Source organism: Enterobacter sp. RHBSTW-00593, from assembly GCF_013784105.1.
Classification (GTDB): domain Bacteria; phylum Pseudomonadota; class Gammaproteobacteria; order Enterobacterales; family Enterobacteriaceae; genus Enterobacter; species Enterobacter ludwigii.
The window spans coordinates 4,583,127-4,640,797 of sequence record NZ_CP056393.1 but is presented as its reverse complement, the minus strand read 5'-3'; the positions used below and the strand labels follow the sequence as shown (position 1 = coordinate 4,640,797).

At 50.5% G+C, this 57,671-nt stretch carries 55 protein-coding genes (2 of these 55 cut by a window edge); 38 read left to right on the top strand and 17 right to left on the bottom strand.

Going from position 1 to position 57,671, the window contains the following annotated elements; all coding sequences use genetic code 11:
- Both prlC and rsmJ read left to right on the top strand, forming a co-directional pair.
- Nucleotides 1–157: the 3' portion of an oligopeptidase A gene (prlC, locus tag HV242_RS22350; protein ID WP_063858529.1), read on the top strand. Its footprint begins 1,886 nt before the window's first position; 157 of the gene's 2,043 nt are visible here — the last part of the coding sequence; its start codon lies beyond the left edge, outside the window; its stop codon occupies nucleotides 155–157.
- A 7-nt stretch (nucleotides 158–164) separates the two neighbouring features.
- Nucleotides 165–926 (top strand): 16S rRNA (guanine(1516)-N(2))-methyltransferase RsmJ, encoded by a 762-nt coding sequence (rsmJ, locus tag HV242_RS22345; protein WP_041162897.1) that lies wholly within the window; start codon nucleotides 165–167, stop codon nucleotides 924–926.
- 86 nt (nucleotides 927–1,012) lie between these two features.
- Here rsmJ and uspA read toward each other — a convergent pair whose 3' ends face one another.
- A complete protein-coding gene (gene uspA / locus HV242_RS22340) occupies nucleotides 1,013–1,450 on the bottom strand; it encodes a universal stress protein UspA (RefSeq protein ID WP_003861223.1) in 438 nt (145 codons plus the stop codon).
- A gap of 283 nt (nucleotides 1,451–1,733) precedes the next feature.
- On the opposite strand from uspA, the gene uspB reads away from it, so the two are divergent.
- A complete protein-coding gene (uspB, locus tag HV242_RS22335; protein WP_003861224.1) occupies nucleotides 1,734–2,069 on the top strand; it encodes a universal stress protein UspB in 336 nt (111 codons plus the stop codon).
- 54 nt (nucleotides 2,070–2,123) lie between these two features.
- Here uspB and pitA read toward each other — a convergent pair whose 3' ends face one another.
- The gene (gene pitA, locus HV242_RS22330) at nucleotides 2,124–3,623 is read right to left on the bottom strand and encodes an inorganic phosphate transporter PitA (protein WP_014172068.1); all 1,500 of its coding nucleotides are present in this window, start codon (nucleotides 3,621–3,623) and stop codon (nucleotides 2,124–2,126) included.
- Nucleotides 3,624–3,852: 229 nt separating this feature from the next.
- Between pitA and HV242_RS22325 the strand changes: the two genes are divergently transcribed.
- From HV242_RS22325 to HV242_RS22290, 8 genes are all read left to right on the top strand, one after another.
- The gene (locus HV242_RS22325; RefSeq protein WP_181616873.1) at nucleotides 3,853–5,055 is read left to right on the top strand and encodes a BaiN/RdsA family NAD(P)/FAD-dependent oxidoreductase; all 1,203 of its coding nucleotides are present in this window, start codon (nucleotides 3,853–3,855) and stop codon (nucleotides 5,053–5,055) included.
- A 142-nt stretch (nucleotides 5,056–5,197) separates the two neighbouring features.
- The gene (locus HV242_RS22320) at nucleotides 5,198–6,040 is read left to right on the top strand and encodes a TnsA endonuclease N-terminal domain-containing protein (RefSeq protein ID WP_020833813.1); all 843 of its coding nucleotides are present in this window, start codon (nucleotides 5,198–5,200) and stop codon (nucleotides 6,038–6,040) included.
- Complete coding sequence (locus tag HV242_RS22315) at nucleotides 6,027–8,150, top strand: transposase (protein WP_000351431.1); 2,124 nt, start codon at nucleotides 6,027–6,029, stop codon at nucleotides 8,148–8,150. The genes HV242_RS22320 and HV242_RS22315 overlap by 14 nt, the downstream gene beginning before the upstream one ends.
- Nucleotides 8,150–9,598, top strand: coding sequence for an ATP-binding protein (locus HV242_RS22310; RefSeq protein WP_001049182.1), 1,449 nt, complete (start codon nucleotides 8,150–8,152; stop codon nucleotides 9,596–9,598). Before HV242_RS22315 ends, HV242_RS22310 begins: the two co-directional genes overlap by 1 nt.
- Nucleotides 9,599–9,639: 41 nt before the next feature.
- The gene (locus tag HV242_RS22305) at nucleotides 9,640–11,196 is read left to right on the top strand and encodes a TnsD family Tn7-like transposition protein (protein WP_024143025.1); all 1,557 of its coding nucleotides are present in this window, start codon (nucleotides 9,640–9,642) and stop codon (nucleotides 11,194–11,196) included.
- Between the two features lie 11 nt (nucleotides 11,197–11,207).
- A complete protein-coding gene (locus tag HV242_RS22300) occupies nucleotides 11,208–12,134 on the top strand; it encodes a hypothetical protein (RefSeq protein WP_000262426.1) in 927 nt (308 codons plus the stop codon).
- Nucleotides 12,135–12,496: 362 nt separating this feature from the next.
- Complete coding sequence (locus HV242_RS22295; protein ID WP_001097217.1) at nucleotides 12,497–12,796, top strand: helix-turn-helix domain-containing protein; 300 nt, start codon at nucleotides 12,497–12,499, stop codon at nucleotides 12,794–12,796.
- A 562-nt stretch (nucleotides 12,797–13,358) separates the two neighbouring features.
- Nucleotides 13,359–15,185, top strand: coding sequence for an AAA family ATPase (locus HV242_RS22290; protein WP_044865887.1), 1,827 nt, complete (start codon nucleotides 13,359–13,361; stop codon nucleotides 15,183–15,185).
- A 166-nt stretch (nucleotides 15,186–15,351) separates the two neighbouring features.
- Here HV242_RS22290 and copM read toward each other — a convergent pair whose 3' ends face one another.
- From copM to silR, 4 genes are all read right to left on the bottom strand, one after another.
- On the bottom strand, nucleotides 15,352–15,702 hold the full coding sequence (gene copM, locus HV242_RS22285) for a CopM family metallochaperone (RefSeq protein WP_008786877.1): 351 nt from the start codon (nucleotides 15,700–15,702) through the stop codon (nucleotides 15,352–15,354).
- Nucleotides 15,703–15,849: 147 nt separating this feature from the next.
- Entirely contained in the window at nucleotides 15,850–16,281 is a 432-nt protein-coding gene (gene silE / locus HV242_RS22280) for a silver-binding protein SilE (RefSeq protein ID WP_023165800.1), read from the bottom strand.
- Nucleotides 16,282–16,531: 250 nt separating this feature from the next.
- A complete protein-coding gene (gene silS / locus HV242_RS22275; RefSeq protein ID WP_023331519.1) occupies nucleotides 16,532–18,007 on the bottom strand; it encodes a copper/silver sensor histidine kinase SilS in 1,476 nt (491 codons plus the stop codon).
- Nucleotides 18,000–18,680: a copper/silver response regulator transcription factor SilR gene (gene silR / locus HV242_RS22270; RefSeq protein ID WP_023331518.1), complete on the bottom strand. Its 681-nt coding sequence runs from the start codon at nucleotides 18,678–18,680 to the stop codon at nucleotides 18,000–18,002. The genes silS and silR overlap by 8 nt, the downstream gene beginning before the upstream one ends.
- A 189-nt stretch (nucleotides 18,681–18,869) precedes the next feature.
- Between silR and silC the strand changes: the two genes are divergently transcribed.
- From silC to HV242_RS22235, 7 genes are all read left to right on the top strand, one after another.
- The gene (gene silC / locus HV242_RS22265; protein WP_023331517.1) at nucleotides 18,870–20,255 is read left to right on the top strand and encodes a Cu(+)/Ag(+) efflux RND transporter outer membrane channel SilC; all 1,386 of its coding nucleotides are present in this window, start codon (nucleotides 18,870–18,872) and stop codon (nucleotides 20,253–20,255) included.
- Between the two features lie 28 nt (nucleotides 20,256–20,283).
- Nucleotides 20,284–20,637, top strand: a complete 354-nt coding sequence (gene cusF, locus HV242_RS22260; RefSeq protein ID WP_001246153.1) for a cation efflux system protein CusF — start codon at nucleotides 20,284–20,286, stop codon at nucleotides 20,635–20,637.
- Nucleotides 20,638–20,750: 113 nt separating this feature from the next.
- Nucleotides 20,751–22,043 carry a Cu(+)/Ag(+) efflux RND transporter periplasmic adaptor subunit SilB gene (gene silB, locus HV242_RS22255; protein WP_013087116.1) on the top strand — a complete coding sequence of 431 codons (1,293 nt, stop codon included), beginning with the start codon at nucleotides 20,751–20,753 and terminating at the stop codon, nucleotides 22,041–22,043.
- 10 nt (nucleotides 22,044–22,053) lie between these two features.
- The gene (gene silA, locus HV242_RS22250; RefSeq protein WP_044865875.1) at nucleotides 22,054–25,200 is read left to right on the top strand and encodes a Cu(+)/Ag(+) efflux RND transporter permease subunit SilA; all 3,147 of its coding nucleotides are present in this window, start codon (nucleotides 22,054–22,056) and stop codon (nucleotides 25,198–25,200) included.
- Between the two features lie 86 nt (nucleotides 25,201–25,286).
- Nucleotides 25,287–25,727 carry a DUF411 domain-containing protein gene (locus HV242_RS22245; RefSeq protein ID WP_000758228.1) on the top strand — a complete coding sequence of 147 codons (441 nt, stop codon included), beginning with the start codon at nucleotides 25,287–25,289 and terminating at the stop codon, nucleotides 25,725–25,727.
- A 126-nt stretch (nucleotides 25,728–25,853) separates the two neighbouring features.
- Complete coding sequence (silP, locus tag HV242_RS22240; protein WP_044865872.1) at nucleotides 25,854–28,301, top strand: Ag(+)-translocating P-type ATPase SilP; 2,448 nt, start codon at nucleotides 25,854–25,856, stop codon at nucleotides 28,299–28,301.
- A gap of 40 nt (nucleotides 28,302–28,341) precedes the next feature.
- Nucleotides 28,342–28,539: a DUF2933 domain-containing protein gene (locus HV242_RS22235; protein WP_000843494.1), complete on the top strand. Its 198-nt coding sequence runs from the start codon at nucleotides 28,342–28,344 to the stop codon at nucleotides 28,537–28,539.
- A 33-nt stretch (nucleotides 28,540–28,572) separates the two neighbouring features.
- Here the strand turns inward: HV242_RS22235 and HV242_RS22230 are convergent, their stop codons facing one another.
- Nucleotides 28,573–29,310, bottom strand: coding sequence for a peptidoglycan DD-metalloendopeptidase family protein (locus tag HV242_RS22230; RefSeq protein ID WP_044865871.1), 738 nt, complete (start codon nucleotides 29,308–29,310; stop codon nucleotides 28,573–28,575).
- 288 nt (nucleotides 29,311–29,598) lie between these two features.
- Nucleotides 29,599–30,048 (bottom strand): copper resistance protein, encoded by a 450-nt coding sequence (locus HV242_RS22225; RefSeq protein ID WP_001023257.1) that lies wholly within the window; start codon nucleotides 30,046–30,048, stop codon nucleotides 29,599–29,601.
- Nucleotides 30,049–30,282: 234 nt separating this feature from the next.
- Between HV242_RS22225 and pcoA the strand changes: the two genes are divergently transcribed.
- The 7 genes from pcoA (at nucleotide 30,283) to HV242_RS22190 (ending at nucleotide 37,134) form a co-directional block, all read left to right on the top strand.
- Nucleotides 30,283–32,100: a multicopper oxidase PcoA gene (pcoA, locus tag HV242_RS22220; protein WP_044865869.1), complete on the top strand. Its 1,818-nt coding sequence runs from the start codon at nucleotides 30,283–30,285 to the stop codon at nucleotides 32,098–32,100.
- Between the two features lie 5 nt (nucleotides 32,101–32,105).
- A complete protein-coding gene (gene pcoB / locus HV242_RS22215) occupies nucleotides 32,106–32,996 on the top strand; it encodes a copper resistance outer membrane transporter PcoB (protein WP_074133539.1) in 891 nt (296 codons plus the stop codon).
- Between the two features lie 39 nt (nucleotides 32,997–33,035).
- Entirely contained in the window at nucleotides 33,036–33,416 is a 381-nt protein-coding gene (gene pcoC, locus HV242_RS22210; protein ID WP_000025662.1) for a copper resistance system metallochaperone PcoC, read from the top strand.
- A gap of 55 nt (nucleotides 33,417–33,471) precedes the next feature.
- A complete protein-coding gene (pcoD, locus tag HV242_RS22205; RefSeq protein WP_229692861.1) occupies nucleotides 33,472–34,350 on the top strand; it encodes a copper resistance inner membrane protein PcoD in 879 nt (292 codons plus the stop codon).
- A 54-nt stretch (nucleotides 34,351–34,404) separates the two neighbouring features.
- The gene (gene pcoR / locus HV242_RS22200; RefSeq protein WP_001188930.1) at nucleotides 34,405–35,085 is read left to right on the top strand and encodes a copper response regulator transcription factor PcoR; all 681 of its coding nucleotides are present in this window, start codon (nucleotides 34,405–34,407) and stop codon (nucleotides 35,083–35,085) included.
- Complete coding sequence (gene pcoS / locus HV242_RS22195; RefSeq protein WP_064673678.1) at nucleotides 35,082–36,482, top strand: copper resistance membrane spanning protein PcoS; 1,401 nt, start codon at nucleotides 35,082–35,084, stop codon at nucleotides 36,480–36,482. The genes pcoR and pcoS overlap by 4 nt, the downstream gene beginning before the upstream one ends.
- Before the next feature lie 217 nt (nucleotides 36,483–36,699).
- Nucleotides 36,700–37,134 carry a hypothetical protein gene (locus HV242_RS22190; RefSeq protein WP_000723070.1) on the top strand — a complete coding sequence of 145 codons (435 nt, stop codon included), beginning with the start codon at nucleotides 36,700–36,702 and terminating at the stop codon, nucleotides 37,132–37,134.
- A gap of 257 nt (nucleotides 37,135–37,391) precedes the next feature.
- On the opposite strand, the gene HV242_RS22185 is transcribed toward HV242_RS22190, so the two are convergent.
- Entirely contained in the window at nucleotides 37,392–38,507 is a 1,116-nt protein-coding gene (locus HV242_RS22185) for a nickel/cobalt efflux protein RcnA (protein ID WP_001572377.1), read from the bottom strand.
- 122 nt (nucleotides 38,508–38,629) lie between these two features.
- Here HV242_RS22185 and rcnR point away from each other — a divergent pair, with 122 nt between their 5' ends.
- Nucleotides 38,630–38,902, top strand: a complete 273-nt coding sequence (gene rcnR / locus HV242_RS22180; protein ID WP_000019951.1) for a Ni(II)/Co(II)-binding transcriptional repressor RcnR — start codon at nucleotides 38,630–38,632, stop codon at nucleotides 38,900–38,902.
- Between the two features lie 461 nt (nucleotides 38,903–39,363).
- Here the strand turns inward: rcnR and HV242_RS22175 are convergent, their stop codons facing one another.
- Together HV242_RS22175 and HV242_RS22170 are read right to left on the bottom strand one after the other, a co-directional pair.
- The gene (locus tag HV242_RS22175) at nucleotides 39,364–40,302 is read right to left on the bottom strand and encodes an NAD(P)-dependent oxidoreductase (protein ID WP_020884505.1); all 939 of its coding nucleotides are present in this window, start codon (nucleotides 40,300–40,302) and stop codon (nucleotides 39,364–39,366) included.
- Entirely contained in the window at nucleotides 40,302–40,994 is a 693-nt protein-coding gene (locus HV242_RS22170; RefSeq protein WP_047954794.1) for an RraA family protein, read from the bottom strand. Before HV242_RS22170 ends, HV242_RS22175 begins: the two co-directional genes overlap by 1 nt.
- 169 nt (nucleotides 40,995–41,163) lie before the next feature.
- Here HV242_RS22170 and HV242_RS22165 point away from each other — a divergent pair, with 169 nt between their 5' ends.
- Nucleotides 41,164–41,901, top strand: a complete 738-nt coding sequence (locus tag HV242_RS22165) for an IclR family transcriptional regulator (protein ID WP_020884507.1) — start codon at nucleotides 41,164–41,166, stop codon at nucleotides 41,899–41,901.
- A gap of 37 nt (nucleotides 41,902–41,938) precedes the next feature.
- Here the strand turns inward: HV242_RS22165 and HV242_RS22160 are convergent, their stop codons facing one another.
- Nucleotides 41,939–43,273 (bottom strand): MFS transporter, encoded by a 1,335-nt coding sequence (locus HV242_RS22160; protein ID WP_014172063.1) that lies wholly within the window; start codon nucleotides 43,271–43,273, stop codon nucleotides 41,939–41,941.
- A 334-nt stretch (nucleotides 43,274–43,607) separates the two neighbouring features.
- Between HV242_RS22160 and HV242_RS22155 the strand changes: the two genes are divergently transcribed.
- Nucleotides 43,608–44,006, top strand: a complete 399-nt coding sequence (locus HV242_RS22155) for a potassium channel family protein (protein WP_020884509.1) — start codon at nucleotides 43,608–43,610, stop codon at nucleotides 44,004–44,006.
- 165 nt (nucleotides 44,007–44,171) lie between these two features.
- Nucleotides 44,172–45,200, top strand: coding sequence for a TerC/Alx family metal homeostasis membrane protein (locus tag HV242_RS22150; protein WP_181616872.1), 1,029 nt, complete (start codon nucleotides 44,172–44,174; stop codon nucleotides 45,198–45,200).
- Nucleotides 45,201–45,245: 45 nt separating this feature from the next.
- Here the strand turns inward: HV242_RS22150 and HV242_RS22145 are convergent, their stop codons facing one another.
- Nucleotides 45,246–45,908, bottom strand: a complete 663-nt coding sequence (locus HV242_RS22145) for an HAD family hydrolase (protein WP_014172059.1) — start codon at nucleotides 45,906–45,908, stop codon at nucleotides 45,246–45,248.
- Nucleotides 45,909–46,148: 240 nt separating this feature from the next.
- On the opposite strand from HV242_RS22145, the gene HV242_RS22140 reads away from it, so the two are divergent.
- Nucleotides 46,149–46,676: an NlpC/P60 family protein gene (locus HV242_RS22140; RefSeq protein ID WP_020884511.1), complete on the top strand. Its 528-nt coding sequence runs from the start codon at nucleotides 46,149–46,151 to the stop codon at nucleotides 46,674–46,676.
- A 4-nt stretch (nucleotides 46,677–46,680) separates the two neighbouring features.
- On the opposite strand, the gene HV242_RS22135 is transcribed toward HV242_RS22140, so the two are convergent.
- Entirely contained in the window at nucleotides 46,681–47,475 is a 795-nt protein-coding gene (locus HV242_RS22135) for an SDR family NAD(P)-dependent oxidoreductase (RefSeq protein ID WP_025202822.1), read from the bottom strand.
- Between the two features lie 33 nt (nucleotides 47,476–47,508).
- Nucleotides 47,509–48,390 carry a LysR family transcriptional regulator gene (locus HV242_RS22130; protein ID WP_020884513.1) on the bottom strand — a complete coding sequence of 294 codons (882 nt, stop codon included), beginning with the start codon at nucleotides 48,388–48,390 and terminating at the stop codon, nucleotides 47,509–47,511.
- A gap of 99 nt (nucleotides 48,391–48,489) precedes the next feature.
- Between HV242_RS22130 and HV242_RS22125 the strand changes: the two genes are divergently transcribed.
- From HV242_RS22125 to arnF, 8 genes are all read left to right on the top strand, one after another.
- Nucleotides 48,490–48,996, top strand: a complete 507-nt coding sequence (locus HV242_RS22125) for a phenolic acid decarboxylase (RefSeq protein WP_020884514.1) — start codon at nucleotides 48,490–48,492, stop codon at nucleotides 48,994–48,996.
- Between the two features lie 322 nt (nucleotides 48,997–49,318).
- On the top strand, nucleotides 49,319–50,458 hold the full coding sequence (gene arnB / locus HV242_RS22120; RefSeq protein WP_181616938.1) for a UDP-4-amino-4-deoxy-L-arabinose aminotransferase: 1,140 nt from the start codon (nucleotides 49,319–49,321) through the stop codon (nucleotides 50,456–50,458).
- A gap of 1 nt (nucleotide 50,459) precedes the next feature.
- Nucleotides 50,460–51,443, top strand: a complete 984-nt coding sequence (gene arnC / locus HV242_RS22115) for an undecaprenyl-phosphate 4-deoxy-4-formamido-L-arabinose transferase (RefSeq protein WP_020884516.1) — start codon at nucleotides 50,460–50,462, stop codon at nucleotides 51,441–51,443.
- Entirely contained in the window at nucleotides 51,440–53,422 is a 1,983-nt protein-coding gene (arnA, locus tag HV242_RS22110; RefSeq protein WP_063858533.1) for a bifunctional UDP-4-amino-4-deoxy-L-arabinose formyltransferase/UDP-glucuronic acid oxidase ArnA, read from the top strand. The genes arnC and arnA overlap by 4 nt, the downstream gene beginning before the upstream one ends.
- Entirely contained in the window at nucleotides 53,419–54,321 is a 903-nt protein-coding gene (arnD, locus tag HV242_RS22105; protein WP_063215119.1) for a 4-deoxy-4-formamido-L-arabinose-phosphoundecaprenol deformylase, read from the top strand. Before arnA ends, arnD begins: the two co-directional genes overlap by 4 nt.
- The gene (arnT, locus tag HV242_RS22100; protein WP_032679159.1) at nucleotides 54,318–55,973 is read left to right on the top strand and encodes a lipid IV(A) 4-amino-4-deoxy-L-arabinosyltransferase; all 1,656 of its coding nucleotides are present in this window, start codon (nucleotides 54,318–54,320) and stop codon (nucleotides 55,971–55,973) included. The genes arnD and arnT overlap by 4 nt, the downstream gene beginning before the upstream one ends.
- On the top strand, nucleotides 55,970–56,308 hold the full coding sequence (gene arnE, locus HV242_RS22095) for a 4-amino-4-deoxy-L-arabinose-phosphoundecaprenol flippase subunit ArnE (protein WP_014172049.1): 339 nt from the start codon (nucleotides 55,970–55,972) through the stop codon (nucleotides 56,306–56,308). Before arnT ends, arnE begins: the two co-directional genes overlap by 4 nt.
- Nucleotides 56,305–56,709, top strand: a complete 405-nt coding sequence (gene arnF / locus HV242_RS22090; protein WP_049021795.1) for a 4-amino-4-deoxy-L-arabinose-phosphoundecaprenol flippase subunit ArnF — start codon at nucleotides 56,305–56,307, stop codon at nucleotides 56,707–56,709. The genes arnE and arnF overlap by 4 nt, the downstream gene beginning before the upstream one ends.
- On the opposite strand, the gene acpT is transcribed toward arnF, so the two are convergent.
- Nucleotides 56,666–57,259: a 4'-phosphopantetheinyl transferase AcpT gene (gene acpT, locus HV242_RS22085; protein WP_014172047.1), complete on the bottom strand. Its 594-nt coding sequence runs from the start codon at nucleotides 57,257–57,259 to the stop codon at nucleotides 56,666–56,668. The two genes, arnF and acpT, sit on opposite strands and share 44 nt — an antisense overlap.
- A 2-nt stretch (nucleotides 57,260–57,261) precedes the next feature.
- On the bottom strand, nucleotides 57,262–57,671 hold the 3' end of the coding sequence (locus HV242_RS22080; RefSeq protein ID WP_020884520.1) for a beta-ketoacyl-ACP synthase. 820 nt of this gene lie beyond the right edge of the window; only the last 410 of its 1,230 coding nucleotides appear in the window; the start codon falls outside the window, past its right edge — the gene reads right to left on this strand; the stop codon is at nucleotides 57,262–57,264.

Genomic DNA, 57,671 nt, shown 5'->3' with positions numbered 1-57,671 from the left:
AGAAGAGGGCATTTTCAACCGTGAAACCGGCCAGTCGTTCCTTGATAACATCCTGACGCGCGGAGGTTCTGAAGAGCCAATGGTGCTGTTCAAACGCTTCCGTGGCCGCGAGCCGCAGCTGGATGCGATGCTTGAGCACTACGGAATTAAAGGCTAACCGTTACGTGAAGATCTGTTTAGTCGATGAAACAGGCGCCGGAGACGGCGCCTTATCTGTTCTGGCCGCCCGCTGGGGGCTGGAGCATGATGATGAAAACCTGATGGCGCTGGTGATGACGCCGGCGCATCTGGAATTACGTAAGCGTGACGAACCCAGGCTCGGCGGGATATTTGTCGATTTTGTGGGGGGCGCTATGGCGCACCGGCGCAAGTTCGGCGGCGGTCGCGGTGAAGCGGTTGCCAAAGCGGTTGGCGTCAAAGGAAGCTATCTTCCTGACGTGGTGGATGCCACGGCGGGTTTAGGGCGCGATGCGTTTGTGCTGGCCTCGGTAGGGTGTCACGTGCGGATGCTGGAGCGCAATCCGGTCGTGGCCGCGCTGCTCGACGACGGGCTGACGCGCGGCTATGCCGACCCGGAGATTGGGCCGTGGCTGCAGGCGCGCTTGCAGTTGATTCACGCCTCCAGCCTGACGGCCCTGACCGATATCACTCCGCGTCCGCAGGTGGTCTACCTCGACCCGATGTTCCCGCATAAGCAGAAAAGCGCGCTGGTGAAGAAAGAGATGCGGGTGTTCCAGTCGCTGGTCGGGCCGGATTTAGACGCGGATGGTTTGCTTGTGCCTGCTCGTCAGCTAGCCACGAAGCGCGTGGTGGTGAAACGTCCGGACTATGCGCCGCCGCTGGCGGACGTGGCAACGGCCAATGCGGTGGTCACCAAAGGGCACCGGTTTGATATTTATTCGGGGACGCCGGAACAGGAAGGTTAGGGTGTGCGGTTTGATGCCGTCACCCCAACCCGCGCTGGAAAGAGGCTCGAACGGTTCCCTCTCCCTGTGGGAGAGGGAAAGCAGACTTACTCGTCTTCTTCGTCACGCAGTGGAACAATCAGCATATCCACATGAACGGTGTTAATCAGCTGACGCGCTGAAGACATCAGCTTGCTCCAGAAGTCCTGGTGGTGACCACAAACGACCAGGTCCATATCGTATTTCTTAATCGCATCAACCAGCACCTGACCCAGATCGCCGCTGCCGCTTAAGGTTTCGGTGATAGGGTAGCCCGCGTTGGTGGACAGTTCGCTCAGGGCGTGGTGTGTCTCTTCAGAGATGCGTTTCTGCATATCACCGAGATTGACGTCAATCAGACCGGTATAGAGGTCGGAGTAATTCACATCAACGTGGATAAGAGAAACTTTCGCGTTGTAAGGGCGTGCCATGGATACCGCTTTATCAACCAGCACTTTACTCTCCGGAGAGAGGTCTACCGCGATGAGAATGTGTTTGTAAGCCATAGTGTTACTCCTTCCTTAAGTTATCGATGACTAAATGGAAAAGCCGTCGTCTGATGCTTTCATTACGGCCCAGTAAAACATATTTTTCAAGCTTTGGTGTTGATAACGATTAACCTTGTGGCAAAAAAATTAACGGATCTCCTACACTATTTAATGAGCCGTTCGGATATTAAAACGCGAACCGGATCGACTTTTGTTCATTCTTTCACTGAACTGTCTGTCAGGGCACTGGAGTGCGGTAGCTCAGAGGCCTTGCTTCGTGGGCGTACGCCGGGGAGGATGTATGATTAGCACCGTCGCATTGTTTTGGGCGTTATGCGTGGTTTGCATAGTGAATATGGCGCGCTACTTCTCATCGTTACGTGCGCTGTTAGTGGTACTTCGTGGTTGCGATCCGTTGCTTTATCAGTATGTGGACGGTGGAGGGTTCTTCACCTCGCACGGACAGCCCAGCAAGCAGATGCGTCTGGTAGGGTATATCTATTACCAGCGCTATCGCGATCACCACGATGAAGAGTTTATTCGCCGTTGCGAGCGTCTTCGCCGTCAGTTCATTTTAACCAGCGCCCTGTGTGGTCTGGTTGTGGTCAGCATGATTGCCTTGATGATTTGGCACTGAACATAAAAAAAGCGGGTCAGTTTCCTGACCCGCTTTTTTATCGCGTTCTGCCGATTAGATAAGCTTCAGCGAAATCCAGTACAACCCACCCGACAGCAGGATAGAGGCCGGAAGGGTAAATACCCAGGCCATCAGAATGTTGGTCACGGTTTTGCGTTGCAGACCGCCGCCGTCAACAATCATGGTCCCTGCCACGGAAGAGGAGAGTACGTGGGTGGTCGAAACTGGCATACCGGTATAGCTCGCCAGACCGATTGAAACCGCCGCCGTCATCTGCGCGGACATACCCTGCGCATACGTCATGCCTTTCTTACCGATCTTCTCGCCGATGGTGGTCGCCACACGACGCCAGCCAATCATCGTACCGATACCGAGAGCCAGTGCGACAGCCATGATGATCCAGATTGGCGCGTACTCAATAGTATTGAGCATATCGCCTTTCAGTTTCTTCAGCAGACGCTGGTCGTCAGCATTCACTTCTGGCAGCTTCGCCACTTTATCCGTGACATCAGAGATGCACAGCATAATGCGACGCAGTTGACCACGTTGCTCAACGGACAGTTTGTCGTAACTTTCGATATTACCCAGCATGCCTTTGGCACGTTCCAGCGCGTTAATCGCGTTTGCCGGATGGCAGTGGAATTCGCCCGGCGCAGTGGTAGCGCCTGCTTCAGGAGAAGGGATCAACTGGTCAACGCCGGTTGCCTTCTTCAGCAGCTCAGGGTGTTGCTGGAAATAGATTTCAACGTTGTTCACCGCATCACGGGTACGGGTGATTTCGTAACCGGAGGCGTTCATGTTGACCACGAATCCCGCCGGTGCGACGCCAATCAGTACCAGCATTACCAGACCAATGCCTTTCTGACCGTCGTTCGCGCCGTGAGAGAAGGCTACGCCGATAGCGGAAAGGATCAGGGCAATCCGCGTCCAGAATGGCGGCTTTTTCTTGCCGTCTTTCTTCTCACGCTCTGCCGGCGTCAGGTGAATACGGGAGCGTTTTTTCGTATTGCTCCAGTAACGACGCAGGATGAAAATCAATCCGCCTGCGACCACCAGACCCACGATAGGGGAGACAATCAGTGAGGCGAAAATTCCCAGCACTTTCGGGATGTTTAACGCATCAACAACCGAGGTACCGGTCATGAGGGCATTCGTTAACCCAATACCGATAATCGCGCCGATGAGGGTGTGAGAACTGGATGCAGGCAGGCCGAAATACCAGGTACCGAGGTTCCAGATAATTGCAGCAAGCAGCATTGAGAACACCATAGCGAGGCCATGGCCAGAACTAACGTTGAGAAGCAGATCCGTTGGCAACATATGCACGATCGCATATGCAACGCTCAGTCCACCCAGAAGAACACCAAAAAAGTTAAATACCGCCGCCATAACAACCGCGAGCTGCGATCGCATTGCGCGAGTGTAGATAACCGTTGCTACTGCGTTTGCAGTGTCGTGGAAGCCGTTGATCGCTTCGTAAAACAGTACAAAAACCAGAGCAAGCAATAATAAAAGCCCGGTATGTAAATCCAGGCCAGCAAACAAATGTAGCATAGGACGTTACGCCATTTTGAGGACATGAACGCGGCGCATTATCCAGGACAAATGCGCGGCGGGCAAAGTGAAATATAGCTTTTTTTTGATATAACTTCGGCTTTGTTGGCGTTAGGTAAAGAAATATATTTTATATTTCAAGTATATGACTGATATCTCGGTTAATTGCGCTGGTGTGACCACAGAGGAAACTTTACAATCCGCGGCAGTTAACGAAGAGGATTTTGACGTGGAAAGGTTTGATGCCGTGGTAATTGGCGCCGGTGCGGCGGGTATGTTTTGTGCGGCGATGGCCGGACAGGCGGGTCGTCGCGTGCTGTTGCTGGATAACGGTAAAAAGCCAGGACGTAAAATTCTGATGTCCGGTGGCGGGCGCTGCAACTTTACAAATCTCTATGTCGAACCTGCAGCTTATCTGAGCCAGAACCGTCATTTTTGCAAATCGGCCCTGGCGCGTTACACCCAGTGGGACTTTATCGACCTGGTGGGTAAGCACGGTATCGCATGGCATGAGAAGACGCTGGGCCAGCTGTTCTGTGATGACTCCGCCCAGCAGATTGTCGATATGCTGGTGGCCGAGTGCGAGAAGGGCCGCGTGGTGATGCGCCTCCGCACGGAAGTGCTGGAGGTGTCCCGCGATGAGCAGGGCTACACGCTGCAGTTAAACGGGGAAAGCGTCAGCGCCGATAACCTGGTGATTGCCAGCGGTGGCCTCTCCATGCCGGGGCTCGGTGCTTCACCATTCGGCTACAAGATTGCCGAACAGTTTGGCCTGAACGTGCTGCCCACCCGTGCGGGGCTGGTACCGTTCACCCTGCATAAGCCCCTGCTGGAACAGCTCCAGACGCTTTCTGGCGTCTCGGTTCCGTCGGTCATTACGGCTGAAGACGGTACGGTTTTCCGTGAAAACCTGCTGTTTACCCACCGTGGTCTTTCCGGCCCGGCGGTACTGCAAATTTCCAGCTACTGGCAGCCGGGGGAGTTTGTCACGGTTAACCTGCTACCCGAATGCGACCTGGAGGCTTTCCTCAACGAGCAACGCGCGGCGCACCCGAATCAAAGCCTGAAAAACACGCTGGCCATGCAGTTGCCAAAACGTCTGGTGGAATGTTTGCAGGTGCTGGGTCAGATCCCCGATGTGTCGCTCAAGCAGCTTAACAGCCGCGAACAGGCGGTGCTGGTTGAGACGCTGACAGCCTGGCGGGTGCAGCCCAACGGCACCGAAGGCTACCGCACGGCGGAAGTGACGCTTGGCGGGGTCGACACGAATGAACTCTCCTCACGCACCATGGAAGCGCGCAACGTGCCGGGGCTCTATTTTATTGGTGAGGTGATGGATGTGACCGGCTGGCTCGGCGGGTACAATTTCCAGTGGGCATGGGCAAGTGCCTGGGCGTGCGCTCAGGCGCTGGCAGATGTCCGAAGACAATAAAGTTGTACACAAAGCACTAAAGTTGTAACCATTCTCAAAAAACGACGCTAATGTTGTATACTTACTGAATGTGTGGTTATAGGGTTGGAGACTATAAAATGCACATATAGGTACGTATCAATGTCGTTTTTTGGGTACGATCATGGGTAGGGGTAGGCGTCTCAAATCCTATTTGGATTATGAAAATGCGCTAGGTGACGGCATAGGAGTGGGCTATGGCCAAAGTTATCAGCCCTGGCTTAGAGCTCAGGACGTTAAATCCCGTGGAAACCGTTCGATAGTCTTTGGCCTTAAGACGTTTCGAAACCATCATCTCCTTTCTTCTGTCGAAAGTAACTTTTTCTATCTGGCTGAGTTTAATGACTCGGTGATTGATATCCGGGAACAATTCCCACTCTTTCCTCTCCGGCTTACCCAACAAATAGCAAATCATCTACATTTTCAACATCCTATGGTGAGGGGAGTAAGAGGAGTACCTGTCGAAGTTCTGAATGTTATGACAACCGATTTTTTACTGACCTTGAGAACTCCTGAAGGCGGACTTCGATACAAAGCTGTAGCAGTAAAACAAAACGAGAGCATACCTGAACGCGAAGCCCAAAAACTTGAAATAGAGAGGATGTTTTGGCAGTTGATTGATGTTGAGTTTCAAATTTATGTTGGCTCGGAACTCAATAACGTCGTCGGTAAAAATATTTGTTGGGTTACTTCTGTATTAAGAGATGGTTCTGTATTTTATGATAAATATCCTCTTGATAAAATCCTATGGAAGCTTAAACCAGATGTTTATCCCATAGTGGGACTACGTGCAATGATTTCATCAATCATTGGGGTAGATGCACAAGAAGCGATGATGTTATTGCAGGCAATGATTGGATTAAAAATGATAAAAATTGATTTATCATATCCAATACTCGAAACCGGTCTGATAAAGATAATATCCAATGGCCACTATATAGGACTGAACGCAAATGGATATTATTAGAAATTCAGTCTGGCTCTCTCAAGGCACTGATTTGCTTGCAGAGGGGCTTTATCGTGTTTTGGATTTTGACAAAAAGGTTGATTTGTTAATTTTGTTTAAAATAAAATCAGAAAGAACGGGTAAGCCAATTCCTTTCTCATTTTCATTGTTTAAATATTATATTGAATCAAATAGCATAACTTGTAAAGATTATATATACCCTTCATATATGTTAGTAGATGAGAAAGAAATAACAGATGAAGACAGGGGAAGGCGAGATGAAAATTACAATATCATTAAAGATCTTGTAGATGACAGAATGTTTCTGTTCGACTATGCATTACATAAAAAGTCTCACCTTTTAATGGACTACTCCAGAAATAAAAAAATATCACAATATACTATCAGAACGCTTCTGGCGTTGTACTGGCGACATGGGCAGGATGTTTATGCATTACTACCCGCATTCTCGAACTGTGGTGCCGCTGGGAAAAGTAGAATCAAACATGAAATTAAACTTGGGAATTCCAAGAAAAACAGAGCATTACCTAATGAACGTTCACGTGTTTTCATTCTTAATGAAAGAGATATAAATAATATTAGAAAATCTCTCATTATGTATCATTATAAAGTTAACGGAGATACGATAAAGAAAACATTAGAGAGACATATTGATTTGTATTTTAGGGATGAAATTAAAACAGCGAACTTAGAAAATAGAGCTCCATATGTTCCTTCTTTAAAACAATTTTCATACTGGAATAAAAAACTCTTCACTAAAGATTTCTCGATAAAGAAGAAGAACACGAAAAAAGAAATAGACCTCAAAATGCGGGCGCTTTTAGGTAGTGCGGCTAATACAACTGTTTTACCGGGTGATGTTTTCGAAATAGACTCAACTGTCGCTGATGTACATCTTATTTCGAGTTTAAACAGACGAAAAGTCATTGGGCGCCCAACTATTTATACAGTGGTGGATCGCGCAACAAGAATGATTGTTGGCCTTCATGTTTCTTTATACCATGCTTCATGGCGAGCTGCCCGACAAGCGTTAGCAAATTGCTTTATGCCAAAAAAAGAATATTGTAGATTATTTGGAATCTCTATTACTAATGATGATTGGCCTTGTTCTCATATTCCATTAACATTGATGTGTGACAACGGGGAGATGATTGGTCTTAAACCTCAGGAAAAGATGACCCCCCTGACAAAACTTGAGTTTGCGCCAGTCGGTAGAGGCGACAGAAAAAGCATTGTTGAACGCTGTTTCGGTATTCTAAATGATGAAGTTATTCATAGGCTTATTGGAACAACACGAAGGGGTAAGATTGTTAAAGGAGAGCCAACACCGCAATCCAGGGCTTGTTTAACGATTCAGGAGGTCACGTCTTTACTGATTCGGGAGATACTTGCACATAATCAGAGAACATATGAAGAACTGGCTTATATCAATCCCTTACTGATTGAAAATGATCTCGTAATATCACCAAAAAATAGTTGGATGATAAGCTTAAAGCACGGGAGATTCAGCGCAAGAGCCGTTGGGGCCGACGAAGTGATCGCACGATTGTTGATCCCTGTGAACGCTAACATTACCGCCGGTGGGATTCAGTACAATAATCTTTTTTATGAATGTGATCCAGACATTGCATCAGGTGCCAGAGTATTTGGAAGAACCACTTGTGAAGCAAGAATAGATGACAATTGCGTAGATTATATATATGTAAGATTTGACAAAAATAGCATTTTCAAAAAGCATTACCTGCTTAAGAAAAGAGATATATTTAAAGGTAAAGCTCATCTTGATACAGATGTAATGGCTGATTGGGTAGATACTCAAAAAGAAATTAATTTATTTACTCTGGATTCACTCAGCAATATCAATAATAAAGATGATTTTAACAAGAAAGGTAACGAAAGATTAAATGAAATATACGAATCTCGACGGGTACATGGTAAAGATATTAAAAAGAACAGGAAAAATGAACTTGATTCATTAGGGCGAACTGATGTTGCTAATGGAAGACCTGAACCCCTACTTCCGTCATCCAGTAAGGTTCTGCTTTTGCCTGGCCGGGAGGAGAAACAAAGATGGTTAAAAGGTAAGAAGAAGACTGAGGACGCAGAATAATGAACCTTATACGGAGCGTTTCAGCGATATATAAAGAACAGGAGTTACCTGAGTATCGTGGCAACCCCTTAATTGAAGCACTTCCTGAAGCGCTTACGGAAGATGAAGTACTTCTGGAAATGAGTTATTTTCCCGAAATTGACGAAAAAATCCGCTGGACTGCCCCGGCGAATGTTAGAGAGCAGTATGTCGAACGTATAAAGAAATTCCGTTGCCCTCAAACCAATCTTATCCAGGCTTATAAAATGATTTTACGGGCACTTAGGGAAAGCTATGCAGCCCGTAATCCTTTAAAAAGCGGAACTATTCAATATCTTCATTACTATGGGACTGAGCGTCCTGATATTGAACCCGAAAGTGGATATTTTAAATCCCAGGCTGAAACCATTACGATAGTTGGAATGAGTGGTTCTGGAAAAACTACCATGATCGAGCAAGTCATGGATCATTTCCCTCAGATTATAGAACACAGCAGCTATAAAGGAGTTTTTCCCGGCTTCAGTAAGCAAATCGTATGGGTAAAGATTAATTGTCCATACAACTCAAGTGTGAGAGACCTTTGTGAAGAGATTTTACAAAAATTAGATGATGCAATTGGTATTGAACGAACTACACCAGAGATTAGAAATGGTGCTCTGGCTCGCCAGATTGCGCAAAGAATAAAATCATCATTTTTAGGTATCCTTGTTATTGATGAAATGCAGAGGCTAAAATTTTCAAGAACTGGAGGTGAGAGTAAGTTGATTGATTTTTTACATGAAATTGTAGATTCGATGGGGGTATCTATGGTTTTTTGTGGAAATCATCCTTTTGACGAGACTCTGACAAAGAAAATGAGAATTGCCAGGCGGGCAGAGTCTGGTGGTTATATGAAAATTTCAAATGTCAGATACGACTCACAAGACTGGCAATCGTTTATTCATTATTTATGGCCATTACAATGGACAAATGTTGAAACACCATTAAATGATGAGTTAAACGAAAAATTATTCATTTTATCTAAAGGCAACATTGGATTGGCTCAGATGATTTATCGGGGGGCACAATTAAAGGTTATCGGTAGCGGTAATGAAATCATAACTGGTGCAGTCTTGTCGGCCTCTGTACCGGTACTCGTAAGCCATACGGAGGAATATAAGGATACTTTACTCCCGGGGGCAGCGACTGAAGACGAGGAAGCCAAATGGCTCTCTGCATCTAATGAAAGTGATGCTTCGGCTAAGTTCATGTCAGAGAAGCCCTTAAAAGCTTTGATCCCTGGAGATATAGACAGGCCACAGCACAAGGAATTCGTAAGAAAAATAGACGAGGTTATGCGCAATTTCGACGAGAAAATACTGTCTCTTGACCATGATCTTGTTATCACCAGAACAGCTGAAAAGAAAAATACCTACGATGCTCTTCAGCGTTGCGGGCTTATAAATACAGATCCACTTAATAAATTGTAATGAGGTCATCAGTTCGTAACGGTCAAAGAGAGGTGGGGTAAATGAGAATGTTGTCTGTTTTACCTGATGAATCCTTGTTCAGTCGGTTTTGTCGGACAGCTACCGTGTACGGTATGTCCCCATCTTCTCTGTTAACGATCATTTTCCACAAACCTGATATGAGCGTCCATCCAATTCTCAATTCAGGATTAAAGGCTATTTCTCTTCATACATCCGAAAGTGCAGACCAGCTCTGGCATGAACAGACTTTACTCCCTCTGTTTGCCTGGGCACTACCAATCAGTCGTAATGAAATTATGGATTTCAACACGACCCCTGCCAGGCTTAATCGATTGTGCCGCCTTAGTAATTTTTCACTAGGACAGCGGACACTATTGAAGTTTTGCCCGGTTTGCGCTCGTGAAGATACTTTTCATTATGGTGTTACTTATTGGCATCTGGCGCATCAACTTCATGGGGTTACAACCTGCCATCGGCACCAGGTAGTGCTTGAAAGCATCAATGTCCCTTCTGCACCGCACATACGTATTGGACTGATGCCTCCTGTTTCGTATACAGAACAACTCAGCAATGAGACAGACTTCGATTTTGCTAAATTTTGTTATGAGTCCATAAATATAATCAGAAGAAAAGAAATTTGTCACCCAAATTACATGGATGTACTTAAAAAGTTAAATTTATTATCATTGGACGGGAATCTGAAGAAAAATGTATTTTACGCACATGTTTATGCTAAGTGCCAGTTATTTGGGGAGGGTTCATCGGAGCTTCTACCGACATCCCTTACTGATTATCACTACTGGGAGCCTATACTCAAAGATAAATGTTGTCAGCATCCCACAAAGCACCTTTTGCTTTGTTATTGTTTGTTAAATACTTGCTGGCCAACGTATGCAGGAAGTCGTCCTAATAAAAAGAAAGAAATCTTTAAAAGTCATAAGGAATACAGCTTTCATATGGCTGAAAATAATACTAGTGTTAGCAACCTTGGGAGAGAATTTAATCGCAGCAGATGTTACATTAAAACACTTATTTATAAAAAATACCTGAGGGCGTTTAAGCGAAACACAAAAATTAATATATTCACTGAATTGCTTATCAAGTCTATGGCTGTAAGGGGGTTTAGTCTGGCATCCATAGCTGAGAAAAACTCATTATCGGAAGGAACTGTATCCTCTGTAATTTCATCTTGTTACGGTTTATGCTCATGGCGTAAAAAATGTAAAAAAGATTCTTTAAGACGGCGTCATAAGCAGAAAATATTAAGATTTATACATAATCAATCCATTTCTGTAACGCGAAAGTTAGTCAAGGAAAGTTGTTATGCTAGTTTCTTTTGGCTAAATAAACATGAAAATGGCTGGCTTAATTCCTGTCTTCCTAAAGCAGTACGATGTTATAGAAATAAAAGAGTAGACTGGAGCGAGAGAGATATAATCTCATCATCATTAATAAATGTTGTTTTATCTCAGGGGCAATACCCGATGTCACTTACAAGCCTGGATGCTTTACTGGGGGGGCATAACTGGCTTTTGAAATACAGAGATAAACTACCAATGACAATGACACTTCTCAGGAAAAAGAATCTAATTAAATAAGAGGGAGTGATATGGTTTACGAAAATGAATTGTGGCACAGTTTTCTTCTGCGTTCACAGATAATGTATAACTTATCCAATTGCAGGAACATAATATCTAAGCATGGTGAACTAAGGTACGATGCCTTTCCTCGGCTCGAACTGATTGATATGTACAAATTGCATAGTTTGCAGGATATATATGACATTCTTGCCACAAGAAATGGTTATATACTAACTTCCAATATAGTGTCGTTATCTTCTGGTGTTTACGGGTATTTCAACGCTGTTGAAGATGCCTGTCGAAATAATTTACACATAACTAATTCATATCCATTGGTAAACATCTCAAAGATTCGTTACTGCCATAAATGTATTATTGAAGATATACACTCTAAAGGCATTGGTTATCTTCGTCATAGATGGTTGTTTGAATCTAAATGTGCAGCTCATAGTACCTGTTTATATGAGGTTTGTTTTGACAACTATTTGGATGCAGTGAAAGGACTTAGTGACTTAATTATAAGTGGAATAAATCCTCATGGTTATTGTTCCCTTGTGGTTGACATTTCAAATCCTTTCAAAACTCCAGTGTATTTATTGCCATGTGCCAGGGATAAAATTTTAAAATGGATTTCTGACAATAAAAATGAGCTGGTTTACTTTCTCTTTGACCTCTTTAAAAGTAAATCGCATTCTAGTTTATTAAAGGTTATTGAAGTCAGGATAATGCATAGTAGTTATATTTCTGCGGTGTTCAGGATATTGAGTGAGGTTAATTTTTGTAATTTCAACTCATTTATTACCGATTTATTCGAGGACGTAAGTTATGCCTCTGTTGGACTTGATGATTATTCTGTTAATGTGGATTTTCTCAGGCTAAAAGCCGCAGATTGCAAATTTTGCCGGTTCAATGGTAAAAATTTTTGCTCACTTTTTAATGTAAAGCTTCTTCGCTAATTTTTACTTCATTTATAAACTACTAAGAAAGCTAATAAGATAGGGTTATATATTTTGATTAGGGCGGGAATAAATTATCACTTCCCGAGTATCCCTGGGGGTTACCACCTGAGTATGATGCCGGTTAGCAACAACGTCTAAAAGACCTACGATCACGATAAATGTCACTGGGTCACTCTCAAGCAAAGTGGTCAGGGGTGCTAGATACCAGTACTGCTTACTCAACACGGCCTTGTTTTTGAAAGATGCCGAATCTTGGCAAGAGGCGTATTACAGCCTATAGTCTGTTAATGAGTATTACAGCTTATCTGCTGTAAATCCATTCGTTGTGCTTGTTAACCCGTCGATACGGAAGATCACTTATGAACACTCAATACGCTTTGAAGACCTTGAATCAGTTGCGTCCTGTTTTAATCGGCTTTCGCAAAGCCAATGGACTGACGCAAAGAGATGTTTCTGAACGTTTGGGTGTAACACAGCAAACTTATGCCCGACTGGAGGCCAACCCTGCAAGTGTGGGTTTTGAGCGTTTGTTTAGAGTGTTCAGCGTCCTTGGAGTGGAGATCGTACTTTCATCCAGGGAACCATTGTCAGATGCAAAGCCCGAATACGGAGCTTTGCACAATGATTCTTCACTTCCAGCCAGGCGGGAGAAATGGTGACGCCATGCGCTTCCCGGTCTAATTGTCTGCAGCAATATTAACCCCTTAGCGGCCTGAAGTATCAGGTTGCTATGAAGCCTTTCGTTTCTTCTGTTATGTTAAATACACCAGTTTGAGCTGTTTCGGACAACCATAAATTATCTCTTCACTCTTAAATGAAAATTTTATGTCGATCACATTATCGATGAATTTAGGAAATAATCCGTAAATGAAAATCTATCTACCTTTAAATTTATCAATGTCCGTACGACATAATTAATATCAAAGAATGTGTATTATTATCATTTAAGTCATAAAAGCCATGAGTCAGTTCCAAAAAATATAATGAGCATTGAAATTATTACCCATCATTCTGGAGTTTTAACTTAGCCATGTATCGAACCACAAGTTGGCTTCCGGTGTTTTGAGGAGCAGTAAAGTTCAGAAAGCGCGACCAGATCATAATCCAGAAATGTCGTTAAGATATTCTCAATAACGGTTATCCCTGCATGCTGGCAGGCATTTGAAAATATATTTTGTATTCAGGTTGCAGCAAAACGCTTTCTTACACACAGGACTTCATATGCGGCTCAAAAAATTAAAACTGAAAAACTTCAGAGGCTACAGAAACTCTACTGAAATCATTATTGATGAAGGCATGACGGGCATTGTTGGTCGTAATGACTTTGGGAAATCAACGCTTCTGGAAGCGCTGGCTATTTTTTTTGAAACAGAAGGAATGAAGGCTGACAAGAATGACATGAACTGTTTCAGCCTGAGAGAAGGGGAGGGCCGTTTTGAAATAGCCTGTGAATTCGATGATCTGCCCGATTTTATCATGATCGACGACAGGGTGCAGACCACGCTCGCCTCAGAACATCTGCTGAATGAAGACGGCAATTTTGAAATCGTCAAAACGTTTAAAGCAACGACCTCAGGAAAACCGGAGCAGACCTGCATCCGCTGCATCCACCCGGATGAGGAGCCCCTGAGAAATTTACTGGGCATGAAAATTTCCGAACTCAAGGCGGTGGGAAAAGAAGTTGAAAAAAATGTGGCGGATAAACGCACCGCATCGTTATGGCGTCAGGCCATCAGGGAAGCCGCCGCTCCCTATACCTGTTCGGAAATGTTGCTGGATGTCGATAAAGAGTTTGGAACCGACACAAAATCATTATGGGGTAAGATCCTCGATTTGCTGCCCACGTATGCGATTTTCAAAGCCGACAGGGAAAGCAGCGACGGGGATTCAGAAGCTAAAAACCCCTTACAGCAGGCCGTAAAAGACGCTCAGGCGGCGCTGCAGGACAAAATTACAGCGCTGGAAAATGAGATCCAGGACAGCGTACTGGATGTCGCACAGAGAACGCTGGATAAATTACGTGAAATGGCCCCCGAACTCGCCAGTGAACTGACTCCACGATTTAAGGAAAAACCCAAGTGGACCTTCAATTTCACCCTGGACGGGGAAAATGGCATCCCCATCAATAAGCGCGGCAGCGGGATAAGGAGGCTTATCCTGTTGAATTTTTTCCGGGCTGAGGCTGAAAAGAATGTCGCGGGGACGCCCAGAAACATAATTTATGCCATCGAAGAGCCTGAAACGTCACAGCATCCAAACTATCAGATGATGCTGATGAAAGCGTTGCTGGCACTGGCAGGCCAGCCGCACCGTCAGATTATCGTCACCACCCATGTCCCGGCGCTGGCCGGATTGATCCCTGTCGAAGGTGTACGTTATGTCACCCGAAATGAGGCGGGTGAACCCGTAGTAAAAATGCCGGATGACGCTGTGCTGAAGGAAGCCACTGAAAGCCTGGGGGTGCTACCAGAGACCGGTATGGAAAGGGCGCAGGGGATTGTTCTGGTAGAGGGAAAGTCGGATGTCACTTTCCTGAGGCATGCGGCCAGTTCATTAAAACAGTCAGGTGTGCTGCCAGCCTCTCTGGAGGACGTGAAAATAGTGCCAGTCCTCATAGGAGGGTGTGGCAGCGTCAAACACTGGGTTACATTGAATCTGGCCAACGATCTGGGGCTTCCCTGGTGCGTTTTTCTGGACTCCGATATTGGGGGAGACCCTGCACAGGTTATGTCCATTCAGAAACGTAAAAGAGAAGTGGAGGATGCCGGTAAGGTATTCTTCGCCACGCGTAAACGTGAAATAGAGAACTATCTCTGCCCGGATCTGATCGAAGAAATGACCGGTGTAGCCGTCACGTTTACGGACACCTGTGATGCTAAAAAAATAATTGGCCGGGCGGTGGGAATGAAGCCCGATAATGTGCTTGATAAATTCTGGCCCCGGATGACAGCGGAAAGAATCATCTCAAGATCAACCTATCATGACGGAATGCAGGAAAGGATTGAGCTGGTTGAGATCCTGAGCGATATTGTTGCCATGACGAGATAATGTGTAAAAATTATCGCTGCTGCATATATTCCGGTCCACAGCAAAGGACCGGAGTATAGTATATAAAAAACCCGAAATTAATCGGGTTTTAATTATTTAACGTTTAACAGGCTCCCGTGCCCGGGAGTGAATTAAAATTACGCTTATTATGGCGTTTTTGCAATCTTTATTTTTGACTGCCAAGCCATTTATTCATCTGCTCGATTTCACCTTTCTGAGCTTTAATGATGTCCTGCGCAAGCTTTCTCATTTCGGGATCTTTTCCGTATTTAAGTTCGGTCTCAGCCATTGCTATTGCTCCTTCATGGTGTGCGATCATACCTTTTGCAAAGGCCTTATCGGGATCGGGCTCATTAACGGCGGCCATCATTTTGTCATGCATGTCTTTCATGCCAGCCATATATTCCTGTGACGATGCCGATGAGTGCATATCTGACATTTTCATTTCCGAATGTTCAGCAGAAATGGCTGGCAGGGATAACATTAATATTACAAAAAGGGTGTTTTTGATTTTCATTTAATAAATCCTTTTCAGGTAGGTACCGGTTAATTGTAGCTGAGTCAGATAAAAAAGCCCCCTGACGGGGGCAAAAATCTCACAACATATCCGGTTAAGGAATAATCTATCAAGGAAAGGGTAAAAGCACGGATACTACAGTCGCATTCAGCCTGCATTGATCATGCGGCGGTGCGCTTCGGCCATGGCCTGATGTGGGCCGGATTGCCCGTTATTCATGAATTCATGGGCAACCGCTGCTCTTTCATGCTCATTCATCGCCGTGTAAGATGTTGACGGGACGGTCGTGGATACTGTGTTATTTCCCATCATCTTCTGATGACTTTCCACCATTTTCTGGTGCGCATCCGCCGAGCCGTTCGTCATGGTTTCATGAGCAATAATGGCCTGTTCATGCTGGTCCATACCGGTCATACGAGGAGCAGTCCCCTGGATCCCGACAGGAGCCGCAGCAGACTGCATCTGGTGAGCAGGAGCCTGTGCATTGTTGACGCGATCATGGATATTCACGGTTTCAGTGGCCCAGGACGATGTAATTAAACCAAAGCCCAGCAAAGATGCTAATACGATATTTTTCATGATAACTCTCCATTTCTGAATTAGTGATGTCCGGGGAAGTACAACCGGTGTTTTCAGTTCCATAACTGAAACAGGTTCGGCAGCGTTTATTTCTCCGGGAGAAGGCTGGATATTCATTTCCTGGCGTACTCTGACGCCGGGTATTGATGAAGCAATCCAGCCTTCCTGATAAGTTGCACTAATTATATCGAATGGCTTCTGTTTGCTGCATGACAGGCTAATGACATCTTTGTCATTTAAATCTTTATTCTCAGCATTGGATTTCCGGGATCATTTTCTCCAGTCTGGGCACGGATAAGATAAAACGCGTGGAGCGTACGTCCGATTCCACCCGCACTCTTCCGTGATGTGCTTCCACGATTGACTTTACAATCGCAAGGCCGATGCCGCTGCCTTCTCCTTTTCGTTGTCTGGACGGATCCACCCGATAAAAACGGTCAAAAAGCCTTAATAAATGTTCTTCAGGGATTGGTTTCCCCGGATTTTCAATCACAAGGTCAAAAAAACTCTCCTGCTCTCTTATTGAGACGGTGATGGCCTGTCCCTCCGGGGTATAACGCAGGGCATTGGATAACAGATTATTGATCGCTCTTCTGAACATTTGTGGATCTCCCTCAACCAGGCAGGGCATTCCGTTAAATTTGAGCGTGATATTGCGTTCTTCGGCCCAGGCTTCGAAAAACTCGAAGACTTTCATGACTTCTGCTCTGAGGTCAAACCGGACCCTGTCAGGTATCAGCTGATTATTGTCCGCCTGCGCCAGAAACAGCATGTCGCTGACCATTTTGGTCATCCGGTTATACTCTTCAAGACTGGAGTAGAGGACATCCTCAAGTTCCTTCTGGGTTCGATCCTGACTCAGTGCGATTTCAGTCTGCGTCACCAGATTGGTGATGGGCGTTCTGATCTCGTGCGCGATATCGGCAGAGAAATTGGCCTGGCGGGTAAAGACATCCTCAATCTTTCCAATCATATGATTGAACGAGATAACCAGCTGCTCCAGCTCAATGGGAACGCGTGTCGGTTCCAGCCGCGCATCAAGATTCTCGGAGGTGATGTTTTTAATGGCATTGCTGACATTACGAAGGGGCAGGTGCCCCTGACGGACAGCGATGCGAATGATCAGAACAATCAGCAGGCTTATCACGACGGCGATCGCAATCAGATTTTTTTTCAGCGCATCGAGGTAATGGAGATGGAAATTAATGGAGAGGCCAGTCAGCATGACATAGTTCTGCTGTTTGCCCTGAAATATCGCCTGGCCAGAGGAGGCGATAATCCGGTATGTTTCCATCTTCATTTCAGACCCGGTATCCATCGGTCTCGCAGGATCCTCCACCGTCCAGAGAAAGACATCCCGTGCGCGGCTGTGCTCGCTAAAATCTGCGGAATTCACGGCCGGGCGTAGTGCCGCCCCCTGCGCTGAACTAAAGAGCACTTCCCCCCTGGGATTGAGGAGCAAAAGGGCAACGTTGCGGTAGCTGGCAATCGACTCCTTTATTTTGCTTACTTTTTTTTCATCCGGATCCACCGGGGACTGCAGTATACGGTTCAGGGTAGTGCTGATTTGTTGAAGATCGCTGACATCCTGCTCGGCAAAATGATTTTCAACAGAATGCAGCATAAACCAGGTGAAGGCGATAAAAGCCAGTATCGTGGACAGGCTGATAAAAAAGGTCAGCCGCAGGGCGAGTGAGAAAGGGCGCCTGGAAGGTTTGCTATGCATCCGGGGCCTCCAGCATATAGCCCACGCCCCGGACAGTCTGGATCAGCTTTGTCCCGTAATCGTTGTCTATTTTAGCGCGGAGTCGCTTTACGGCGACATCAATCGCGTTAGTGTCGCTGTCAAAATTCATGTCCCAGACCTGAGAGGCAATCAGGGAGCGGGGAAGAACCTCGCCCTGATGCCGAATGAAAAATTCCAGCAGGCTGAACTCTTTACTGGTGAGCACAATGCGGTTTCCGGCGCGACTGACTTTTCTGGATACGAGATCCATCGAGAGATCAGCCACCTTCAACTGGCTTTCCGTGATCATCGTGTTTCCCCGCCTCAGAAGGGTTCTCACCCGGGCCAGCAGTTCGGCAAACGCAAAGGGTTTAACCAGATAATCGTCCGCACCCAGTTCCAGTCCTTTGACCCTGTGTTCGATCGTGCCGAGGGCCGTCAGCAGTAAGACCGGCATACCCTTTCCGGCAGTGCGCAGCATGCGGATGATATCCCAGCCGTTCACATCAGGCAGCATGATGTCCAGAATGACTAAATCATACTCGGCTGTCATGGCGAGATGATATCCGGTAAGACCATTATCAGCGTGATCCACTACGAACCCTGCCTCTGTAAGCCCTTTGCTGAGATATTCACCTGTTTTAATTTCGTCTTCGACGATCAATATTTTCATCTTGCTCCCCGGCTGGCTGCTAAGGTCATTCTATTGCGCCCACGATCGTTATCAACGGATTACAGCAAAAATGACAACATTGTCATTATCCTGTCACCCGCCAAACAGAGAGCGTTCGGTAAAGTACCCCTATCAATACTCTGGACTTCATTTGAACCATTTACCAGGTCTGCCTGGACGAGAAGCGTTATGTTCAAATTAAAATTACTCAGCATTAGCACGATATTCATCCTGGCCGGTTGTGTCTCTCTGGCTCCTGAATATCAGCGCCCGGCAGCACCGGTACCCCAGCAGTTTTCACTGTCCCGAAACAGCCTGACGCCAGCAGTGAATGGTTATCAGGATACGGGCTGGCGTAACTTTTTTGTCGATCCCCAGGTTACACGGCTGATTACTGAAGCCCTGAATAATAACCGTGATTTGAGAATGGCTGCCCTGAAGGTTGAAGAGGCCCGGGCCCAGTTCAACGTCACGGATGCAGATCGTTATCCCCAGTTGAATGCCTCATCCGGGATCACATACAGCGGTGGCCTGAAAGGCGACAAGCCGACCACACAGGAGTACGACGCGGGTCTGGAACTCAGCTATGAGCTCGATTTTTTCGGCAAACTTAAGAACATGAGTGACGCTGATCGCCAGAACTACTTTGCCAGCGAAGAAGCCCGTCGGGCCGTACACATCCTGCTGGTATCCAACGTTTCACAAAGCTATTTCAGCCAGCAACTGGCGTACGAACAACTCCGTATTGCGCGGGAAACGCTGAAAAATTATCAACAGTCCTATGCTTTCGTTGAGCAGCAGCTCGTGACCGGGAGTACGAACGTTCTGGCGCTTGAACAGGCGAGAGGACAAATCGAAAGTACCCGCGCCGAAATAGCCAAACGAGAAGGCGATCTGGCTCAGGCAAACAATGCCCTGCAACTGGTGCTGGGAACGTACCGCGCACTTCCGTCAGAAAAAGGGATGAAAGGCGGGGAGATAGCACCAGTAAAATTGCCACCAAATCTGTCTTCACAAATTTTGCTGCAGCGACCGGATATTATGGAAGCGGAATATCAGCTGAAAGCGGCTGATGCCAATATTGGCGCAGCGCGAGCGGCCTTTTTCCCCTCCATTACCCTGACCAGTGGTCTTTCCGCAAGCAGTACGGAGCTGTCCAGCCTGTTTACGTCAGGAAGTGGAATGTGGAATTTTATCCCTAAAATTGAAATTCCTATATTTAATGCTGGCAGGAATAAAGCCAATCTGAAGCTGGCTGAAATTCGCCAGCAACAGTCGGTGGTTAATTACGAACAAAAAATTCAGTCAGCCTTTAAGGATGTTTCCGACACGCTTGCGCTGCGCGACAGCCTTAGCCAGCAACTTGAGTCACAGCAGCGTTATCTTGATTCACTTCAGATAACTCTCCAGCGTGCCAGAGGATTGTATGCAAGTGGTGCTGTCAGTTACATCGAAGTGCTGGATGCAGAACGTTCCCTCTTCGCTACGCAGCAAACCATTCTCGATCTTACCTATTCCCGACAGGTTAACGAAATTAATCTGTTTACCGCGCTGGGTGGCGGTTGGGTAGAGTAAATTTATTTAATTAATCAGGAAATTAAAAATGCGTAATTCACTTAAAGCCGTTTTATTTGGTGCCTTCTCTGTCATGTTCTCTGCCGGTCTTCATGCTGAAACACATCAGCATGGCGATATGAATGCTGCCAGTGATGCTTCGGTACAGCAGGTTATCAAGGGCACCGGTGTCGTTAAAGACATTGATATGAATAGTAAAAAAATCACCATTTCGCACGAAGCAATCCCTGCGGTGGGCTGGCCTGCAATGACCATGCGCTTCACTTTTGTTAATGCAGACGACGCTATCAATGCCCTGAAAACCGGCAACCATGTCGATTTCTCGTTTATTCAGCAGGGCAATATCTCCTTACTCAAAAGCATTAACGTGACGCAATCCTGATTAACAGTCCGGAGCGAATACATCCAGTGCGCCTGAACATTCATTAAGGGATTACTGTGAATGAATGATCGGGCGCATATGCCAGGTGTTTTGATTTTTCAGCGAGAAATTGTATGGCTTCTTTAAAGATAAAATATGCTGCAATAATTATCAGCAGCCTCATAGCAGGAGGGCTGATATCGGTTACTGCCTGGCAGTATGTAAACTCATCACAAAAAACAGTACAAACAGAACAAAAGGCACCGGAGAAAAAGGTACTTTTCTGGTATGACCCGATGAAACCGGATACCAAATTTGATAAACCCGGAAAATCGCCCTTTATGGATATGGACCTGGTGCCAAAATATGCTGATGAAAGTGGCGATAAAAGCAGTGGCGGGATCCGTATCGACCCAACCCAGGTTCAGAATCTGGGATTAAAAACGCAAAAAGTCACGCGAGGAATGCTGAATTATTCTCAGACAATCCCGGCTAATGTCAGTTACAACGAGTATCAGTTTGTCATTGTGCAGGCGCGTTCTGACGGTTTCGTCGAAAAAGTGTATCCCCTGACGATTGGCGATCATGTGAAGAAAGGCACGCCGCTTATCGATATCACCATTCCTGAATGGGTTGAGGCACAAAGTGAGTTCCTGCTGTTATCCGGTACAGGCGGTACGCCAACCCAGATAAAAGGGGTTCTGGAGCGACTTCGTCTGGCTGGTATGCCGGAAGAGGATATTCAAAGGCTGCGTACAACCCGCACCATCCAGACCCGTTTTACCATTAAAGCACCTATTGATGGCGTCATTACTGCATTTGACCTGCGCACCGGCATGAATATTTCGAAAGATAAGGTGGTGGCTCAGATTCAGGGAATGGACCCGGTCTGGATCAGCGCTGCAGTGCCAGAATCTATCGCCTATCTGCTGAAAGATACGTCGCAGTTTGAAATTTCGGTACCGGCTTATCCGGATAAAACATTCCATGTCGAAAAATGGAACATTCTTCCCAGCGTGGATCAGACAACCCGTACGCTTCAGGTCCGTCTCCAGGTTTCTAATAAGGATGAGTTTCTCAAGCCGGGCATGAATGCCTATCTGAAACTGAATACCAGGAGCCAGGAGATGCTGCTGATACCAAGCCAGGCCGTTATCGATACCGGCAAAGAACAGCGCGTGATTACTGTTGATGATGAAGGCAAGTTTGTGCCGAAACAGATCCACGTTCTGCATGAGTCACAGCAACAGTCCGGCATCGGCTCCGGCCTGAATGAAGGCGATACCGTGGTGGTCAGTGGCCTGTTCCTCATTGACTCTGAAGCCAATATTACGGGCGCACTGGAACGTATGCGCCACCCTGAAAAAACAGAAAGCAGTATGCCAGCAATGTCTGACCAGCCTGTAAATATGCATTCAGGGCACTGAGGAGACGACGATGATTGAATGGATTATCCGGCGCTCTGTCGCCAACCGTTTCTTGGTCATGATGGGGGCCCTGTTTCTCAGCATCTGGGGCACATGGACGATTATTAACACGCCTGTCGATGCCTTGCCTGACCTGTCAGATGTGCAGGTCATTATCAAAACCAGCTATCCCGGCCAGGCCCCGCAGATTGTAGAAAACCAGGTCACCTATCCACTTACCACCACCATGCTGTCCGTGCCTGGCGCAAAAACCGTGCGTGGTTTTTCACAGTTCGGTGATTCGTATGTGTATGTCATTTTTGAAGACGGCACCGATCTGTACTGGGCCCGTTCCCGCGTGCTGGAGTACCTGAACCAGGTACAGGGAAAACTGCCCGCCGGTGTGAGTTCTGAAATCGGTCCGGACGCCACGGGGGTGGGCTGGATATTTGAATATGCCCTTGTCGATCGCAGCGGAAAACACGACCTTTCAGAACTGCGTTCTCTGCAGGACTGGTTCCTGAAATTTGAGCTGAAAACCATCCCGAACGTGGCTGAGGTCGCTTCGGTTGGCGGCGTGGTGAAACAGTACCAGATTCAGGTCAATCCGGTAAAACTGTCTCAGTATGGTATCAGCCTGCCCGAAGTGAAACAGGCCCTTGAATCGTCTAACCAGGAGGCCGGTGGCTCATCCGTTGAAATGGCCGAAGCTGAGTATATGGTCCGTGCCAGCGGTTATCTTCAGAGCATTGATGATTTTAATAACATCGTCCTGAAAACAGGCGAGAACGGCGTGCCGGTTTATCTGCGGGATGTTGCCCGCGTGCAGACCGGGCCTGAAATGCGGCGTGGTATTGCCGAGCTGAACGGCCAGGGCGAAGTCGCTGGCGGCGTGGTGATCCTGCGGTCGGGTAAAAATGCACGCGACGTTATCACGGCAGTGAGGGATAAACTTGAGACGCTGAAGGCCAGCCTGCCGGAAGGCGTTGAAATCGTGACCACCTACGATCGCAGCCAGCTCATCGACCGGGCGATTGATAACCTCAGTTCCAAACTTCTGGAAGAGTTTATCGTGGTGGCCATCGTCTGTGCCCTGTTCCTGTGGCACGTACGTTCTGCCCTGGTGGCGATTATCTCTCTGCCGCTTGGTCTGTGTATCGCCTTTATCGTCATGCACTTCCAGGGACTGAACGCCAATATCATGTCGCTGGGAGGGATAGCGATTGCCGTCGGTGCGATGGTGGATGCCGCCATTGTGATGATTGAGAATGCGCATAAGCGGCTTGAGGAGTGGGATCATCAGCATCCGGGTGAGCAGATTGACAACGCCACCCGCTGGAAGGTGATTACCGATGCCTCCGTTGAAGTGGGACCCGCACTGTTTATCAGCCTGCTGATCATCACCCTGTCCTTTATTCCTATCTTTACCCTGGAAGGTCAGGAAGGACGTCTGTTTGGCCCGCTGGCATTCACGAAAACGTACTCCATGGCGGGCGCGGCCGCGCTGGCCATCATCGTCATTCCGATTCTGATGGGATTCTGGATCCGGGGGAAAATTCCTGCAGAGACCAGTAACCCCCTGAACCGGGTACTGATCAAAGCGTATCATCCATTGCTGTTGCGGGTTCTCCACTGGCCAAAAACAACCCTGCTGGTTGCGGCCTTGTCCATTTTCACCGTTATCTGGCCGCTGAGCCAGGTGGGCGGTGAGTTTCTGCCGAAGATTAACGAGGGCGACCTGTTGTATATGCCGTCGACCCTGCCGGGTGTCTCTCCGGCTGAAGCTGCAGCGCTCCTGCAGACGACGGACAAGTTAATCAAAAGCGTTCCTGAAGTGGCCTCTGTATTTGGCAAGACCGGTAAAGCAGAGACCGCCACGGATTCCGCACCGCTCGAAATGGTTGAAACCACGATCCAGCTCAAACCTGAGGATCAGTGGCGTCCAGGCATGACGATTGACAAGATTATTGAAGAACTCGACAGGACCGTCCGTTTACCGGGGCTGGCAAACCTCTGGGTGCCGCCAATCCGTAACCGTATTGATATGCTCTCAACCGGGATCAAAAGCCCGATAGGTATCAAAGTGTCCGGGACTGTTCTGTCGGATATCGACGCGACGGCGCAGAGTATCGAGGCGGTAACCAAAACGGTACCGGGTGTGGTGTCTGTCCTGGCTGAGCGACTGGAAGGTGGACGTTACATTGATGTGGACATTAACCGGGAAAAAGCTTCCCGGTACGGGATGACAGTAGGTGATGTCCAGCTGTTCGTCTCATCAGCCATCGGCGGTGCGACGGTAGGGGAAACGGTGGAAGGCGTGGCCCGGTACCCTATTAACATTCGTTACCCACAGGATTACCGCAACAGTCCGCAGGCGCTGAAACAGATGCCGATCCTGACCCCGATGAAGCAGCAGATCACACTGGGCGATGTTGCCGATATTAAAGTCGTTTCCGGACCAACCATGCTGAAAACCGAAAATGCCCGGCCAGCCAGCTGGATTTATGTTGATGCCCGCGGCAGGGACATGGTGTCAGTGGTTAACGATATTAAGACGGTCATCAGCGAGAAAGTGAAACTGAGACCGGGGACCAGTGTGGCATTCTCAGGACAGTTTGAATTACTCGAGCACGCCAACAAGAAATTAAAACTGATGGTACCGATGACGGTGATGATCATTTTCATCCTGTTATATCTGGCATTTCGCCGTGTTGACGAAGCCCTGCTGATTCTGATGAGTCTGCCGTTTGCGTTGATTGGCGGGATATGGTTCCTGTACTGGCAGGGCTTCCATATGTCTGTGGCGACCGGAACCGGATTTATCGCCCTGGCCGGGGTGGCAGCAGAGTTTGGCGTGGTCATGCTGATGTATCTGCGTCATGCCATTGAAGCGCACCCGGAATTGTCCCGTAAAGAGACGTTCACACCGGAAGGCCTTGATGAAGCCCTCTATCATGGTGCGGTACTGCGTGTCCGGCCGAAAGCCATGACCGTGGCGGTGATCATTGCGGGTCTGCTGCCAATACTCTGGGGAACCGGTGCAGGTTCAGAAGTCATGAGCCGTATCGCGGCACCCATGATTGGTGGGATGATCACGGCTCCGCTGCTGTCCCTGTTCATTATTCCTGCCGCCTACAAATTAATCTGGCTGCGCAGACATAAAAAAAGCGTGTCCTGAACCTGAAAGGGCACCCCCTGTGGGTGTCCTTCTTTACTGATTCACCCTGACGTCAGGGTTTAAATCGATAATATACAGAGGTGAGTATGAAAAAAGTGGTTCTGATGGCGCTGGCTCTCGGCCTTTCACTGCCCGCGATGGCGAGTGAAAAAGTGATTGATATGTACAAATCTGAAAACTGTGGCTGTTGTTCCCTGTGGGGCAAAGCGATGGAAAAAGACGGGTTTGAAGTACGAACTCACGTCATGAATGATCAGGCGCTGTCAGCCCTGAAAGAAAAGCATGCTATTCCTGCAGGACTGCGAAGTTGTCATACCGCGGTTGCCGGTAATTTGATCATTGAAGGCCATGTGCCTGCGACAACGATACATAAGGCAATGCAGTCTGGTTCAGGTATATACGGTCTCGCCACCCCCGGTATGCCAGCAGGAAGTCCTGGAATGGAGATGGGAGCCCGAAAAGAGGCTTACGATGTTATCGCATTCTCACCGGATGGAAGTAAAAAAGTCTTCCAGCGAATCGAATAGTCAGCGGAACGGCTGATAACGGGACGCCGGCAGCAGGCACTCTTATGCCGGCGGCATTCGTGGTAATCGCATCCATGACATACCCTGAAGACAGAAGATGCTTCGGTATGCATAAGGAGAGTTACTGTGAAAAATGACAATGCAGTGCAACACAACAACCAGACTGCTTCTGAGCAGACATTATCCCCGGACGAGAGCCACGTATTGCATAAGGTGAGAGATCCCGTGTGCGGGATGGCCATCCTGCCCGACAGGGCGCACAGCAGCATTCGATACCAGGACCATCAACTTTATTTCTGCTCCGCCAGCTGTGAGAGTAAATTTAAAGCCCATCCCGATCGTTATCTTACCGAAGATGCCAGTGAACATTCCCATCACCATCACCACGATCATCACGAAGTCAGCCCTGATCAGATAAAACAGCCTCACCACCAGGCGGAGAAAGAGAATTCTGAAGGTGTGTGGACATGTCCGATGCACCCGGAGATACGCCGCAGTGGTCCCGGAAGCTGTCCTGTCTGTGGAATGGCACTGGAGCCGCTCGTAGCTACGGCATCCACGGGGCCAAGTGATGAACTTCGCGACATGACAAGACGCTTCTGGCTGGGGTTGTTGCTGGCGTTTCCGGTTCTGGTACTCGAAATGGGATCTCATCTGTTTCCCGCCTTGAGGAATACAGTACCGCCACAGTACAACACATGGCTGCAGCTGCTTCTGGCCTCTCCTGTCGTGTTGTGGTGTGGCTGGCCATTCTTCGCCCGGGCCGGAATGTCGTTACGTAACCGCTCCCTGAATATGTTTACCCTTGTTGCAATGGGCACCGGCGTAGCCTGGGTGTACAGCGTCATTGCAACCGTCTTCCCCTCCTGGTTTCCTGCATCGTTCAGAAACATGGATGGCCTGGTGGCCGTTTATTTTGAAGCCGCAGCAGTTATTACGGTGCTTGTTCTGCTGGGACAGGTTCTTGAGCTGCGGGCACGGGAACAAACCTCAGGTGCCATTACTGCACTACTGAATCTTGCCCCCAAAACCGCCAGGCGGCTGGATCATGACGGTCATGAAACGGATATTAATGCGGAAGATGTTCTGCCTGGCGATAAGCTCCGCATCAGACCTGGAGAGAGTATTCCGGTCGACGGTATTGTGATCGAAGGCAAAACAACCGTTGATGAATCGATGGTGACCGGGGAATCTATGCCGGTTACCAAAACGGAGGGTGACCCTGTCATCGGGGGGACCATTAATCAGACAGGGAGTCTCATCATCCGTGCAGAGAAAGTCGGTGATGAAACAATGCTCTCACGAATTGTTCAGATGGTCGCTGATGCACAGCGTTCGCGTGCCCCCATCCAGAGAATGGCTGACAGCGTTTCAGGCTGGTTTGTTCCTCTGGTGATACTTATCGCGGTTGTTGCTTTCGTGATCTGGTCTGTCTGGGGGCCCGAGCCCAGGATGGCGCACGGTCTCATTGCGGCTGTGTCGGTCCTGATTATTGCCTGTCCCTGCGCGCTGGGGCTGGCCACGCCGATGTCGATAATGGTGGGGGTGGGCAAAGGAGCCCAGGCCGGGGTGTTAATCAGGAATGCCGAAGCCCTTGAGCGTCTTGAAAAAGTGGACACGCTGGTTGTCGACAAAACAGGCACGCTCACGGAAGGTTCGCCTACGGTGACAGGGATTATCAGTCTCAATCCGGGTGGGGAAACATCTCTTTTGCGTGTAACAGCCGCAGTGGAAAAAGGCTCGCAGCATCCGCTGGGTATGGCAGTAGTTAAAGCAGCACAGGAAAAGGGGATCGCAATACCCGCAGTCACTCATTTCGATGCACCGTCGGGTAAAGGTGTCTCAGGCGATGTCGAAGGTCAACGGGTTGTTATTGGTAATGAACTGGCTATGCAGGAAAACAGTATCGTTATTGATAATCAAAAGGCCGTTGCGGATACGTTGCGGATGGAAGGCGCTACCGTTATCTATGTGGCCACAGACGGGGACCTTGCAGGCCTGATAGCTATCTCGGATCCCGTGAAAACAACCACGCCGGATGCGCTTAAAGCTTTGCGTCAGGCGGGGATCCGCATTGTTATGCTCACCGGGGATAACCAGCTTACTGCTGAAGCAGTCGCACGGAAACTGGGAATAGATGAGGTTGAAGCCGGAATTCTGCCGGATGGCAAAAAAGCAGTGATAACCCGACTGAAAGCGTCTGGCCATGTGGTTGCGATGGCCGGAGACGGTGTGAATGATGCCCCGGCGCTGGCAGCGGCTGACGTGGGTATAGCCATGGGAACGGGTACAGATGTGGCAATTGAAAGTGCCGGAGTCACCCTTCTCAAAGGCGACTTGATGATACTGAACAGGGCCCGTCATCTGTCAGAGATCACCATGAAAAATATCCGTCAGAATCTGTTTTTTGCATTTATCTACAACGCACTTGGCGTGCCTGTGGCTGCAGGTCTGCTTTATCCTGTGTATGGAATACTGCTGTCGCCAGTTATTGCGGCGGCGGCCATGGCTCTTTCCTCCGTCAGCGTCATTGTGAATGCGTTGCGTCTGAAAAGTGTCAGGCTCGGGAAATAACACTGAGTGAAGGGTCAGTTACGAACAGAAGGAGTCCAGTATGAAAAGTACCACCTATGCGCTTATTGCTGTCGCCGCGATCGCGGCATTTGCTCTCCTGCGCGAACACTGGTCACATGTGGCAGGTTACTGGCCATATCTGTTATTGCTGGTCTGCCCGCTAATGCATCTTTTCCACGGCCACGGAGGGCATGGAGATCATCAACATCACGGAAGTGAAAACGATAAAAAAAATTAATCCGGCAGACGGGGCCGCGTCGCGGTCCCGTTATCAGTCCAGGTATCGTTCGTAGTCTCTGGCATGCGCAAAGGCATGCTGTTCGAGTTTGTTATCAGCGGGTGCCGCTGCCCGGAACGCCAGAGAGTTAACAGAGTTGTTATTGATGACCAGCTCGTAATGCAGATGAGGACCGGATGAACGTCCGCTGTTACCGGATAACGCAATAGCACCTCCCCGTGTAACCCTGGCCCCTTTAGTAACGAGTATTTTATTGAGGTGGAGATAGCGAGTTTTAACACCGGCTTTTCCCGTTACTTCAACAAAATATCCCATGGTACTGTTGTATTCGGCCCGGGTGATTTTTCCGTCGATGACGCTGACTATTTTCGTGTTCATGGGCATGGAATAATCAATGCCATTATGGGGACTCACTTTTCCCGATACCGGGTTAAGTCTTGCAGGATTGAAAGGCGAACTGAGTCTTGCTGTGGCCGGTAACGGATAATCGAGACTGCCTTTCCCGGAAGTATCGGAAAGGTTATAGAACTTTTTATCTGATATACGATACGCCGTGTAATTAAATGAACCGGACGTAAATTTATAGGCCACGACACGTGATTTTCCCGCTTTCTTTTGCAGTACGAGTTTTAATGATTCATTTTTTTTCAAATGCCGCAGATTAAACCGGGAAGGCAAGGAGCGCTGAAGAGTAGCGATCTCGTTCGATTCCAGCCCCGAGCGGGTGGCTGAAAGGTAGGCATTTTCTTTTACGACATCGGTAGAATACATTTACTGGAATTCGCCGTTAGCATGAACACTGCGGCGTATGCTAGGGGTTTTCAGGAGGCGTGTCATCTGTCAGTTAATCGGGAGCACCGTTGATGGTCGTCATTTTTGTAACATATCTTGTTTCCCGTTTGCTCCTGAAGCTCTGGGAACTGTATGACCAGCCCGACGGTGATGATTAACGGGACTGAAACAGGTTACGGCAGAGCAATATGGGGCTCATGTCCTGCTACGTAACCCGTCAGTAAAGCCCTGCTGCGCACCTGACGCTAAGCACTAACCCGCCTGCAGTTACCTGGTCGAATACAGCCCGCGAAGCTTTCTTGCCTGCGTCTGATGTGCTTCCGCACCGGCATTATTGACCTGCTCATGCACGAGAGCGGCTTTTTCTCCGGCATTCAGTTCGTTAAAAGAAGAAGACGAGGTCTTTGAATTTGCATCACTGCCGGACAGCATTTTTTTATGTTCCTCAATCATTTTCTGATGCGCATAGGACGCGCTGTTGTTCATAAATGAATGAGCAACAATGGCCCTTTCATGTTCATTCATTTCAGAGAATGAGGGCGTGTTGTTTTTATTAACCCTGTCCGGTAAGTTTTCATGCGTCGAGGAATTCACATGACTGACGGCTGAGGCATTATTAACAAATCGATGTGCTTCATGGGCAATATCACTGGACTGAGCAAAAGCTGCCCCACAAAATAAAGCTGTAAACGCAGTGGTCGTGATTAATATATTCATGTGTAATTACCTTCTGAGGTACATAAAAGATGTCCTTATGATCATATATAAAAATAATCAACCTGTGGGGAAGATGACGTAAATGTAATACAGCTATGTACATTACACGATTGTAATGAATTTGTTTCTTAAGGTGTGCTAGCTTCATTTCATTGTAAGTGGATGAACCAGTAATTTAATTTAAATCGGTTCTCGAATTCTGTCAGTAACCATACTTTAAATAAGGGAATGCGCATGCTGTTGAAAACGTCTCGACGAACTTTCCTGAAGGGGTTAACCCTCTCTGGCGTAGCCGGAAGTCTTGGCGTATGGAGTTTCAATGCGCGTTCCAGTCTGAGCCTGCCAGTTGCCGCATCCCTGCAGGGTACTCAGTTTGACCTGACCATTGGTGAAACGGCCGTCAATATCACGGGCAGTGAGCGTCAGGCCAAAACAATCAATGGAGGCCTGCCGGGGCCCGTTCTTCGCTGGAAAGAAGGTGACACCATTACCCTGAAGGTCAAAAACCGTCTTAATGAACAGACGTCCATTCACTGGCACGGCATTATTCTTCCGGCCAATATGGATGGTGTTCCGGGGCTGAGTTTTATGGGCATAGAGCCTGATGATACCTACGTTTACACCTTTAAGGTTAAGCAGAACGGGACTTACTGGTACCACAGCCATTCCGGTCTGCAGGAACAGGAGGGGGTATACGGTGCCATTATCATCGATGCCAGGGAGCCAGAACCGTTTGCTTACGATCGTGAGCATGTGGTCATGTTGTCTGACTGGACCGATGAAAATCCTCACAGCCTGCTGAAAAAATTAAAAAAACAGTCGGATTACTACAATTTCAATAAACCAACCGTTGGCTCTTTTTTCCGCGACGTGAATACCAGGGGGCTGTCAGCCACCATTGCCGATCGGAAAATGTGGGCTGAAATGAAAATGAATCCGACTGACCTCGCGGATGTCAGTGGCTACACCTACACCTATCTCATGAACGGGCAGGCCCCGCTGAAAAACTGGACCGGACTGTTCCGTCCCGGTGAAAAGATACGCTTACGGTTTATCAACGGCTCGGCAATGACCTATTTCGATATCCGTATCCCCGGGCTGAAAATGACGGTCGTGGCTGCAGATGGCCAGTATGTAAACCCGGTTACCGTTGACGAATTCAGGATTGCCGTTGCCGAAACCTATGATGTCATTGTGGAGCCTCAGGGTGAGGCCTATACCATCTTCGCACAATCCATGGACAGGACCGGTTACGCTCGAGGGACACTGGCCACGAGAGAGGGGTTAAGTGCTGCCGTTCCCCCCCTCGATCCCCGTCCTCTGTTGACCATGGAAGATATGGGTATGGGGGGAATGGGACATGATATGGCAGGAATGGACCACAGCCAGATGGGAGGCATGGATAACAGCGGAGAGATGATGTCTATGGACGGTGCTGACCTTCCGGATAGCGGGACATCCTCCGCGCCCATGGATCACAGCAGCATGGCCGGTATGGATCATTCCCAGATGGCCGGAATGCCGGGTATGCAAAGTCATCCTGCGTCAGAAACGGATAACCCACTGGTTGATATGCAGGCGATGAGCGTCTCTCCGAAATTAAATGATCCGGGTATTGGTCTTCGAAATAACGGAAGAAAGGTTCTCACGTACGCGGATTTGAAAAGCCGCTTTGAGGATCCTGACGGACGTGAACCTGGCCGTACCATAGAACTGCATTTAACCGGCCACATGGAAAAGTTTGCCTGGTCATTTAACGGAATCAAGTTTTCAGATGCCGCACCGGTGCTGCTGAAATACGGTGAGCGGCTCAGGATCACGCTGATCAACGATACCATGATGACTCACCCCATTCACCTGCATGGTATGTGGAGCGATCTGGAAGATGAAAACGGTAATTTCATGGTTCGTAAACACACAATAGATGTTCCCCCTGGTACAAAACGCAGTTACAGAGTGACAGCAGATGCGCTTGGCCGCTGGGCGTATCACTGCCATTTGCTCTATCACATGGAAATGGGAATGTTTCGTGAAGTCCGGGTGGAGGAATGATGCGAATGAAGAGAAATTTGAAGGCCATACCTGTTCTGGTCGCCGGTTTGTTTACCTCACCGCTTTCTATTGCGGCGGGCTCCGTCTCTGCAGATCCCCACGCCGGGCACGACATGTCTGCCATGCAGATGCCAGCAGATGAGAATTTCACTGAGATGACGTCAATGGAGCCCATTGTAACTGAGAGCAGAACGCCAATTCCGCCTGTTACCGATGCCGACCGGAAGGCTGCATTCGGCAATTTACAGGGGCATGCGATTCACGACAGTGCGATTAATTATCTGGTTCTGCTGGATCAACTGGAATGGCAACGGTCGGATAACACCAACAATTTCAGCTGGAGTGTTAACAGCTGGATTGGAGGCGACACAGATCGGATTTGGCTAAAGAGTGAAGGTGAACGAAGCAATGGGGAAACGGAGGCGGCTGAAGCGCAGTTACTCTGGGGACATGCGGTTGGCCCATGGTGGGATTTGGTTGCGGGTGTCAGGCAGGATTTCAGACCTGCTTCTGCCCGGACCTGGGCTGCTGTCGGTTTTCAGGGGCTGGCACTCTATAATTTTGAGTCTGAAATTACGGGTTTTGTCAGTAATGGCGGAAAAGCAGCCCTTCGTCTGGGAGGAGAATACGACGTTTTACTGACTAACCGGCTCATACTCCAGCCATCCTATGAGGTGAATTTCTACAGTCAGGATGATGAATCGCGGGGTCGCGGCAGGGGACTGACTGACACAGAGCTGGGGCTCCGGCTGCGCTATGAAATACGCCGTGAGTTTGCACCCTATATAGGCGTTTCCTGGAATCAACTTTACGGGAAAACATCCGATATGGCGAAAAGAGAAGGTGAGAAAGACCATCAGGTAGTATTCCTGGCGGGAGCCAGAATCTGGTTTTAACGCACTGATATAAAACACTCAACTAAACAGGTAAATAAAATGTCGATTTTAAATAAAGCCATTCTTACAGGTGGCCTCGTTATGGGCGTTGCTTTCTCTGCTATGGCCCATCCGGAATTAAAAAGCTCTGTGCCACAGGCTGATTCAGCCGTAGCGGCCCCGGAAAAGATTCAGCTTAATTTCTCGGAAAATCTGACCGTGAAATTCTCAGGTGCAAAATTAACGATGACGGGTATGAAAGGCATGTCATCACATTCTCCGATGCCGGTCGCGGCAAAAGTGGCGCCAGGCGCTGACCCTAAATCGATGGTCATTATTCCGCGAGAGCCTTTACCCGCTGGCACTTATCGTGTTGACTGGCGCGCGGTTTCTTCAGATACGCACCCTATTACCGGTAATTACACCTTTACAGTGAAGTAATATTATGAACGACCTGATTATGATTGTTATTCGTTTTCTTATTTATCTGGATTTGATGGTAATATTTGGATTGCCATTTTTTCAGATATATGGAATAAGCGGTGTCAGACATGAAACCTATAACCTGACTAATTTCAGGTCGTTTATAACCTTTGCTGTTGTTACAGGCATCATTCTTACTGGCATTAATATGCTCCTGGTATCTAATGCCATGAGTGGAGTAACTGACCTCAGAGAATTATCCATCCATGTTATCGAGATGGTGATAGAAGAAACTGATGTGGGTATTAGCTGGATTGTCAGGCTCTGTGCCCTGTTTACCACACTCGGTGCTTTGTTCCTTTACACTAATAAGAGAGTATTGTCCTGCCTGCTGATGACGATGAGTGGGGGCGTGGCGCTGGCTACACTTGCCTGGGGAGGACACGCCGTTATGCATGACGGTCTGCATTACTATCTCCATTTACTGAGCGATCTGACCCATCTCGGTGCTGCAGGTGCCTGGACAGGTGCTCTGGTTGCATTTGCTATCCTGCTGATGCGCAGAAACGAGCATAATGCACAGAGCGTCATTGTGATATCTGACTCCCTGGCAAAATTTGCCACGGCAGGAACGGTGATTGTTGTAGCCCTGATCCTGAGTGCGCTGGTCAACTATCTGTATATTGCTGAGGGTAACTTAACTCCCTTATTCAACAGTTCCTGGGGGAGGATATTGCTTGCCAAGACGGCTCTGTTTGTTCTGATGCTTCTTCTGGCTGCAGCAAACCGGTTTCACCTGGGTCCCCGGCTTGAAGTTATGGTCAGGGAAGGGAATTATGATCGCAGCGTTGCCCTGATGCGAAACAGCATCCTGACAGAATTCGTTGTTGCGATTATCATTCTGGGCGCCGTAGCGTGGCTCGGAATGCTTGCTCCGTCTCAGGTCAGCTAGGGGACAGCCAAAGCTCATGCGTGAGATTTTTACTTTCATATCAGCGAGTTAACCATGCAGCGTATTTTAATCGTTGAAGACGAACAAAAAACAGGTCGTTACCTGCAGCAGGGACTGGTTGAGGAAGGCTATCAGGCCGATCTCTTTAATAATGGCCGCGATGGTCTCGGGGCCGCGTCGAAGGGACAGTATGATTTGATAATACTGGACGTGATGCTGCCTTTCCTCGACGGGTGGCAAATCATCAGCGCACTGAGGGAGTCCGGGCACGAAGAACCGGTCCTGTTTTTAACCGCAAAGGACAACGTGCGGGACAAAGTGAAAGGACTGGAGCTTGGCGCAGATGACTACCTGATTAAGCCCTTTGATTTTACGGAGCTGGTTGCACGTGTAAGAACCCTGCTGCGCCGGGCACGCTCGCAGGCCGCAACAGTCTGCACCATCGCCGATATGACCGTTGATATGGTGCGCCGGACCGTGATCCGTTCGGGGAAGAAGATCCATCTCACCGGTAAAGAATACGTTCTGCTTGAGTTGCTGCTGCAACGCACCGGAGAAGTGTTACCCAGGAGTCTTATCTCGTCCCTGGTCTGGAACATGAATTTTGACAGTGATACGAATGTGATTGATGTCGCCGTGAGACGTCTGAGAAGTAAAATTGATGATGACTTTGAGCCAAAACTGATCCATACCGTTCGCGGTGCCGGATATGTCCTGGAGATCAGAGAAGAGTGAGGTTCAAAATTTCCCTGACCACACGCCTGAGCCTGATTTTTTCTGCGGTGATGCTTACGGTATGGTGGTTATCAAGTTTTATCCTGATTAGCACCCTTAATGGCTATTTCGATAATCAGGACCGCGATTTTCTGACAGGTAAACTTCAGCTCACCGAAGAGTTTCTTAAAACAGAGACGTTCCGGAACAAAACGGATATTAAGTCATTATCAGAAAAAATAAACGATGCGATGGTAGGGCACAATGGTTTATTCATTTCTATAAAAAACATGGAAAATGAAAAAATTGTTGAACTCTATGCCAAAAATTCTGTTGTTCCAGCGGTCCTGCTTAATAAGTCGGGTGATATTCTCGACTATATGATCCAGACGGAAGAAAATAACACCGTGTACCGCAGTATCTCGCGGCGGGTTGCCGTGACGCCGGAACAGGGTAAAAGCAAACATGTCATCATTACGGTTGCCACGGATACTGGGTATCACACCCTGTTTATGGATAAGCTCAGTACCTGGCTGTTCTGGTTCAATATCGGTCTGGTCTTTATTTCTATTTTTCTGGGCTGGCTGACCACACGTATTGGTCTGAAACCGCTACGGGAAATGACCAGTCTGGCTTCCTCCATGACCGTACACAGCCTGGATCAGCGTCTTAATCCCGATTTGGCTCCGCCGGAAATTTCTGAGACCATGCAGGAGTTCAATAACATGTTCGATCGCCTGGAGGGGTCATTCCGGAAACTGTCAGATTTCTCGTCTGACATCGCGCATGAGCTGCGCACACCGGTCAGTAATCTGATGATGCAGACGCAGTTTGCACTGGCTAAGGAAAGGGATGTTTCGCATTACCGCGAAATCTTATTCGCTAACCTGGAAGAACTGAAAAGGTTGTCACGAATGACCAGTGATATGCTTTTTCTGGCACGTTCAGAGCATGGTCTGCTGCAGCTGGATAAACATGATGTGGATCTGGCCGCCGAACTGAATGAATTACGTGAGCTGTTCGAGCCTCTGGCAGACGAAACAGGAAAGACAATCACCGTTGAAGGAGAGGGCGTTGTTGCCGGAGACAGCGATATGCTGCGACGTGCTTTCAGTAACCTGCTTTCCAATGCAATCAAGTATTCTCCCGATAACACCTGTACAGCGATACACCTTGAGCGTGACAGTGACTGTGTGAACGTGATGATTACGAATACGATGTCCGGCCAGGTTCCCGCTAATCTGGAACGTTTGTTTGATCGGTTCTATCGAGCTGATTCATCAAGGGTCCACAACACGGAAGGCGCGGGGCTGGGATTATCAATTACAAGGTCGATCATTCATGCTCATGGCGGCGAGCTGTCAGCAGAACAGCAGGGGCGGGAAATTGTGTTCAAAGTGCGCCTGTTAATGGATTAATCCCGTTCTTCAGGAGAAACCTGGAAGGTGACAAAATTGTCATCATTCAGTCACGCGATAAACAGAGGCGGTTTTTTATAATCATACATAAATCAGGAGCAGAGTGATAACGCAATCGCCTGGTTCCTGGAGTGATGAATAACCCGCCCTGAGATCAAATGCTTTCTCTGTTATAAGCCGTTGATTGTTTGGGTATGAAAACACCGGAGACCCAACCATGAAAAAGATCCTTGTATCATTTGTTGCCATTATGGCTGTCGCTTCATCCGCCATGGCTGCAGAGACAATGAACATGCATGACCAGGTAAATAATGCCCAGGCACCCGCCCATCAGATGCAGTCAACCTCTGAAAAAAGCGCTGTTCAGGGAGACAGTATGACAATGATGGATATGAGCGGACACGATCAGGCTGCAATGTCCCATGAAATGATGCAAAACGGCAACGCTTCTGCCCACCAGGACATGGCGGAGATGCATAAAAAAATGATGAAAGGCAAACCAGGGGCCACCAACGAATCAGCAACGTCATTTTCAGAAATGAACGAGCATGAAAAAGCCGCTGTTGTGCACGAGAAGGCGAATAATGGTCAGTCTTCCGTTATTCATCAGCAGCAGGCTGAAAAGCATCGCAGCCAGATCACCCAGAATTAACCCGCAGCTCCACTTGTTAGACCCTCATTTGACGCCGAAGTCACTGGCTTACGCTCCCATTCGGGAGCGTTTTTTTTATTCTTTCATTTATCATTGAGTCTTATGGGAATGGATTTAATCAGTTACTTAATCCCTGCCTCAGCAACAAGTCCCGGAAAGAGCAGCTTTATATTCCGGGTTTTTCTGCTCATAACCTCAACGGTGGCGCTTAGGATGTACTTTGTAAGTACCCAGAGTGTGTGTCATCAGTACCGGTGTTAATGCACCAGCCCATTCCAGCCATGTATACCCATGTAAATCCCAACAGCAGCAATCAGGGCGCTTGAAATATAGGGGGCTCTTCTGGCGATGGTATTGAAGCCACTCCAGCGTTTGGCGACCTGACGAACGCTGATCGCCGCACCCACTCCAACCGTTACGAGGGTCAATGCCAGGCCGATACTGAAACAAACAACCAGTGTGGCACCCAGCGTAAGCGCTTTAAGCTGAAGGCAGATCAACAATACAGTTATAGCTGCCGGGCAAGGGATAAGCCCTCCTGTCAGTCCAAATATCAGGATTTGCCCGTTGGTTACTTCTTTCCCGTCGAAGCGGCGTTTTATGTCATTGGCATGAGCCAGTTCGTGAGCGTCCTGATACTCTTTCGAATTCACATCCAGCCCATCAAGCTCAGAGTGGTCATGGTCATGGTCGTGTTCAGCGAACGCCACATCATAGTCATGGACATGACCACGATGTCCCAGAGACAGACGTACGTTGAAACTGTGAGGCTCAGGGATGGGAGATGTTGACTCCAGATAATCACCATGATCAACAAATTCAAAAGTCTGAGAGATCGTACTGTTTTCCCGAAGTGTGGTTAATGAGATATCTTCAGAAGCCCATCTTTGGCCACTAAGAGTGCGTAGCCGCCAGTGGGGAAGTTGTCCTTCTTCAAAAATGGACAGTTCAACTTTTCCATGGCCAGTATCGATCAACCTTGTTTCGTCATGGTGATGATGTTCATTCTCCTGCATTCCCTCCAGCCAGTTTTTCTCACCGCTCCAGGTTCGCCAGAACATCCAAAAAGCCGTACCAAGGATGATCACTGAAGAGACCATCTGTAGCCAGGGTTCGGCTGATTCTGCGGTAAATTTATTACTGATATACATCCCTCCAAAAGCAATCAGCCATACGACTGCAGTGTGCGACAATGTTGCCGCGACACCCAGCATCACGGCCTGACGTACGGTGCCTTTTATAGCAATGATGAATGCTGCCATCATTGTTTTGGAGTGCCCGGGCTCCAGTCCATGAAGCGCGCCAAGCAGAATGGCGCTGGGGATGAAAAACCATGCGTTGCCTTGCTGAAGAAGTGTCGTAAATTCGTTCATGAGAATCATTCTTGGTTATTAAGTGTAGGCCGGATTCTACTCCCCCCCAGTAAAATATACTACCCCCCAGTAGAATAACGCTGGTATAGTTACATAAAATATCCAGGAGAGTGAGAGCCCACATGTCACATACCATCCGCGATAAACAAAAACTGAAAGCACGTACAAGCAAGATCCAGGGGCAGGTTGCTGCGCTGAAAAAAATGCTTGATGAACCTCACGAATGTGCCGCTGTACTGCAACAAATAGCCGCCATACGTGGTGCCGTGAATGGTTTATTGCGTGAAGTGATTAAAGGACATTTGACTGAACATATTGTTCATGAAAGTGAAGAACAGAAACGAGAAGAAGACCTGGACGTTGTGCTGAAGGTTCTGGATTCTTACATCAAGTGACAGTTTGGCTAAAAGCCCTGAGCATTAATTTATCTAAATAACACGTTATCAAGTGACGGTTTTGGGCTGTTTGTAGCGGCATAGTGAGTTTGTTTAATCAATGAGCTTTAAGATGCCCCCCTTCATGCAAGGCAACGCGTACATTTCTGGTACATCTACTTCCCTTACTTTGCTCAGGGCAACCCACATTGTTAAAGCCTCTACTCGCTGACCATCAAAATCACCCAACGTCAGATAATGGAAAAAAATTTTGGATGACATTTTGAAACGTGTCCTCTGCTGTGAACGTCGAGAGATGCTACGCGAGAAAGGAGATGACCTACTTAGTATCCTGTTAAGTAGGTCTATCTGAAGAAGTAGACAACTTTAAAGTCTTTTTCATGTTAAAGGAGACAACTTTAATGTCTGTGTACAGCAGAAGACAAGTGACATAAGAGCACTGCCACTCGTCACAGATAGCTTTACGGGCTGACGGTGGTTACGTCAGTTACAGCAAGAATATTGCTCGCGGCCACTGTCCCCATCTTGATATATGACGCTGCGGTAACGCCGCCAATATGCGGTGAAATAACCACGTTTTCTACGGACTGCCAGAGGTGCGGCGCCGTCAGCGGCTCGTGGGTAAAGCTGTCCAGCGCTGCGCTGTGCAGCGTGCCATCCCTGAGCGCCGCCAGTAACGATTCATCGTCGATCAGTCCGCCGCGTGCCGTATTTACCAGAATTGCGTTCCGCTTGCAGTGTGCGAGCGTCTGGCTATTGATCATCCCCCGATTCTCATCGGTCAGCGGACAGTGCAAAGAGATGACATCGGAACGGGAAAGAAGTCCATTCAGCGTTTCTGCGCGTTCGCACAGGGCAGGCATGGACTTAGCATAGGGATCGTAAGCCAGCACCTTCATGCCGAATGCGTGACCAATATGTGCCACACGCGAGCCGATAGCACCCAATCCGATGAGCCCTAACGTTAAGCCCTCCAGTTCAATGGATTTATGCGTTGCCTTATCCCAGTGCCCGTCTCGCAGGCGCTTGTCCAGAGGCACCACCGACTTTGCGCAGGCGAGGATCTGCGCCCAGGTATGTTCAGCCACTGCCGCCGCGTTTGCACCTGGCGCAGCGCGGACGGCGATGTTGCGCTCGGCCGCTGCCGTCTGGTCTATCACATCGATCCCGCTTCCGTGCTTGGAAATAACCTGAAGAGCTGGGGCGGCATCCATGACTTTCGCGGTAATCTTGCCGTAACGTACCAGAATCGCCACAGGATTGTGTCGTTCACACAGCGCGATCAGTTCATCTTCTGTGGGCTGGCGGCCCGCAAACACCACCTCAAAGCCCTGCAACATCACCATGGCCTGCTCCGCCAGGTCGCTTCCGGTAACCAGAACTACGTCTTTGCCCCCCATCACAGCGTCTCCCCTTCATCTAACATACCTGCCTTACGCAGCGCGTCATCAAGCCAGTGTGGACGTAAATCGCCTTCACGGATGGCGGCAAGGCGTCGGGTCTCCATCTCCAGCTTACCTTTTGCCAGCGCGATAACTTCCTGAACCTCATCGCGCGGGATGACTACCACGCCGTCGATATCCGCGACAACCAGATCCCCGGCCTGAACCGTCGCCCCGGCGACTGAAATGGGATGATTAACCCGACCAGAAATTAGCTTTGTCGGGCCGCAGGGATTCAGACCGGCAGAAAAGACAGGGTAGTGACCTTTGCTCAAGGTATCGGCGTCTCGTACAGCGCCGTCAATAATAATGCCCGCAATGCCGCTCGCCTGAGCCTGAGTGGCCATGATTTCCCCAAGCAGTGCGCAGCTCAGGTCGCCTTTGCCATCGACGATCAGGACATCGCCGGGCTGCGCCACCGCCATCGCGGCATGAATCGCCAGATTATCACCCGGACGGACTTCAACGGTGATGGCCGGACCCGCAACGGACATGTGTGGAGCCAGCGGTTTGATGCGGCCATGAAGCGTACCGCGGCGACCGGCCACGTCGGCCAGAATAGCGGCCTGATACTCGGCAGCCCGACGAACGTCCTCGGCAGAAACGCGATCAAACTGGCGATTAATCGGTTTTTTTTCAGTAACGGACATGAATGCCTCCATATTGTTTTACTAAGTACAATGCAGGTGTACAGTGCAAAACAACTATAGCGGTGTTGCTTTCCTTTTAGCCAGACCCAAGATGGCGTTTGTGATGTAAACACGAAGTGACTCACAAAATTTGAGGTACACTCACTGCCGGGCTAACAAGGAGATAATGATGGGGAATGAAGGCGTTGTAGCGGTTGAAAAAGCGCTGGCTTTACTGGATTGCTTCCGTCCTGGAGATGAGAGCCTGACGCTGACCGCGCTGGCACAGCTATCGGGTTATCACAAAACCACGGTTTACCGCTTGATGAATTCTCTTGAACGGATGAATTACGTCGTCAGGCATGAAGACGGCAATTATGCGCTGGGCCCACGTCTGCTTTACCTCGGCAAGCTGTATGAACAATCTTTCCATCTTTCCCGAGTGGTTCAGCCAGAGCTCCAGGCCTTATCCCTGGCGTCTCAGGAGAGTGCCAGCTGGTATGTGCTGGAGGGAGGGCAGCGGCTTTGCCTGTTTCGCGCTGAAGCGTCGCATGGCCTGCGACACAGCAATCTTCCCGGTAGCCAGTTTCCGCTCGATAATTCGGCCATCAGTAAGGTATTACGCCATTGGGGGCTCAATGAGAGCCTGCCGGAGGGAGACGCTGAACTCCCATTCTACACGTCAGGCGCACGCGATCCCCACACCGCTGCGTTTGCGATGCCTGTCTTCGGCGTTCACGACAAGCTGGTTGCGGCGTTAGCCCTGACCGGCCCCATCTCACGGCTGACGGAAGATCGTCGTGAGAAGGAGATAGGTCAGTTGATGAAGGCGGCAGCAAGCCGTCTGTCGCAGAAAATGGGAGCCAGTAAGCTCTTCTGTCAGCAGTTTTTTGGGGAAACGAGCGATACGGCGGAAGAACATCTTTAAATGCAGAAGCGGGACAGTTGTCCCGCTTCTGTCAACGCTAATGCGTGACCTGTTTTTCGTGTAGCTGAGCGTTGCGGGCCTGTCGGCCCATAATGAGCACCGCTATCCCCCCGGCCACGCACAGCGCGGCCAGCGGAAGCATCGCCAGCGTGTAGCTGCCCGTACGCTCATTGATAATGCCGTACGCGTTTACCATCACCGCCCCGCCTATCAGGTTTGCGATGGCACCAATCGCGGCCAGTCCCGCCGCCGCTGAGGTACTGCTCATCCAACCGGACGCCAGCGCCCAGAAAGGCCCTTTCATTGAATAGGCGCCTATCAGCATAATGCTGAGGATAACGATCGTGGCAGACAGCGAAACGCTCACAAAGGCGGCGAACACGCCGGCGGCAATTATGAATAGCGTGAGTGCGGTATGCCAGCGGCGTTCGTTGGTACGATCGGAATTCCGCCCCCATACAATCATGAGAACAGATGCCAGACCGTAAGGAATGGCGTTAAGCAGACCTGTCTCAAGATTATCGAGATGGAAGGATTTCAGCAGTTGAGGAGACCAGACGCTGATGGTGGTACCCGCGGACGATGCACCCGCGTAAATCAGCGCCATCAGCCAGATTTGGCGATGCTTTAGCAACTGCCAGGTGGTCTGGTGTCCGATATTCTTTTGCTGATTGCGCTCGGTTTCCAGCGTGGTTTCCAGCCATTGTTTCTGTTCACTGCTAAGCCAGCTCGCCTGATGAGGGCGATCCCGGAGAATAAACCAGGCGGCAATACCCAGCAGCACCGCCGGCAAGCCTTCAATAATGAACAGCAGATGCCAGCCGCGAAGACCCAGCCAGCCATCCAGTGACAGTATCAACCCGGAAAGCGGGGAGCCAATGAAGTTAGCGAGCGGGATGGCGACCATAAAGGACGCAATAATGCGTGCGCGGTAGCGGGACGGGATCCACCAGGTCAGATACAGCACGACGCCCGGGAAGAAGCCCGCCTCTGCAGCACCGAGAAGAAAACGGACGATATAGAGCGACGTGGTGTTCTGCACCAGGGACATACACATGGAGACGATGCCCCAACTGATCATAATGCGCGGGATCCACAGACGGGCGCCGACTTTCTGCATGGCCAGGTTGCTGGGTACTTCAAACAGAAAATAGGCCACGAAATAAAGACTGCTGGCGAAGCCAAATGCAGCTTTGCTGAGGCCAAGGTCCTCATTCATCTGCAGCGAAGCCATGCCGATATTCCCGCGATCGATAATGGAGACCAGGTAACTGACAATCAGAAACGGGAGAATACGCCAGATCACCTTCCGCATCGTCTCTCTTTCTATGTCCTCGGTGGCGGTAGCACCGTTACGTAAATGTTCTGTCATTGTGTCCTCGCAGGGTATGTTCTTTGTTTTATTAGGTACAACTGAGTTTTATTAAACAAAACCACTATAGCGACGGCGCGTTCTTTTTATCCAGTTAATGGGAGGTTTAAATGATGTAAATAAGAGGTGACTCACAGATAGTGCGCTCCAGATATATCACTCACAGCAGTCGAACCAGCCGTAAAGAGGAGACTCTATAAGAGTGATAATCACGCAGCGCAATTATTGCACCAACTTTTTTCCTCCGATCCACTAAGCTTCGACCAGGCCAGACAGCTCCAGGTGCCCCGCTGCGTTCGCGGGGTCATTTTTCTTCCCGGTCAGAGCACCTTTCATGCAGCTACTCAGCATCATTATTTTGCTTACCCTTACGGTGGTCATCCATTCGCTGTGGATGTTTTGCGTTTTAAAATTCATTAATTTAGAGGTCGACTCTGCGGTGCGCGTGGTTTTGCGTAACGTCGGGATCGTTATCTCCATGATCTTCGCCCATCTTCTTGAAGCCGGTCTCTTCGCCGGGTTTTATTTTGTTATCGATGCATTTAACGACTGGAACACCAGCTTCTACTTTTCGCTGGTCAGTTACGCCACGGTGGGATACGGCGATGTCACGTTGCCTCAGCACTGGCGGCTGATTGGGGGTGTGGAAGGCCTGGTCGGCGCCTTGATGGTGGGCTGGTCAGTGGCGGTTCTGGTGGCCGTACTGCAGCGTTTGCGCGGCATGAGCGCCTAAACGGCAGATGCGCGACCCCATGGAGTGCGGTAAAGTACCTCTCTTTGCCGGGCCTGGAAGGCCGCGGCTTTAAGGGTTAAAGGCTGGTAAACAGCCTGCCCCTTTCCGTTCCTGGTTTACGCCAGTTTGCATGGTGTTGTGTTTTGTCTGCCAAAAGGGTTGTGTATGTCTGCTGCTCATCTCGGTTTCCCGACTGAAACCGTTGTTGTCTTTGTAGTGATGGCCGTCGGGGCGATGTTTATCGACCTCTTTATGCACCGTCACGATAAACCGATCTCGCTGAAAAGCGCTGCCATGTGGTCCCTCTTCTGGGTCATGATGGCCATGGCTTTCGCCGGGTTCCTGTATGTTCACCACGGCGCAGAGATGGCAAGCCTGTTCCTCACCGGTTACGCGCTGGAAGAGGTGCTCTCCGTCGATAACCTGTTTGTGATGATGGCGATTTTTGCCTGGTTCGGCGTGCCGGATAAATATCGTCACCGTGTCCTCTACTGGGGCGTGCTCGGGGCGATTGTTTTCCGCGGTATCTTTGTGGCCATTGGGACCAGCCTGTTAAGTCTGGGGCCTTACGTGGAGGTTATCTTCGCGCTGGTCGTCGGCTGGACGGCGGTGATGATGCTCAGACGTAATGAAGAGAGTGACGAGGTTGAAGATTACTCCGGCCATCTGGCTTACCGTCTGGTGAAACGCTTCTATCCTGTCTGGCCTAAAATCAGCAGCAATGCCTTTATTCTGACCCAGAAAGAGGTGGACGCGGAGCTGGAGAAACCTGAAAACCAGGACGTATCGGTTGGACGCGTGAAGAAGGCGAAGCGCTACGCAACGCCGCTGTTGCTTTGCGTGGCGGTCGTGGAACTCTCTGATGTGATGTTCGCGTTTGACTCCGTGCCGGCCATTATTGCCGTCAGCCGTGAGCCGCTTATTATTTACAGCGCAATGATGTTCGCCATCCTCGGCTTGCGTACGCTCTACTTCGTGCTGGAAGCGCTGAAGCAGTATCTGGTGCATCTGGAGAAAGCGGTGGTGGTGCTGCTGTTCTTCGTGGCGTTCAAGCTCGGATTAAATGCCACCGATCACTTCTGGCACCACGGTTACAGCATTGGTGCCACGGCAAGCCTGTTTGTGGTGCTTGGCGTGCTGGCGCTGGGGATTATCACCAGCGTGATGTTCCCGGGTAAGAAAGAAGCCCATTAAAAGCAAAACGGCAACCTTTGGTTGCCGTTTTCGGGTAGACAGTGTCTAACACTTAATCGGTGAATGTCGACGCTTGCGCGGTGGATGGAAGTGCCGCCAGTGTGCATCCTGCGCCGCCGCCAGCAGTTCATGGTCGCCGCGGGTATCGCCCCACGCGCGCAGGTGGTAGCTATTCAGATCGCCATACACTTTTTCCAGCCTCGCCACCTTCTGGGCACAGCGGCAGTTGTTGCCGGTGATACGTCCGGTCAGCTTGCCGTCTTTCACTTCCAGCTGTGTGCCAATCAGCTTAATCCCTAGCTTGTCAGCCCATGGCTGGAGCACCAGCGCCGGGGAGGCGGAGCAGATGGTCACTTCCGCACCGGAATTCACCTCTGCGGCGACGGCCAGTACGCCGGCAGGGCGCATCAGCTTGTCCCAGTATTTTTCGCAAAACGCTTCCGCCTGCTGGCGTAGCCAGTGTTCATCCACGCCCGTCAGGAACGTTTTAATCAGCACTTCCTTCAGCTCATCGCGCGTCAGCTTACGACGCACGCAGTGCAGCGTGGGCAAGGCCATACGCACCAGGCGGCCCGCGAAGTAACGTTTACCAAAGGCAAAACGCAGGAAAGGGATAAAGCTGTCGTGGTGCGTCAGTGTTCCATCAAAGTCGAAGACGGAGAGCACGTTGGATTTGGCCACGGCCTCGTCGGCAATCATATTGGTCATAAATACGTCTTAGCTAAAATACACATTCTGTTGATTAGTTTACCTGCTTTACCCTGTCTGTCCTTCTGTCTTGAGCATTTTTTTCGCGATCTTGCGATCGGAAAGTGAGTCCATTTTTGGTCTCAATAATAATTGGTTGAAAAGCGAGCTGTCTATATTATCGCCACATTGAGCGCTATTTCGGGGGAACGTTGGCCCCCACCGGTAAGGAAAATATTCACTCACTGAATCTATTTTGATATGACGTTTAGATCGCTTATTTCAATCCTCTCGTTAAGTCTGGCTTCGTTTTCGGCATTGAGTTTTCAACTGCCGGCGTCGATGCTGTCAATGAACCGCGAGCTCGCCCTTTCACCGGCAAAATCCGCGCTGCTGCACCAGGAAACAGGACCACTGCGTACCCGGATCCTTGATCAATACCAGAAGTGGAAAGGCACCCACTATCAGTGGGGCGGGACCACACATCGGGGCGTGGACTGCTCCGCGCTGATGCAGCATCTGTTCAGCGATGCGGCGCACCTTAATCTGCCGCGCACGACGGGCGAACAGATCCATCGCGGCGTGAAGGTGGCGCAATACCGTCTGAAGGCGGGGGATTTGGTCTTCTTTCAGACCGGTCCAGACCGAAGGCACGTGGGCGTGTACATCGGCAATAGCCAGTTTATTCATGCCTCACGCAGCCAGGGCGTAACCGTCTCAACCCTGACTGATGACTACTGGCAGGCGCACTATATTACTGCCCGACGGGTCACAGACCGTTCTGTCTGAGGGATCAGATGATGTCATCCACCACGCCGCCATCGACGCGCAGTGCCGCGCCCGAGGTGGCGGAGGCCTGGGGCGAGCAGACATACACCACCATATTGGCGACTTCTTCCACCGTCGCGGCACGCTGGATAACCGAGCTCGGGCGGTGAGTCATCACAAACTCTTTCGCCAGTTCCTCCAGCGATTTGCCGGTTCTCTCGATCTCGTCTTTCATCATGCCGGCAAAACCGTCTGAAAGGGTGGGGCCGGGCAATACGCTGTTCACCGTGACACCGCTTCCCGCCACGAACTTCGCCAGCCCGCGAGCGAGCGACAGCTGCGCCGTTTTGGTCACGCCATAGTGGATCATGTCCGCCGGAATATTGCAGGCCGACTCGGACGAAATAAACACCACGCGTCCCCAGCCTTTCTGCACCATACCGGGCAGCAGCGCACGGGAGATACGCACGCCGGACATCACGTTTGTCTGCCAGTAACGCTCCCAGGTGTCATCGTCGGTGCCATAAAAATCCTGCTGGCCGTAAATGCCGGCATTGTTGACCAGGATGTCGACGTGGGTCGCCACGTTCAGCAGCGATTCCACCCCTTCAGCCGTGCTGAGGTCGGCAATTGCGGCGCGTACCTGCACCCCAGGCACAACCTGTTGTAGCTGCTGGATACCTTTATTCACAGACTCCGTGCTACGGCCATTGATGATCACTTCCGCACCGCTTTCAGCCAGCCCTCGGGCTATGGCGAACCCGATCCCGCCGGTAGAGGCGGTCACCAGCGCGACTTTCCCCGTAAAATCGATCTTCATCATCTGCTCCTTATCGTGTTTAACGTTCGGACCTTAAAGCGTAGCAGGTGAGGATGGCGGCTCCTGGCTAAAAAGGCGCAGCAGGGTCTCAACCTGTTCATCCAGCGGGCCGAGGGAGCGTTTCACAATCAGGTGCAGCGGCGTAGCCCGGCGTGCGCCATGGCTAAGCGGCAGGCGTTTAAGCACCCCCAGATCAAGCTGGGTCTGAATACGCTCCTCTGGCAGCCAGCCATAGCCGACCTGAGACATCACCGCCTCTATGGCTGCGTCAATGGTGGAAAAGGTCCACGACTCGCCGGCCGCACGCGCGGCGGTCTGGCTGTCGGCTATCTGAATGAGCGGCCACGGGCGCAGCATATCGTCGTTAAGCGGCGCGTCGAGGCTAAAGAGGGGATGTTGATGATGCGCCACGGCAACAAAGTCGATATTCATCAGCCATTCGCCAAGACCGGTTATGTCCTGGCGGCGGGTTAACACCATCACGTCGGCTTCATCATTAATGACATCGGTGCGGCTATTTTCCAGCACTTCGGTGAGGCGGACCTGCGTTTGCGGATACAGCTGCTGGAACTGACGCAAAATAGCGAACAGGCGTCGGCGCGGGAAAATGCTGTCCACCACCAGATCTAACCGCGTGCGCATTCCATTACGCAGGCTTGCCGCACGGGTCTCAACATAGGCGAAGGCTTTCAGCAACGGTTTAACCTGGTTGAGCAGGAGTTCGCCGGCCGGGGTTAAGACAGCCCGCCGCCCCTCGGGCACCAGCAGCGCCACGCCCAGCCGCTCCTGCAGCAGCGACAGGTTATAGCTGACCGAGGACTGGCTGCGGTTGGTCTCTTCCGCTGCTTTGGCAAAGCTGCCTGCCTCGACCACTCTTTCCAGTAATGACCATTGTTCAAGCGTCGTCTTATGCATGATTAATCTAAAATTTGGATGAATTTGATTCAAACATAGCGTTATTCATTCATTTTTTGAAGGGGTACGATCGTCTCATCAAAACAAAGGAGACACATTATGAACACCTTCGACAAACATGACTTAAGCGGCTTCGTCGGCAAACACCTTGTATATACCTATGATAATGGCTGGAACTACGAGATTTATGTCAAAAATGAAACCACCCTTGATTACCGTATTCACAGCGGGATTGTGGCGAACCGTTGGGTGAAAGATCAGCAGGCTTATATTGTTCGCGTAGGGGAGAGCATCTATAAAATTTCCTGGACAGAACCAACCGGTACCGACGTGAGCCTGATAGCAAACCTGGGTGACAAACTGTTCCACGGCACCATCTTCTTCCCACGTTGGGTGATCAACAATCCAGAAAAAACCGTCTGCTTCCAGAACGATCATATTCCATTGATGAATGCGTATCGTGATGCGGGCCCGGCATACCCCACTGAAGTCATTGATGAATTTGCGACGATCACCTTTGTTCGCGACTGTGGGGCGAATAATGAAAGCGTTATTGCCTGCGCGGCGAGCGAGTTACCAAAAAACTTTCCTGATAATTTAAAATAAGCGCGACAATTAACTAAAAAGAAAAGTTCCCGGCTATTTCTTCTTTTAAAAGAAATAGCCGGGATTTTTTTTGTTTGTTGATGTTATGTTTAAAAAATTGCAGGCAAAGGTCGAGTTTGATCACACAATAAATAATTCATAATAATTTAACTCTTTGTATTTTAAGTGGTTAATGGGTGGGTGAAGTGAATGGAATGTCTTTCTTAATTTTTCCCTAAGAAATGATAGCTACCTTGATATAAGTTTATGGTTCGTTGAAATAAACGAGCCGGCATTTGGTTAATATCAAAAGCGTGCCATTCATATTTCAAGGAAATTAATGATGAGTGATTTTTTGCCTTTTTCCCGGCCGTCCATGGGTAGCGAGGAATTAGCGGCGTTGCAGGAGGTATTAACCTCCGGCTGGATCACCACAGGACCGAAAAATCAGGCGCTTGAAGAGGCATTCTGTCAGCTAACCGGGAATCAACATGCGATTGCCGTCAGCTCAGCGACCGCGGGAATGCATGTCACGCTGATGGCGCTGGGTATTGGTCCAGGCGATGAAGTGATTACCCCCTCCCTGACCTGGGTATCCACACTGAATATGATTGTGCTGCTGGGCGCAACCCCGGTGATGATTGATGTGGACCGGGATACGTTGATGGTCACGCCGGATGCGATCGACGCCGCCATTACGCCGCGCACAAAAGCGATTGTTCCGGTTCATTATGCCGGCGCGCCGTGTGACATCGACGCCATTCGCGCCATCGGGGAACGTCACGGTATCCCGGTCATTGAAGATGCGGCGCATGCAGCCGGCACGTACTACCACTCACGTCACGTGGGCTGGCAGGGCACCGCGATTTTCTCATTCCACGCCATTAAAAATATGACCTGCGCCGAAGGCGGGTTAGTGGTCACGGACGATGCGCAACTGGCGCAGCGGATCCGTAGCCTGAAATTCCACGGCCTGGGTGTGGATGCCTACGACCGCCAGACGCACGGTCGTGCGCCGCAGGCAGAAGTTATCGCGCCCGGTTTCAAATACAACCTGGCGGATATCAACGCCGCGCTGGCGCTGGTGCAGTTGGGCAAACTGAAAGAGGCCAACGCACGACGTCATGACATTGCTGAATGCTATCTGCGCGAGCTTGCCGATACGCCATTCCAGCCGCTGCGTATTCCTTCATGGCCGCACGTCCACGCCTGGCATCTGTTCATCATTCGCGTGGATGAAGCCCGCTGCGGGATTTCTCGCGACAACCTGATGGCAGCCCTGAAGGAAAAAGGCATTGGCACCGGCCTGCATTTCCGCGCGGCGCACACGCAAAAATACTACCGCGAGCGTTTTCCTGATGTATCGCTCCCGAATTCTGAATGGAATAGCGCGCGTATTTGTTCTCTCCCCCTTTTCCCGGACATGACTCATGACGACACAACCCGCGTCATTACCGCGCTCCATCAGCTTGCAGGAAATTGATATGTTCAGCGCACCGCCTGTACAAAAAGTTTCTGTGGTTATCCCCGTTTACAACGAACAGGAGAGCCTGCCCGAACTGATCAGCCGCACGACGGCCGCCTGCGACACGCTCGGCAAAGCCTATGAAATACTGCTGGTGGATGATGGCAGTAGCGATAATTCCGCGCTGATGCTGACCGAAGCCGCGCAGGCCGAGGGCAGCCATATTGTTGCCGTGCTGCTTAACCGTAACTACGGCCAGCACTCCGCCATTATGGCCGGGTTCAGCCACGTGACGGGCGATCTGATTATTACGCTTGATGCCGATCTGCAAAACCCGCCGGAAGAGATCCCGCGTCTGGTTGCAAAGGCCGATGAAGGGTACGACGTGGTCGGCACGGTGCGGCAAAACCGTCAGGACAGCCTGTTCCGTAAGCTGGCTTCCCGCACAATCAACCGTCTGATCCAGCGGACCACCGGCAAAGCGATGGGCGATTATGGCTGCATGCTGCGCGCCTACCGCCGCCATATTGTCGACGCCATGCTGCACTGCCATGAACGCAGCACGTTTATTCCCATTCTCGCGAACACCTTTGCCCGTAAGGCGACGGAAATTCCGGTACTGCACGCCGAGCGCGAGCACGGGGAGTCGAAGTACAGCTTTATGCGTCTCATCAACCTGATGTACGACCTTATCACCTGCCTGACCACCACGCCGCTGCGCCTGTTGAGCGTTTTCGGCAGCATCATTGCCGTGTTCGGCTTCGCGCTCTCCGTGCTGCTGGTGTTACTCCGCCTGATCTACGGTCCCCAGTGGGCGGCGGAAGGGGTCTTCATGCTCTTTGCCGTGCTGTTTATGTTCATCGGCGCCCAGTTTGTCGGGATGGGCCTGCTCGGGGAATACATTGGCCGTATTTATAACGATGTTCGCGCACGTCCGCGCTACTTTATTCAACGTGTTGTCCGCCAGGAACACAAAGCATCTCAAGAGGAAATTCACCCATGAAAGCTGTTGTCTTTGCCTATCACGATATGGGGTGTGCGGGCACGCTGGCCCTGCTGGAAGCGGGCTATGAAATCGCTGCAATCTTCACGCATCCGGACACGGCCGGAGAGAATAACTTCTTTGGCTCGGTGGCGCGTATCGCCGCAGAGCGCGGTATTCCGGTTTACGCCCCGGACGATGTCAACCATCCGCTGTGGGTGGACCGCATCCGGGCGCTCGCGCCTGATGCCATCTTCTCGTTCTATTATCGCAACCTGATTTGCGATGAGATTTTAAGTCTGGCCGCAAAAGGGGCATTTAATCTTCACGGCTCTTTGCTGCCCGCCTACCGTGGCCGCGCACCGCTGAACTGGGTGCTGGTGAACGGCGAAACGGAAACCGGCGTCACTCTGCACCGTATGGTGCACCGCGCAGATGCCGGTGCCATCATCGCGCAGCAGCGCGTGGCTATCGACGCGGATGAAACTGCGCTGCAGCTTCATCAGAAACTCTGCACCGTAGCGCAAAGCCTGTTACGTGATGTGTTGCCAGCGATCCTTAACGGCACCTTCAGCGAGACCGCGCAGGATGAGAGCAAGGCGAGCTGTTTTGGCCGTCGCTGGCCAGAAGATGGTCGCCTGGACTGGAACAAGCCGGCTCGTCAGTTGCACAACCTGGTGCGTGCCGTTACCGACCCCTGGCCGGGGGCGTACAGCTTTGCAGGCGTAAGTAAATTTATCGTCTGGAAATCCCGCGTACGCGACGACATTCCTGCCGCCAAACCGGGCACCGTTGTCTCGGCTTCCCCGCTGATTGTCAGCTGCGGCGAACAGGCGCTGGAGATCGTTACCGGGCAAACCGATAACGGCGTTTACGTTCAGGGCGCGCAGCTGGCTCAGTCTCTGGGGTTGGTCACTGGCGCACTGATCACCAGCGCACCGGTTGTGGCCATCAAACGCCGCACCCGCGTGCTGATCCTCGGCGTCAACGGCTTTATCGGCAACCACCTGACCGAGCGTCTGCTGAAAGACGATAACTACGAAATTTATGGTCTGGATATCGGTGCTGATGCTATCAGTCGTTTCCTCGACAACCCGCGTTTCCACTTTGTGGAAGGGGATATCAGCATTCACTCCGAGTGGATTGAATATCACATTAAAAAATGTGACGTGGTGCTGCCGCTGGTGGCGATTGCCACGCCGATTGAGTACACCCGTAACCCGCTGCGCGTGTTCGAGCTGGACTTCGAAGAGAACCTGAAGATCATCCGCGACTGTGTGAAATACGACAAGCGCATCATCTTCCCGTCCACTTCTGAAGTGTACGGCATGTGTACTGACAAAAACTTCGACGAAGATACCTCTAACCTGGTCGTCGGGCCGATCAACAAACAGCGCTGGATTTATTCCGTCTCCAAGCAGCTGCTCGACCGCGTGATCTGGGCCTACGGCGAGAAAGCGGGTCTGCGCTTTACGCTGTTCCGTCCGTTTAACTGGATGGGGCCACGTCTGGATAACCTTAACGCGGCGCGTATCGGCAGCTCACGTGCCATCACCCAGCTGATCCTGAACCTGGTGGAAGGCTCGCCCATCAAGCTTATCGAAGGCGGTAAACAAAAACGCTGCTTTACGGATATCAGCGACGGTATCGAGGCGCTGTTCCGCATCATCGAAAACAAAGAGGGTCGCTGCAACGGAGAGATCATCAACATCGGTAACCCGGATAACGAAGCGAGCATTCGCGAGCTGGCTGAGATGCTGCTGGCAAGCTTTGAACGTCATCCGCTGCGCGATCGCTTCCCGCCGTTTGCCGGTTTCCGTGAAGTGGAAAGCAGCAGCTACTACGGTAAAGGTTATCAGGACGTTGAGCACCGTAAACCGAGCATTCGTAATGCGAAACGCTGCCTGAACTGGACACCGACGGTGAAGATGGATCAGACCATTGATGAAACGCTCGATTTCTTCCTGCGCACCGTGGAGCTGTCGGAACAGGTCTCATGAGAAAAGTCGGTTTACGCATTGATGTCGACACCTTCAGGGGGACGCGTGACGGCGTACCCAAACTGCTGGAACTGCTGAGCAAGCACAACGTGCGCTCATCCATTTTCTTCAGCGTGGGGCCTGACAATATGGGACGTCATTTATGGCGTCTGGTTAAACCGGCATTTCTGTTCAAAATGCTGCGCTCACGCGCAGCCTCTCTCTACGGCTGGGATATTTTGCTGGCCGGAACCGCATGGCCCGGCAGGCGCATTGGCGCGGGTAATGAAGCCGTTATCCGCGACGCGGCACAGCACCATGAGGTTGGACTGCACGCCTGGGATCACCATGCCTGGCAGGCCTGGGCTGGCGTCTGGGATATTCCACGCCTGTCGCGTGAAGTTGAGCGCGGCATGCTGGAGCTGGAGGCCATTACCGGTCAGACGATTCGCTGCTCCGCCGTGGCGGGATGGCGTGCCGACCAACGCGTGGTGAAAGCTAAAGAACCCTTCGCGTTTCGCTACAACAGCGATTGCCGCGGCACCGGGCCTTTTTTGCCGCTCATCGGGGAGAATCGCCTGGGGACGGTGCAAATCCCGGTCACGCTTCCCACCTGGGATGAAGTGGTTGGGCGCGAGGTCAGTGCCGGAGGGTTCAATCGCTATATTCTGGACTGCATTCATCGCGACGCTGGTACGCCCGTCTATACCATCCACGCGGAAGTGGAAGGGATTGCGTATCAGCATGATTTCGATGCACTGTTGACGATGGCCGCTCAGGAGGAGATTCAGTTTTGTCCATTGAGCGAATTGCTGCCAGAGGATCTTAGCGTCCTGCCCGTGGGCAAAATTGTGCGTAATGAACTGGCTGGCCGGGAAGGCTGGCTTGGCTATCAACAAACCGTGAGTCCGGTATCATGAAAGCAGCCCGTTATGGCTTAGCGCTTCTCGCACTGTTTATCGTTTACTACCTCATTCCGATCGATATCCGCCTGCTGTGGCAGCCTGATGAAACGCGCTATGCGGAAATCAGCCGCGAAATGCTGGCGTCTGGAGACTGGATTGTCCCGCATTTTCTGGGGCTGCGTTACTTTGAAAAGCCGATTGCGGGCTACTGGATCAACAGTATCGGGCAACTGCTGTTTGGGCATACTAACTTTGCCGTGCGCGCCGGCGCCATATTCTCAACCGGGTTGACGGCTCTGCTGGTGATCTGGATGGCGTGGCGCCTGTGGCGGGATAAGCGCGTTGCCATTTTCTCAGGCCTTATCTTCCTGACCCTGTTCCTGGTGTATGGCATTGGTACGTACGCCGTGCTGGATCCCATCATTACCCTGTGGCTGGTGGCCGCTATGTGCAGCTTCTGGCTGGCCTCGCAGGCTGAAACCGTGGCCGGAAAAGCGGGTGGCTACGTGCTGCTCGGGCTTGCCTGCGGCATGGGGGTGATGACCAAAGGATTCCTGGCGCTGGCGGTGCCGGTGATAGGTGTGCTGCCGTGGGTGATTGCGCAGAAGCGCTGGAAAGAGGTGCTGATCTTTGGCTGGCTGGCCATCGTGAGCTGTGTGCTGATCGTCCTGCCCTGGGCGCTGGCCATTGCGCATCGAGAGCCTGATTTCTGGCGCTACTTCTTCTGGGTTGAGCATATTCAGCGCTTTGCCCAGAGCGATGCTCAGCACAAGGCGCCGTTCTGGTACTACCTGCCGTTCCTGCTGGCCGGCAGTCTGCCGTGGCTGGCGCTGTTGCCCGGCGCGTTTCGGCTGGGCTGGCGCGAAAGAGACAACACGGGCGGTGGCTTTTATCTGCTTGGATGGGTCGTGATGCCGCTGCTGTTCTTCAGCATTGCCAAAGGCAAACTGCCAACCTACATCCTGCCGTGTTTTGCTCCGCTGGCTATCCTGATGGCGCGCTATGCCTGCATCGCGGCGGACAAAGGGGCCAGAGCGTTACGCATTAACGGCGGGATTAACCTGGCGTTTGGTGTGATTGGCGTGGTGGCGGCGCTGGTGGTCTCACCGTGGGGGGTTGCTAAGCATCCGGTCTGGACATCCGTTGAGCTGTATAAAGTCTTCTGCGCGGTGCTGGCGTTTCTCATCTGGGCGGCTGTCGGCTGGTTTACCGTGCGGCAAAGCGCGCAGCGCTGGTGGCTGGCGGCGTTGTGTCCTGCTGGCGTGGCGCTGCTGATTGGGTTTGCCATTCCTAACCTGGTGGTAGATTCCAAACAGCCGCAGTCGCTGGTGGATACCATCCGTGACCCGCTTCAGAGCAGTCGGTTTGTGCTGGCGAACAATGTTGGCGTGGCCTCCGGGCTGGCGTGGGAGCTTAAGCGTAATGACATCATTCTGTTTGGTCAGAGCGGCGAGCTGAGCTACGGGCTAGCGTACCCGGATGTGAAAGACCGGTTTGTCGAGAAAGATAATTTTGCGCAGTGGCTGGCAACGCATCGCCAGCAGGGGGGCGTGTCACTGGTGATCCTGCTGTCAAAACACGACGATATTAAGCGGGCTCATCTGCCAGAACCGGACAGCCTGTATATTCAGGGCCGTCTGGCCTGGCTGCAGTATTTACCGCAATGACGACCTGGCTCTGGTTGATACTGGCAAGCCTGCTGACCTGCGCAGGGCAGCTGTGTCAGAAGCAGGCCACCCGTCCGGCGAAAGCCGGACGGCGTGGCGCGCATATTATGCTGTGGCTGGGCCTGGCATTGCTGGCACTGGGCAGCGGCATGCTGGTCTGGCTGGTGGTCCTGCAGCGCCTGCCTGTCGGCGTTGCCTACCCTATGCTGAGCCTCAATTTTGTCTGGGTGACCCTGGCGGCGAAAGCATTCTGGCATGAAAAAGTCGCGTTGCATCACTGGCTGGGCGTCGGGTTCATCATCATCGGCATTGTTATCCTCGGAGGAAGCCTGTGAGAGGAACGTTCTGGGCGTTATGCAGCGTAATGCTGGTCAGCGCGGCGCAGCTGCTGCTGCGCTATGCCATGCAGGCCCTGCCGCCAGTCAGCGAGCTTTATGCGTTTGTCTCGGCGCTCTGGCACTTCTCATCCGGTACTGGCGCGCTGCTGCTGGGACTCATGGGGTATGTGGCCTCGATGGGCTGCTGGTATCTGGCGTTGCATCGCATGGCGCTCAGCAAAGCGTATGCCTTGCTGAGCCTCAGTTACATTCTGGTGTGGGCCGCGGCCATTTTGTTGCCCGGCTGGAACGAACACTTTTCCTGGCACGGGCTGGCGGGGGTCGGGATGATTATTCTCGGCGTGCTGGTGATTTTTATGCCACGGACATCCCGTGGTGAGCAATCGTCCCGGCGGTAAGGGTATAAGGCGTTGAGGTGCAGACGGCAAGACTGAGCGAGCCGAACTGGAGCTGGCTTACCGAATGCGTCTGCGACGTGCTGTCGATGCTGACAATCTGCCAGGCGCTGCCGCCTCGCTGCTTCACGATGGCCTCTTTACGCGTCCAGATCCCCCAGAAAGCAGAAAGCTTTGTCTCCGGGTCTTCGCGCTCCAGCTCCGCATGTTCCGCCACGCTGAAGACGGCGTTAGCCAGCGCCTGCCAGTTTTCACGTGGGCGGATAACTTCGATATCACACCCCACTTCGCCTTCGTCGCTCAGCAGCAGCGCGATATTATCGCCGCTGTGACTCAGGTTAAACCAGAAGGGCTGCGCATCCACGAAGGTCGGCTTCCCTTGCTCACCATAGACGATCTCGGGTAACGGAGAAGGAGAAAGCGTTTTGGCGAGCAGGGTTCTCCCCGCCAGCCAGGATGCATTTCGTGCACCCGCAGGTGCCATATGTGCAAGCGTCGACGCCAGCGGGTCTGCGCTCAGGGTGGAGATCTTTCCCAGTATAAACTGGTACATAGTTACGCCCAGCGTTTGATGATTATCGACGTGTTGATGCCGCCAAATGCGAAGTTATTGCTTTGCAGATACTCGCAGTCAATCTGACGGGCTTCACCCATAATATAATCTAAAGCACCACATTGCTCATCCGGTTGTCTTAAATTGAGCGTCGGGGCAAACCAGCCCTCACGCATCATCTGCAGACTCATCCAGGCTTCCAGTGCCCCACAGGCGCCTAACGTGTGGCCAAAATAGCTCTTCAGCGACGAAATTGGCACGTTGTCGCCAAAGATGGCGGCGGTGGCCTGGCTTTCGGCGATATCACCGCGATCGGTGGCGGTACCGTGCGCGGAGATGTACCCCATGTCCCGCGCGCTTAACCCTGCTAACGCCAGCGACTGCTCCATACAAATTTGCATGGTGTCACGTT

Bases quoted from the DNA above. Each gene is read 5' to 3' on its own strand.
- uspA (WP_003861223.1), bottom strand. From the start codon at position 1,450: ATGGCTTACAAACACATTCTCATCGCGGTAGACCTCTCTCCGGAGAGT.
- uspB (WP_003861224.1), top strand. From the start codon at position 1,734: ATGATTAGCACCGTCGCATTGTTTTGGGCGTTATGCGTGGTTTGCATA.
- pitA (WP_014172068.1), bottom strand. From the start codon at position 3,623: ATGCTACATTTGTTTGCTGGCCTGGATTTACATACCGGGCTTTTATTA.
- HV242_RS22320 (WP_020833813.1), top strand. From the start codon at position 5,198: ATGGGTAGGGGTAGGCGTCTCAAATCCTATTTGGATTATGAAAATGCG.
- HV242_RS22315 (WP_000351431.1), top strand. From the start codon at position 6,027: ATGGATATTATTAGAAATTCAGTCTGGCTCTCTCAAGGCACTGATTTG.
- HV242_RS22310 (WP_001049182.1), top strand. From the start codon at position 8,150: ATGAACCTTATACGGAGCGTTTCAGCGATATATAAAGAACAGGAGTTA.
- HV242_RS22305 (WP_024143025.1), top strand. From the start codon at position 9,640: ATGAGAATGTTGTCTGTTTTACCTGATGAATCCTTGTTCAGTCGGTTT.
- HV242_RS22300 (WP_000262426.1), top strand. From the start codon at position 11,208: ATGGTTTACGAAAATGAATTGTGGCACAGTTTTCTTCTGCGTTCACAG.
- HV242_RS22295 (WP_001097217.1), top strand. From the start codon at position 12,497: ATGAACACTCAATACGCTTTGAAGACCTTGAATCAGTTGCGTCCTGTT.
- HV242_RS22290 (WP_044865887.1), top strand. From the start codon at position 13,359: ATGCGGCTCAAAAAATTAAAACTGAAAAACTTCAGAGGCTACAGAAAC.
- copM (WP_008786877.1), bottom strand. From the start codon at position 15,702: ATGAAAATCAAAAACACCCTTTTTGTAATATTAATGTTATCCCTGCCA.
- silE (WP_023165800.1), bottom strand. From the start codon at position 16,281: ATGAAAAATATCGTATTAGCATCTTTGCTGGGCTTTGGTTTAATTACA.
- silS (WP_023331519.1), bottom strand. From the start codon at position 18,007: ATGCATAGCAAACCTTCCAGGCGCCCTTTCTCACTCGCCCTGCGGCTG.
- silR (WP_023331518.1), bottom strand. From the start codon at position 18,680: ATGAAAATATTGATCGTCGAAGACGAAATTAAAACAGGTGAATATCTC.
- silC (WP_023331517.1), top strand. From the start codon at position 18,870: ATGTTCAAATTAAAATTACTCAGCATTAGCACGATATTCATCCTGGCC.
- cusF (WP_001246153.1), top strand. From the start codon at position 20,284: ATGCGTAATTCACTTAAAGCCGTTTTATTTGGTGCCTTCTCTGTCATG.
- silB (WP_013087116.1), top strand. From the start codon at position 20,751: ATGGCTTCTTTAAAGATAAAATATGCTGCAATAATTATCAGCAGCCTC.
- silA (WP_044865875.1), top strand. From the start codon at position 22,054: ATGATTGAATGGATTATCCGGCGCTCTGTCGCCAACCGTTTCTTGGTC.
- HV242_RS22245 (WP_000758228.1), top strand. From the start codon at position 25,287: ATGAAAAAAGTGGTTCTGATGGCGCTGGCTCTCGGCCTTTCACTGCCC.
- HV242_RS22235 (WP_000843494.1), top strand. From the start codon at position 28,342: ATGAAAAGTACCACCTATGCGCTTATTGCTGTCGCCGCGATCGCGGCA.
- HV242_RS22230 (WP_044865871.1), bottom strand. From the start codon at position 29,310: ATGTATTCTACCGATGTCGTAAAAGAAAATGCCTACCTTTCAGCCACC.
- HV242_RS22225 (WP_001023257.1), bottom strand. From the start codon at position 30,048: ATGAATATATTAATCACGACCACTGCGTTTACAGCTTTATTTTGTGGG.
- pcoA (WP_044865869.1), top strand. From the start codon at position 30,283: ATGCTGTTGAAAACGTCTCGACGAACTTTCCTGAAGGGGTTAACCCTC.
- pcoB (WP_074133539.1), top strand. From the start codon at position 32,106: ATGAAGAGAAATTTGAAGGCCATACCTGTTCTGGTCGCCGGTTTGTTT.
- pcoC (WP_000025662.1), top strand. From the start codon at position 33,036: ATGTCGATTTTAAATAAAGCCATTCTTACAGGTGGCCTCGTTATGGGC.
- pcoD (WP_229692861.1), top strand. From the start codon at position 33,472: ATGGTAATATTTGGATTGCCATTTTTTCAGATATATGGAATAAGCGGT.
- pcoR (WP_001188930.1), top strand. From the start codon at position 34,405: ATGCAGCGTATTTTAATCGTTGAAGACGAACAAAAAACAGGTCGTTAC.
- HV242_RS22190 (WP_000723070.1), top strand. From the start codon at position 36,700: ATGAAAAAGATCCTTGTATCATTTGTTGCCATTATGGCTGTCGCTTCA.
- HV242_RS22185 (WP_001572377.1), bottom strand. From the start codon at position 38,507: ATGAACGAATTTACGACACTTCTTCAGCAAGGCAACGCATGGTTTTTC.
- rcnR (WP_000019951.1), top strand. From the start codon at position 38,630: ATGTCACATACCATCCGCGATAAACAAAAACTGAAAGCACGTACAAGC.
- HV242_RS22175 (WP_020884505.1), bottom strand. From the start codon at position 40,302: ATGGGGGGCAAAGACGTAGTTCTGGTTACCGGAAGCGACCTGGCGGAG.
- HV242_RS22170 (WP_047954794.1), bottom strand. From the start codon at position 40,994: ATGTCCGTTACTGAAAAAAAACCGATTAATCGCCAGTTTGATCGCGTT.
- HV242_RS22165 (WP_020884507.1), top strand. From the start codon at position 41,164: ATGGGGAATGAAGGCGTTGTAGCGGTTGAAAAAGCGCTGGCTTTACTG.
- HV242_RS22160 (WP_014172063.1), bottom strand. From the start codon at position 43,273: ATGACAGAACATTTACGTAACGGTGCTACCGCCACCGAGGACATAGAA.
- HV242_RS22155 (WP_020884509.1), top strand. From the start codon at position 43,608: ATGCAGCTACTCAGCATCATTATTTTGCTTACCCTTACGGTGGTCATC.
- HV242_RS22150 (WP_181616872.1), top strand. From the start codon at position 44,172: ATGTCTGCTGCTCATCTCGGTTTCCCGACTGAAACCGTTGTTGTCTTT.
- HV242_RS22145 (WP_014172059.1), bottom strand. From the start codon at position 45,908: ATGACCAATATGATTGCCGACGAGGCCGTGGCCAAATCCAACGTGCTC.
- HV242_RS22140 (WP_020884511.1), top strand. From the start codon at position 46,149: ATGACGTTTAGATCGCTTATTTCAATCCTCTCGTTAAGTCTGGCTTCG.
- HV242_RS22135 (WP_025202822.1), bottom strand. From the start codon at position 47,475: ATGAAGATCGATTTTACGGGGAAAGTCGCGCTGGTGACCGCCTCTACC.
- HV242_RS22130 (WP_020884513.1), bottom strand. From the start codon at position 48,390: ATGCATAAGACGACGCTTGAACAATGGTCATTACTGGAAAGAGTGGTC.
- HV242_RS22125 (WP_020884514.1), top strand. From the start codon at position 48,490: ATGAACACCTTCGACAAACATGACTTAAGCGGCTTCGTCGGCAAACAC.
- arnB (WP_181616938.1), top strand. From the start codon at position 49,319: ATGAGTGATTTTTTGCCTTTTTCCCGGCCGTCCATGGGTAGCGAGGAA.
- arnC (WP_020884516.1), top strand. From the start codon at position 50,460: ATGTTCAGCGCACCGCCTGTACAAAAAGTTTCTGTGGTTATCCCCGTT.
- arnA (WP_063858533.1), top strand. From the start codon at position 51,440: ATGAAAGCTGTTGTCTTTGCCTATCACGATATGGGGTGTGCGGGCACG.
- arnD (WP_063215119.1), top strand. From the start codon at position 53,419: ATGAGAAAAGTCGGTTTACGCATTGATGTCGACACCTTCAGGGGGACG.
- arnT (WP_032679159.1), top strand. From the start codon at position 54,318: ATGAAAGCAGCCCGTTATGGCTTAGCGCTTCTCGCACTGTTTATCGTT.
- arnE (WP_014172049.1), top strand. From the start codon at position 55,970: ATGACGACCTGGCTCTGGTTGATACTGGCAAGCCTGCTGACCTGCGCA.
- acpT (WP_014172047.1), bottom strand. From the start codon at position 57,259: ATGTACCAGTTTATACTGGGAAAGATCTCCACCCTGAGCGCAGACCCG.